General features: G+C 33.7%; 31 protein-coding genes and 1 pseudogene. 26 read left to right on the forward strand and 6 right to left on the reverse strand.

What is annotated here, in order from left to right:
* Positions 1-465: 465 nt before the first annotated feature.
* The 9 genes from cdaA (at position 466) to NEH75_RS09430 (ending at position 10578) form a co-directional block, all read left to right on the forward strand.
* Entirely contained in the window at positions 466-1245 is a 780-nt protein-coding gene (gene cdaA, locus NEH75_RS09390) for a diadenylate cyclase CdaA (RefSeq protein ID WP_238581318.1), read from the forward strand.
* 31 nt (positions 1246-1276) lie between these two features.
* Positions 1277-2683: a YbbR-like domain-containing protein gene (locus NEH75_RS09395; protein WP_055242981.1), complete on the forward strand. Its 1407-nt coding sequence runs from the start codon at positions 1277-1279 to the stop codon at positions 2681-2683.
* A gap of 17 nt (positions 2684-2700) precedes the next feature.
* Positions 2701-4038 carry a phosphoglucosamine mutase gene (gene glmM / locus NEH75_RS09400; protein WP_055242979.1) on the forward strand — a complete coding sequence of 446 codons (1338 nt, stop codon included), beginning with the start codon at positions 2701-2703 and terminating at the stop codon, positions 4036-4038.
* 375 nt (positions 4039-4413) lie between these two features.
* Positions 4414-6198, forward strand: a complete 1785-nt coding sequence (gene glmS, locus NEH75_RS09405; protein WP_055275542.1) for a glutamine--fructose-6-phosphate transaminase (isomerizing) — start codon at positions 4414-4416, stop codon at positions 6196-6198.
* Positions 6199-6314: 116 nt separating this feature from the next.
* A complete protein-coding gene (locus tag NEH75_RS09410) occupies positions 6315-6758 on the forward strand; it encodes a MarR family winged helix-turn-helix transcriptional regulator (protein WP_055305355.1) in 444 nt (147 codons plus the stop codon).
* A 70-nt stretch (positions 6759-6828) separates the two neighbouring features.
* Positions 6829-8238: an MATE family efflux transporter gene (locus NEH75_RS09415; protein ID WP_055305356.1), complete on the forward strand. Its 1410-nt coding sequence runs from the start codon at positions 6829-6831 to the stop codon at positions 8236-8238.
* Positions 8239-8278: 40 nt separating this feature from the next.
* Entirely contained in the window at positions 8279-8488 is a 210-nt protein-coding gene (locus NEH75_RS09420) for a heavy-metal-associated domain-containing protein (RefSeq protein ID WP_055245283.1), read from the forward strand.
* A 756-nt stretch (positions 8489-9244) separates the two neighbouring features.
* Positions 9245-9931: a queuosine precursor transporter gene (locus NEH75_RS09425; protein WP_055275591.1), complete on the forward strand. Its 687-nt coding sequence runs from the start codon at positions 9245-9247 to the stop codon at positions 9929-9931.
* Between the two features lie 65 nt (positions 9932-9996).
* A complete protein-coding gene (locus NEH75_RS09430) occupies positions 9997-10578 on the forward strand; it encodes a DUF2087 domain-containing protein (protein WP_055305357.1) in 582 nt (193 codons plus the stop codon).
* A gap of 625 nt (positions 10579-11203) precedes the next feature.
* Here NEH75_RS09430 and NEH75_RS09435 read toward each other — a convergent pair.
* Entirely contained in the window at positions 11204-11893 is a 690-nt protein-coding gene (locus NEH75_RS09435; RefSeq protein ID WP_055243351.1) for a hypothetical protein, read from the reverse strand.
* Between the two features lie 134 nt (positions 11894-12027).
* On the opposite strand from NEH75_RS09435, the gene NEH75_RS09440 reads away from it, so the two are divergent.
* The 7 genes and pseudogenes from NEH75_RS09440 to NEH75_RS13630 all read left to right on the forward strand — a co-directional run.
* Positions 12028-14406 carry a YfhO family protein gene (locus NEH75_RS09440; RefSeq protein ID WP_238581280.1) on the forward strand — a complete coding sequence of 793 codons (2379 nt, stop codon included), beginning with the start codon at positions 12028-12030 and terminating at the stop codon, positions 14404-14406.
* 66 nt (positions 14407-14472) lie between these two features.
* The gene (locus NEH75_RS09445; RefSeq protein WP_055305359.1) at positions 14473-15129 is read left to right on the forward strand and encodes a hypothetical protein; all 657 of its coding nucleotides are present in this window, start codon (positions 14473-14475) and stop codon (positions 15127-15129) included.
* Between the two features lie 211 nt (positions 15130-15340).
* Positions 15341-16099 carry an alpha/beta fold hydrolase gene (locus NEH75_RS09450; protein ID WP_055243355.1) on the forward strand — a complete coding sequence of 253 codons (759 nt, stop codon included), beginning with the start codon at positions 15341-15343 and terminating at the stop codon, positions 16097-16099.
* A gap of 1 nt (position 16100) precedes the next feature.
* Positions 16101-17735 carry a UDP-N-acetylmuramoyl-tripeptide--D-alanyl-D-alanine ligase gene (locus NEH75_RS09455; protein ID WP_068759276.1) on the forward strand — a complete coding sequence of 545 codons (1635 nt, stop codon included), beginning with the start codon at positions 16101-16103 and terminating at the stop codon, positions 17733-17735.
* 42 nt (positions 17736-17777) lie between these two features.
* On the forward strand, positions 17778-18380 hold the full coding sequence (locus NEH75_RS09460; protein ID WP_055243357.1) for an NUDIX hydrolase: 603 nt from the start codon (positions 17778-17780) through the stop codon (positions 18378-18380).
* Positions 18381-18499: 119 nt separating this feature from the next.
* Complete coding sequence (locus NEH75_RS09465; RefSeq protein ID WP_055275553.1) at positions 18500-19711, forward strand: D-alanine--D-alanine ligase family protein; 1212 nt, start codon at positions 18500-18502, stop codon at positions 19709-19711.
* A gap of 621 nt (positions 19712-20332) precedes the next feature.
* A pseudogene (locus tag NEH75_RS13630) lies at positions 20333-20482 on the forward strand (helix-turn-helix domain-containing protein); the annotation flags it as partial.
* Positions 20483-20669: 187 nt separating this feature from the next.
* On the opposite strand, the gene clpP reads toward NEH75_RS13630, so the two are convergent.
* Positions 20670-21281 carry an ATP-dependent Clp endopeptidase proteolytic subunit ClpP gene (gene clpP, locus NEH75_RS09470; protein WP_055243359.1) on the reverse strand — a complete coding sequence of 204 codons (612 nt, stop codon included), beginning with the start codon at positions 21279-21281 and terminating at the stop codon, positions 20670-20672.
* Positions 21282-21593: 312 nt separating this feature from the next.
* Between clpP and gap the strand changes: the two genes are divergently transcribed.
* The 6 genes from gap (at position 21594) to NEH75_RS09500 (ending at position 30110) form a co-directional block, all read left to right on the forward strand.
* The gene (gene gap, locus NEH75_RS09475) at positions 21594-22601 is read left to right on the forward strand and encodes a type I glyceraldehyde-3-phosphate dehydrogenase (protein WP_055243360.1); all 1008 of its coding nucleotides are present in this window, start codon (positions 21594-21596) and stop codon (positions 22599-22601) included.
* 143 nt (positions 22602-22744) lie between these two features.
* Positions 22745-23968, forward strand: coding sequence for a competence/damage-inducible protein A (locus tag NEH75_RS09480; protein ID WP_055305361.1), 1224 nt, complete (start codon positions 22745-22747; stop codon positions 23966-23968).
* Positions 23969-24046: 78 nt separating this feature from the next.
* The gene (locus NEH75_RS09485; RefSeq protein ID WP_055243362.1) at positions 24047-25258 is read left to right on the forward strand and encodes a phosphoglycerate kinase; all 1212 of its coding nucleotides are present in this window, start codon (positions 24047-24049) and stop codon (positions 25256-25258) included.
* A gap of 92 nt (positions 25259-25350) precedes the next feature.
* Positions 25351-26097 (forward strand): triose-phosphate isomerase, encoded by a 747-nt coding sequence (gene tpiA / locus NEH75_RS09490; protein WP_055243363.1) that lies wholly within the window; start codon positions 25351-25353, stop codon positions 26095-26097.
* Positions 26098-26243: 146 nt separating this feature from the next.
* Positions 26244-29078, forward strand: coding sequence for a hypothetical protein (locus NEH75_RS09495; RefSeq protein ID WP_262948805.1), 2835 nt, complete (start codon positions 26244-26246; stop codon positions 29076-29078).
* 240 nt (positions 29079-29318) lie between these two features.
* On the forward strand, positions 29319-30110 hold the full coding sequence (locus NEH75_RS09500) for a hypothetical protein (RefSeq protein WP_055243365.1): 792 nt from the start codon (positions 29319-29321) through the stop codon (positions 30108-30110).
* A gap of 26 nt (positions 30111-30136) precedes the next feature.
* Here the strand turns inward: NEH75_RS09500 and NEH75_RS09505 are convergent, their stop codons facing one another.
* The 4 genes from NEH75_RS09505 to NEH75_RS09520 form a co-directional block, all read right to left on the reverse strand.
* Complete coding sequence (locus NEH75_RS09505) at positions 30137-31810, reverse strand: ribonuclease J (RefSeq protein ID WP_256656463.1); 1674 nt, start codon at positions 31808-31810, stop codon at positions 30137-30139.
* A 481-nt stretch (positions 31811-32291) separates the two neighbouring features.
* Positions 32292-33020, reverse strand: coding sequence for a GntR family transcriptional regulator (locus NEH75_RS09510; RefSeq protein WP_055243367.1), 729 nt, complete (start codon positions 33018-33020; stop codon positions 32292-32294).
* Between the two features lie 490 nt (positions 33021-33510).
* Positions 33511-34875, reverse strand: a complete 1365-nt coding sequence (locus tag NEH75_RS09515) for a TrkH family potassium uptake protein (protein WP_055305364.1) — start codon at positions 34873-34875, stop codon at positions 33511-33513.
* Between the two features lie 242 nt (positions 34876-35117).
* Positions 35118-36845 (reverse strand): B12-binding domain-containing radical SAM protein, encoded by a 1728-nt coding sequence (locus NEH75_RS09520; protein ID WP_055305365.1) that lies wholly within the window; start codon positions 36843-36845, stop codon positions 35118-35120.
* A gap of 204 nt (positions 36846-37049) precedes the next feature.
* Between NEH75_RS09520 and NEH75_RS09525 the strand changes: the two genes are divergently transcribed.
* The 4 genes from NEH75_RS09525 to NEH75_RS09540 all read left to right on the forward strand — a co-directional run bounded on the left by NEH75_RS09525 (position 37050) and on the right by NEH75_RS09540 (position 41226).
* The gene (locus NEH75_RS09525; protein ID WP_370456856.1) at positions 37050-37754 is read left to right on the forward strand and encodes an ABC transporter ATP-binding protein; all 705 of its coding nucleotides are present in this window, start codon (positions 37050-37052) and stop codon (positions 37752-37754) included.
* A complete protein-coding gene (locus NEH75_RS09530; RefSeq protein WP_262948806.1) occupies positions 37754-40108 on the forward strand; it encodes an ABC transporter permease in 2355 nt (784 codons plus the stop codon). The genes NEH75_RS09525 and NEH75_RS09530 overlap by 1 nt, the downstream gene beginning before the upstream one ends.
* Positions 40109-40193: 85 nt before the next feature.
* A complete protein-coding gene (gene pyrR, locus NEH75_RS09535; RefSeq protein ID WP_055243372.1) occupies positions 40194-40724 on the forward strand; it encodes a bifunctional pyr operon transcriptional regulator/uracil phosphoribosyltransferase PyrR in 531 nt (176 codons plus the stop codon).
* A 127-nt stretch (positions 40725-40851) separates the two neighbouring features.
* Positions 40852-41226 (forward strand): PH domain-containing protein, encoded by a 375-nt coding sequence (locus NEH75_RS09540; protein WP_055243373.1) that lies wholly within the window; start codon positions 40852-40854, stop codon positions 41224-41226.
* Positions 41227-41343: the final 117 nt, after the last annotated feature.

Here is a 41343-nt window from a genome sequence, read left to right on the forward strand (position 1 = left end):
TATTATAGAACCGTTTTTTTTATTTGAATCTGTTAGACGAAAATGTTGTTATTGGGTGTTTGTCTATTTAAAAGGGATCAAATCTTTAAAATCGACAGTCAACAGTCGTTGATATCAAACAATTGCTTATCAACAAGATTGTCTAATACACCCTTTTATTTTCAAATCTCACAAAGGTTTAGGTGATTTTTTGAAATACGTCATAAAATAATAAACACGATGATATAATGAATGGTCTAGTATATACTAAAAAGTGTTACTATTATTTTCTGAAAAATATTTATCAATAAGTTATCTTGATTATTATCGCTATTAATTTATTTAATTGTATTACCTGCATTAAGCAATTTTAGATTTAATCTATTTGGTAAAAAATGTTTTATAATTACTTAATTTCTTATCCATTTATTTATATTTTAGTGAGTTATGATATAATAAAAATGTTATAAAAAGGAGGCCGACAGTTTGATTAATACAGTAATTAATGCAGTAGAAAACATTTCATTTTTTGATCTGTTATTAGTATGTTTAGATGTATACTTTGTATGGTTGATTATTTATTATATTTTAAAACTGATTAAATCAAATGTCCGTGCCGTTCAAATTTTAAAAGGTGTCATTTTGATTTATCTCATTGACATTATAAGTCAAATTTTTGATCTATATACGCTGAATGCCTTGATTGGGAATGTTATCGATTGGGGGTTACTTGCTGTTATTATCATTTTCCAACCTGAAATCCGTAGCGGACTTGAACAGATTGGACGAAATAGTACAATGAATCGTGAACGTAATGTTCTTGCAGAACATGATGTGATTAGTATTTTAGCTAATTCCGTTGAATTTCTAGCTAAACGACGTATAGGAGCATTAATAGTTATTGAACGTGGGGTTAAGCTTGATGAGTTTATTACCCCGTCTACTATTATTTCGGGTGAAATTTCACAGGAGTTATTAACTACAATTTTTGTTCCGACGACGCCTTTACATGATGGAGCAGTAATGATTCGAGAAGGAAAATTATATTGTGCTGGCGCATATCTTCCTTCAACAAGACGAGAAGATATCAATAAGGCTTTTGGTACACGTCACCGTGCTGCTATTGGAATCAGTGAAATTTCTGATAGTATAACACTTGTGGTATCTGAAGAAACAGGTCGTTATTCAATTGCCTACAAAGGTGAGTTAAAAGTTTATGATGTCATTGATTCATTTAAAACTGACTTACAGCAATATCTTAGTTGATTGAATTGACTGATGATGAAGGTGGTGTCGTATGAAAAAATCTAAACAAAATAAGACTCAAAAAAACAATAATAATGTGGACTCAAATGAAATAGCAAGACAAATAGCAATTGAGACAATTAAAGATACAGAAAAGTTTTTTCAAAGAATTGCAAATTTCTTTAAAGGTATCTGGAAGTTTTTAACGACACCAGGTATGATTTTAGGAATTTTCAAGTTTCAAAAATTGGACCACGTTTACGAAAGTTTTCTTCGAAATGAAAAGTTGATGAAGATACTAGCGTTGGTAGTAGCTATTGGATTTGCGTTTAATATAAGATATGCTCCCAGTGTAAAAGAGCGTTATTCTGTGGATATTAATAGTTACCCTTTAACTTCTTATTATAATAAAGAACGAATAGTAGTTGAAGGGTTACCAGATACAGTAGATGTCACATTAGTTGGAGATAAGAGTCAAGTAGATATTGCTAAAGCTAAAGCTAACTTTGAGATTTATGCAGATTTAAAGGATTTGCCACCTGGAACACATAAGGTTAATCTAGAGTATAGTAAACTTGGTAATAAGTTAGATGTTAAGATTGATCCCAGTACAATTGTTGTGACAATTATGGCATTGACTGAAATTGATAAGCCAGTACAAGCTGATTTTGTAAACTTAGATCAAATTGATGAGATGTATGTGTTGAGTGAGCCGCAGTTGGCCTTAAATACTGTTAAAATTAAAGGTCCACAAACAGTAGTTAATCAAGTAGCAAGTGTAAAGGCAATTATTGATGTATCTGATTTATCTAAGCTTTCTGATTATGAGGCACCAGTGTTTGCGTATGATAAGCTTGGTAATAAATTAGATGTTGAAATTAAACCAGATAAGTTGATTACTTCTACTCAGGTAACTACTCCAAGTAAGGTTGTACCAGTAGAGGCTGTTGTAACTGGAAATGCTCCAGAAGGGCATAGTGTAGGTAATCTAACCTTAACCCCATCTGAAGTCAAGTTATACGGTGAAACAACTGCATTAGAGTCCTATGATAAGTTACAAGTCCAAGTTGATTTATATCAACTAGACGATAATAATGAACTTATTGTAAAATTAGATAAACCAGAAAATATTCATAAAATGGATACAGACACAATCAAAGTAAAAGTAACATTTGAAGAAACCCAAACAAAAGTTTTAGAAAATATTTCTGTTGATTTCAAAAACTTAGATGCGAAGTATAGTGTTAAGGCTAAGTCTCTGAGTGATGCAGTCATTAATTTAACATTGAAGGGATCAACTACAAAGTTAAACTCAATTTCTGCAGATGATGTGAAGGTTTGGATTGATTTATTAGGATATACTCCTGGTGAATATCAAGTTCCGATTACGGTGGAATCTATTACTGGTGTGTTGATTGATCCGAGTCGAGCAAAAGTAAATGTTATTATTACAGAATAAAAGTGAGGTTAGTATATATGGGAAAATACTTTGGAACGGATGGAATTAGAGGAGTCGCAAATACTGAGCTAACTCCAGAATTTACATTAAAATTAGGACGTATTTTAGGTCATCATTTAAAGTCTAAAAATACACGTCCTAAAGTATTAATTGGACGCGACACTCGTATTTCAGGTGAGTTATTAGAAAGTGCATTAATTGCTGGATTAATCTCATCGGGTGCCGATGTATTAACCCTTGGAGTCATTACAACTCCAGGTGTTGCTTATTTAACTAAAAGCTTAGATGTAGATGCAGGAATTATGATTTCAGCGTCTCATAACCCAGTTCAAGATAATGGAATTAAAATCTTTAGCCATAGTGGTTACAAATTAAGTGATCAAGAAGAAGAGGAAATTGAAAGTTTAATCGATACAGCTGATGAATTACCACGCCCAATCGCTGGTGAGATTGGGCGCGTGGAAGACTTCCAAATGGGATCACAAAAATATGTGAACTTTATTAAAGGAACAGTAGGACAAAAATTAACGGGATTAAAAATCGTATTAGATTGTGCAAATGGAGCAAGTTCAGCATTAGCCCCTCAATTATTTGCTGATTTAGATGCAGATATTGTGACTGTTTCATCAAATCCAGATGGAGTTAATATTAACCATAACTGTGGATCAACTCATCCAGAAGCATTAGCCAAAGAAGTTGTTAAACATGAGGCTGATTTAGGGTTTGCATTTGATGGTGATTGTGATCGTTTAATTGCAGTAGATCATACGGGAGCTATTATCGATGGAGATTATATTATGTTCATCGTTGGACGTTACTTAAATGAAAAAGGATTACTAAAACAAGGAACTGTTGTTTCAACAGTTATGAGTAACTTAGGTTTCTATAATGCAGTTGAAGCAAATGGTTTACGTAGTGTTCAAACAAAAGTTGGAGATCGTTATGTTTTAGAAGAAATGTTAAAGAATGATTATAACTTTGGGGGAGAACAATCAGGTCATTTAATCTTCTTAGATTATGGAACAACTGGAGATGGAATGTTAAGTGCCGTTCAATTAGCTAAGATTGTTGTTGAGAAGGAACAATCTTTAGCCGATTTAGCAAAAGAAATGCCTAAATATCCACAATTATTAAAAAACCTTCGTGTTGAAGACAAAAATGCAATGATGACAAATGAAAATATTTTAGCATCAATTGCTGAGGTTGAAGCCGAAATGAATGGAGAGGGACGTGTGTTAGTTCGTCCTTCGGGAACAGAACCTTTAGTTCGTGTCATGGTAGAAGCTAAAACTGAAGAATTATGTGAAGAATATGTTAATCGTATTTTAGCAGTTGTTGAACAAGAGTTAAAATAAGAATTAAAAGAGGTGACGTTCACCTCTTTTTTTGATTAAAATGGTTATTTTTGACTCACAACTTAAAAACATCATTTTAATTTTCTCTGCATATGATATAATGAATGTGTTGCTTTCTAAAGGGGGAAAGGAGGATAGTAGAGTAGATAAGTTATTTCTATTCAAGTATAAGCGCCAGAGCTGTTAACTAAAGATGACAGCTGACGAGGTGAAGGTTAATCGATTATTCGGCGGATGCCTTCCGGCTGTATACCTCAGTCGTAGTCTTCAAACAAAACTAAGAGGTAACTCTTACGACAAAATTGGAGAAAAGGTAAATAGGAAAGCAGCTCTATTTTAGTAATTAGTTTATTGAAAAAAGGAGTTGTTACACGTATGTGTGGAATCGTTGGATATATTGGACAACAAGATGTTAAAGATATTTTATTAAATGGATTAGAAAAATTAGAGTACCGTGGATATGATTCAGCAGGGATTGCAGTAGTCAATGAAGCGGGAGTTCATATTTTTAAAGATAAAGGGCGTATTGCTCACTTACGTACTGTTGTTGATGAAACAGTTTTATCAACAGTAGGGATTGGACATACACGTTGGGCGACTCATGGAGCACCTAATCAACGTAACTCACATCCTCATCAATCAAGTACAGGGCGTTTTACAATTGTTCATAATGGGGTTATTGAAAACGAATTAGAGTTACGTCAGGAGTTTTTGCCAAATTACAACTTCATTTCAGATACAGATACAGAAGTTATTGCAGCATTAATTGAGCACTTTGTGTTAGAAAAAGAAGATGTGGAATTAGCGATTCGTCATGTGATGAGTTTATTACACGGATCGTATGCATTGGGAGTTATTGATGCTAATAATCCTGAAGTGCTATATGCAGCTAAAAATAAATCACCCATGTTAATTGGTTTAGGTGAAGGATTCAATATGATTGGATCTGATGCGATGGCCATGTTACAATGTACAAATCAATTCGTTGAAATCGAAGATGAAGAGTTCATTAAGTTAACACGTGAAGGGGTAACGATCTATAACTTATTAGGAGTGACAGTTAAACGTGATCCATTCACAGCTGAGTTAGATGCTTCTGATATCGAAAAAGGAACATATCCTCACTACATGTTAAAAGAAATTGATGAGCAACCATACGTGATTCGCCGTATCGTGGAGCAATACTTCGAAGATGGAGACATTAAAATCGATCAAGAGATCGTGAAGGCTGTGAAGGAAGCGGATCGTTTATATATCATTGCTGCAGGAACGAGTATGCATGCTGGATTCGTTGGAAAGCAAATGTTTGAACAATTAGCTGGAATTCCAACTGAAGTTCATATTTCATCTGAGTTCGTTTACAATACACCAGTGATTAGTAAAAAACCATTATTCATCTTCATTTCTCAATCAGGAGAAACAGCAGATAGCCGTGCCGTATTAGTTAAAATTAAACAATTAGGATATCCATCATTAACCATTACAAACGTACCAGGTTCAACGTTATCTCGTGAAGCCGATCATACGTTATTATTATATGCAGGACCTGAGATTGCAGTAGCTTCAACAAAAGCTTACACAGCTCAAGTTGCGGTTCAAGCAGTTTTAGCAGCTAAAGTGGCTGGAAAAACAGATTTAGATTTATCTCGTGAATTAGCGATCGTTGCCAATGTGATGGAAAGTATTACAGATCATAAAGAGCAATACGAAGCCATTGCCAAAGATTATTTAACACAACGTAACTGTTTCTATATCGGGCGCCATGTTGATTATTATGTGGCCTTAGAAGCGGCTTTAAAATTAAAAGAAATTTCTTATATTCAAACAGAAGGATTCGCAGCTGGTGAGTTAAAGCATGGAACGATTGCATTAATTGAAAAAGGAACACCAGTTATCGCCATTGTTTCTCAAGAATCAGTGAATTTAAATACGCGTTCAAATGTAAAAGAAGTTAAAGCGCGTGGAGCTAATACTGTGATTATTTCATTACGTTCATTAAGTTCTGAAACGGATCAAATTGTGATTGATGATGTTCATCCATTATTAACACCATTAGTAACAGTTGTTCCAACTCAATTAATTTCTTACTATGCAGCCTTACAACGTGGATTCGATATTGATAAACCGCGTAACTTAGCGAAGTCAGTTACAGTAGAATAAAATAAAAACACTCTCACTTTATGAGAGTGTTTTTATTTGAGTTAAAATAGTTGCAAATACATTCTATTTACGGTAATATATGCTTGTTATTGAATCTAATAGTAAGTGGTGGTTTCATGAATGAAGTAATTGGAAAAACAATGTCAATTTTATATCGATATCGCCAGATTATTATAAATCATAAACTAAGACCTTATGGGCTTGGGAGTGGCCAGCATATCTTTTTAATTAATATTGCTAGACATGAGGGGATTAATCAAAAAGATTTAACGAATTTAGTGAAAATCGATAAGGCAACGACAGCAAAAGCCTTAAAAAAATTAGAAGAGAATGGCTATATCTATCGTCAATGTGATGAAGGAGATCGTCGATATAATCAACTTTTTTTAACAGAAAAAGGTCATGAAATGATGCCTATTATTATGTCAATTTTAGTAGAAATTACAGATGATCTTATTGAAGGGTTAATAGAGGAAGAGAAGGATCATTTCTTAAAATGTTTAGATACTATGTTGAATAATTCAATTAAAGCTGTTGAAAAGTTAAGAAATGAGAAATGACCACTTATGAAGTTAATAACTATTTGAGTTAAAATAGTTGCAAATACATCATATAAGGAGGATAAAGTGAATGAATAGACAGAAGCTTTTAGGAGAAGAGAAAATCTCAAAATTATTAATACAGTTTTCAGTTCCTGCTATTATCGGGATGATGGTTAATACGTTATATAACATTGTTGATCGTATGTATATTGGAAATATTCCTGAAGTAGGGGGATTAGCGTTAACGGGTGTTGGAATTACGATGCCGATTATGACTATAATTTTAGCATTTGGGATGTTAGTCGGAATCGGAACAAGTGCGCGTATTTCCTTGAAACTTGGTGAGCATAAACGAGATGAAGCAGAGCAGCATCTTGGTAATGCATTTACACTTATTTTATTAATTAGTATTTTAATTACAGTACTTGGATTAACATTTATGAAGCCACTTCTTGAAATCTTTGGGGCTAGTCAGGACACAGAGATTTATGCTTCTCAATATATGCAGATTATCTTTATTGGGACAATCTTTAATATGCTTAGCTTTGGATTGAATCATTCTATTCGTAGTGATGGAAATCCTAAAATTGCGATGTTCTCTATGTTAATTGGTGCAGGAACAAATATTCTTTTAGACCCAATCTTTATTTTTGCACTAGGTCTTGGGGTTCGAGGGGCAGCGATTGCTACTGTAATTTCTCAAATTGCATCGACCATTTGGATTTTATATTACTTTACAAAAGGTAAGGGTTCAATTAAGATTTCACGTCATAATGTTAAATTAAAAAAAGCAGTCATCATCAGTATTTTCTCTATCGGGATGAGCCCCTTTGCTATGCAGATTGCTCAAAGTCTCGTACAAGTATTAGCGAATAATGCTTTAAAAGAATATGGCGGAGATTTAGCGATTGGCGCAATGACAATTATCAGTAGTATTTCGATGATTTTTATGATGCCACTGTTTGGTCTAAACCAAGGATCACAGCCAATCATTGGTTATAATTATGGAGCTAAAAAGTATCATCGTGTTAAAGATGCGGTTAAAATCCCTGTTATTGTCGCAACACTTATTGTTTCAGTAGGATGGTTATTAATTCAATTTGCACCAGAGCTTTTAATTCGAGCATTTAGTAGTGATGAGTCATTACTTGAAATGGCTAAAACAGGATTACGTACATTCTTATTTATGTTACCTGTTCTTGGTTTCCAAACAATTAGTTCTAACTACTTCCAATCAATTGGACAAGCTAAAGTCTCAATGTTCTTAAGTTTATTACGTCAGGTTATTTTATTAATTCCTTGTTTAATTGTTTTACCACGTGTCGGTGGATTGGGATTAATGGGAGTTTGGTTAGCAGGACCAGTTGCTGATGGATTAGCTTCAATTATTACTGGAGTAGTTTTCTTTGGTTCACTTCGAAAATTAAAAGAAGATAAGGTTAATGATTGTGATAAAGAAATGACTTCTCTTCATCAAGAAAGTCCTTTAAAAGTCTAATCTCGTGTGCTACGATAGGATTGAAAGGGGCGAAAATGAAATGAAATCTATTGTATTAAAAGTTAATGGGATGAGCTGTCAACATTGTGTCAATTCAATTCATGATGCAGTGGCCCAAATTGTTGGGGTTAAGCAAGTTAAGGTTGATTTAAAATCAAAATTAGTTGAAGTTGAATTTGATCAATCATTTACGAATGAATTATTAATAGTAGAATGTATTGAAGATCAAGGATTTGATGTTCAATTATAAAAAAGTGTGCAATTGCACACTTTTATTTTTTTCAAAATTATCTATAATTTAAGTGAGGATAAGGTTGTTTGGGATGACTTATCTTATAAAACAGGGACTGAAAAAACATCTTTCTTTTTTAAAGATGTTTTTTCTTTTTCTAAAATTACGTTTAATTCACATCGGAGGTAATTGTATGAAGATTGATACTCAGTCTGATTATGTGTTCATCTAATGCTTTTGTAGTGCGCAGACAACGAAGAAGACAGTAAAATTCATAGGCGTGTTTGAAATGGAAGGTTACCTCATTTTCATTGCCTAGATGATAAAGGCCTGTTCCCTTTTTTGTTGCATGTAAGTCACGGGCATATATATAAATAAATTTATAATGAGATAGTTCTAGTCCTTTCCATGTAATCTCAAGGCACTATTTATAGCTTTTGTTTTCAAGATAGAATTTTGCTAAATAAAGTTATTAAACCTCTTGGTTATAAAAACATCCCATAGTTTATCAATTCAAGATTAAGGAGTTTTTTTGCTATAACCACTGAGAAAAATAGGGTATTTTTTCGCATATTTTCATGATATAATACTGTATTATAACATGAATAAAATCCTCATGCTGTTGGCAGAATCCAGCGTTATCAAAAATAGGAGGTCTAGTTTAGCAAACGTAGGCTTATTTTGTTATGCGTTTGTTTAATCATGATCTTATCTGCTCCTGTTTTTATTAGGAGTTTTTTTATTGTTATAAATTAGAAGATAAGGGTGATTATTGTGGCAAATGAATTAATTGCAGTATTATTCATTATTGTTAACTTTGGATTAGTTGTCTTAAGTTATAAATTATTTGGTCGAAAGGGATTATACGCATACATCACGATGAGTGTAATCGCAGCGAATATCCAAGTTGCTAAAACAACGACGATTTTCGGTATTGTTACAACGCTTGGGAATACGATGTTTAGTGGAATCTTCTTAGCGACCGATTTATTAAGTGAAAAGTATGGGAAGAAGGCTGCGATGACAGCAGTATTTATCGGCTTCTTTACGCAGTTATCTTTTTTAATTGTGACTCAATTTTCATTATGGTTTAAACCAGATGCATCAGATTGGGCACAACCACATATGGAAGGTTTATTTAGTCTAGCTTTACCTGTGTTCACGATTGCGGGGTTAATCTCGTTCATGGTGTCACAAAATATTGACGTGTTTGTTTTCCACTTCATTAAAAAGAGATTTCCAGAAGATAAGTGGTTATGGTTGCGTAATAATGGAAGTACATTAATTAGCCAATTTGTTGATACGTTCATCTTCACGGCAGTTGTTGTGATGTTTGGATTATGGGAGATGGAGATTGCAGTAGACATTTTCTTCGTAACTTATTTATTTAAAGTCATTTTAAGTATTTCAGATACACCATTTGTTTATTTATTAAAGAAAGTCAATCCAATGGATTTATAGAATATAGACCGGCTATACAAGCTGGTCTTTTTTGCTATAATAGAAAATAAAAGGAGATGATAGGGATGAAATTTATAAAAGCAGAAGAGATTCAAAAGCATTGGTTTTCAGATGAAAAGAATTATGAGGAGGTTCTTAAAGCCATTAGTACTTGTTTAGGGAAGCATATCATTTTTGCACAGGTGAAAGAAGATACGTTGAAAGCCATGGTTGTTTTAGATATTACAAAAGTTGTTGTGATTAAGGCGTTAGCCATTAAAGATGAAAATTTATTACCAATCGTTATTCGTTTAGTGAAGCAGAAGTATAAAAATAAAGATCTTATTTGTGAGGTCGATGGAATTGATTTGCGGGGATTTGGTTTTGTAGAGGGGAGATATGTACGAAGTGAGCATTTAGAGGATTCGTTTTTAGATGAATCAGGCTTAGTTGAGCGATATCCAATTAAAGTGAGTGAGAAACAGATTGTTTTAAACTATTTGTCTCAGTTTTTTGAAGCGGGACGTTTTTATAGTGAGCGTGAAGTAAATGAGGTTTTAAAAGCTCATATTAGTTTTCAAGATTATGTGACGCTTCGTCGTGATTTATTTGATTTTAATTATTTAACACGAAGCTTAGACGGAGGCACTTATGAGAAAATAATGTAAGCTTTTTAGTAGTGTTTTAATCGTTTTTGCGTTGGGAAGATGCTCTAAAAGAGAGGATATTATTGTGTATACGGGTTACGATGAATCATGGTTAGCTACTTATTCACCTTCATTAATTGAAGATAGGGTTTATGATTTAATATTTATATGGTCATGAGTTTCCAATATTAGATTATCGTTTGGAAGGTCGATTATTTACAATTTTTAGCTCGTTCCCTTAAAATTTACAAGGCGATGGGTCTTTTCATATAACGACTCGATTTAGTGCTGAAGTATTTGAGCAAATGGAGGATAAAAAGGTACAACTAACAATTGAGTGGAATGGGGAGAGAGAGGTTATCGACTTAAAACGAGTAAATTAGCGGGCTAGTGTAAGTTTAGATATACATTAGCCTATACAGACGAAAAAAGAGGAATTAATGTGTCGGACTCATTAGTGAAACTTAGTAAAATAACAATCAGATATAAAATAGGGTGTACAGACGAAGTTAAAGAAAGAATATTAAATCAATAGATACCTTTATTTTTAATTTTTTTGAAATAGCTAAGTTAACCTTCTCATTTTTACCAAATTAGTTTTATTACTGACATAGAAAAAGCAAGAACTGGTTCAGTTCTTGCTTTTTTAATCTCCGACTCCAAAGTCAGTTTTATTCCATAAGACTTCTAAATGCTTGACATCGTCTAGCCATTTGTATTCATCGTAGAACCATTCTTTTAGCTGTCCATCTGGTTTGATGATGGTTGTATTTTCACAGTAGACATTGACTGTGGCATGATTGAATTGATTAAGGACGATATCGATGTCACGTCTGATCATATCTTTTGTTTGTCCCTTAATTCCAACCATGATACATGGTGAATCAAAGTATTTTTTTAATTCTTCAACACTTTGGAACGGCGCCCCCTTTTTTAAAACTTTTTCACGGAAGTCATAATCGAATGATTCTACCCCTGTTTTGAACATAATATCAATGTCTAGACGTTGACGCATCTTATCTAGGTGGTCACGGAAGATCCAATGAGCTTCGGCAAATAGTTTTTTAAACTCATGTTCACTAAGTTTTAATTTGATCATTTCTAATGTTTCTTTTGGTAAATCAAAGATGTTTCCAGAGTTGATGACTTCAAATGTGTCATATAATCCTTTAACATTTGATAAGACTTCTTTATTTAATTGATTCATTTCTGCAATATTTGTTGAGTTGTCACCAATGTAATCACAGAATGTGCATTTACCATATGCACATGGACGACTTTTTAAAAGAACGATTTCGCGAGGAAATTTTTCTGTTATAATATTATATCTTTCCATTACTATCACCTGTCCTTAGTATATCAAATATAGGGAATGCTGGCTTGTAATGTGTCTTAATTTTATAGTTATTTTTTGGCAAGTACTATTTATTTTTATGGTAAAATGAAATTATTCATTGATAGTAAGGTGGGATGTTAGTGTTAAATCATTCAGAATATAGACGGAAAACGTTTCAATATATAGCTTTAATTTTTATCATTGTGTTCTTTGGCTTTATTTTTTCAGGTAACTTTATTTATTCTGTGACAGGGCAGTACGTTGAGAATTATTTGTCTATTTATGCAAATGCTCATGATTTGTTGTTACAAAAAGAAATCCCCATGTGGTCTTTTAACTTCTTCTTAGGAGGCAACTTTTTAGGAGCACAAAATGTTTACTCTTTATATAATCCATTTTTTTTATTAACGTTATTGTTTCCAAGTAGTTTGCTTCCTAAATTATACTTTCCCCTCCTATTTTTAAAGACAATGTTAGCTACTGGGGCACTCTATCTCTATATGAAAGAGACGAAGTGGTTTAAATCTCATACTCTTATTATCGCAAGTATTTTATATCTCTTTAATGGATGGTATCTGAGTAACCTCAGTGAGTTTGTCACGATTGAGCTTCTATTTTTTGTTCCTCTTGTACTTTATGGCGTCGAGAAGCTTCTTTCATCAGGACGGAAACGATACTTTGTAGCAACTTTTTCATTGCTGCTTATTTCGCATTTTACGTTTACCGTGTTATTCTTAGGCTTTTTGGTGGCTTATATTATGATTCGACTTTATAGAGTTCGACAGGAGAATCGAGCGTGCTTTATCGATGATACAAAGAAGTTTTTAGTTTCAATTGTATTGATTATCGGCATTAATATGGTCTTCATTTTACCGCTTTTATTCGCGTCAAATGCTATGTCGATTGAACTGCAGGAGGGAATGACGCTATCCTCTTTATTAGCCCTTTGTCTTAAAGGATTATTCCCACCTCTTCATGAAAATTTTCTAGGATCACTACAGTTATTTCCAAAGAATGTGAGTGTTGTGGCGCTTTATCAATCAGTACTAGTTGTATTAATGCTTCCACAGTTTGTGAAATTGATAGGTAAGAAGGAAAGAAAATTAATCATTTTTTCTTATAGTGTCATCCTGTTTACTGTGTTTATCACTCAGTCACTTGAACTTGTCAATATTACCTCACTAGCACCATTAAATACGAATGTTATTTCCATCTTATTAATTTTATTTAATGCGTTAATGACGGCTTATTCCTTAAATGATGTCCGCTTAATGGATACGAAGTTATTAAAACAAACTTGTATCACGTTTAAATGTTTATTATTTTCGGTATTAGGCTTCGTATTACTTTTTGAGTTACATATGAAATATGGGGAAATTTCGCAATGGACCGTAGCGAAAGTAGTGGATGAGCTGATTATCTTATCGCCTTATTTGATGCTTTATTTAATAATGATTTTGACGATATCTTTTTATCGCTTTCTTTTAATTCGAATAGCTAAAGAAGATGAATCACTTAGTTCAAAGACAATTTTTTTCATCTTAATGTTAGAGTGCATGATAGTGTCTTACATCTATTTTGCAACGAATAGTGAACGCTCTATCTTAGTGGAAAACTATATGATAGATCAAGAATCGATTAGTAATAACACTGGTGCAGTGGCGGATTATTTGCAAACGATGGATCCAGAGTTTTATCGAATTATTAATAGTTATGAAATTCAATACAATGAGCCATTGTATCAAGGTTATAATGGATTCTCAATTGCGAATCCATATCTCGTTTTATCTTCGCAAGATGTATCATGGATGCTGAATGAACAGGTTGAGAATAGTTTATCTATTGCAACCACTGATTATATGTTAACGACAGCATTATCTGCAAAGTATTATTTTACACCGGATTATGAGGTGCCGCTTCCAGGCTATCAATATTATGATCGAATTGAGGGAATCACGATTTTTAAGAATAATTATTTTGTTCCTGTTGGAACGAGTAGTCCGTATTATATACTTGAGTCAGATTTTAAAAAACTTAATCGAGCACAGCAACATTACGTGTTTTTAAAATGTATTGTTTTAGAGAACGAAAGTTTGGCGGATATTTATCATCTGCAGCCGTTTAATACAACAGAGCTTCCTGAGCAACCGGGTGAAATTCAATATTTTGAAGCCGCTCAGTTACGTCAAAGTTTTGGTGTTGAAGCGGTTGAATATGCTCAGAATACGATTACACACCAATACGTGACTAGCTCACCACAATTGATTACGTATGCCATTCCTTATAATAAAGGGTGGAGGGCCTATGCTAATGGCAAAGAAGTTCCAATTTATGAAGTGAATGATGGTTTTATTGGTGTGGGGATTGAAACAGCTGGTAAGTATGAGATTGAATTAACGTATCGTTCGCCAGGCTTTGATCTTGGATTCTCGGTTTCAGCTATTACAAGTTTAATTATTGTATCAAGTTTTTATCGTAGTTATGAAGTTCGTCGCAAAGTTGCCTCAAAGTAATTTGGGGCAATTTTTTATAAAAGAGTGTGTATACTAAAAGTAGTTTGAAAAATAAGGGTGAATATTATGAAATTAAGTCGTAAGTGGATTAGTTGTTTAATCATGGTACTTCTGTTTTGTGGAAGTATTTTAAACTGTCGAGCCGAAAGTAGTGATATCTCTACAGATTTACTCGTCCAGTTAAACGAGGCATCAACCATTATGGTGAAAAAGAGTTGGTTTTCATTTAATAAAAATTATCAGGTTTATATCGATGGTGAAAAAGTAGGCGAAATTCAGGGGCTTTATTTCAATATTTTAGGTGAGCGACTCATACTTAAAGACCTTGATGGTGAGGTGTATGCGTCAGAACAACAGATTAAGCGGTGGAATGTCAGGTTGAATCGCTTGGCGCAAGTCTATAATGGAGCGGATGAAACGGTTGGCTTTATAGGGGAACAGGTTGTTCGTGACCTCTTTCGCTTTGGAAAGACGTTTCATTTTTATGATGTTAATCGTGGAGAGATTGCAGTATCAAAGCAGAAAATTTTTCATATTTTCCCTGAGTATGTGATTGAGGATTTGACGGGTGAAAAGTTGTATAAGGTAAAGAAAAAGTTCTCATTATTTAGAACAACTTATGAAATTACGGTTTATAATCCAAATGTTTTACCCGTTGAGCAGACATTGTTTTTAACCGTTATTTTGAATTCAATTAATGAATCAGATAAAGATACTGAATAAAAGGAAGAATGGTACGATTCTTCCTTTTTAATTGCGTATGATAACTTTGAGGAAATTAAGTTAAATTTAGCAAAAAAAGTGTCTAGTATTAGCACAAATCTTGTAAGATCTTATTAATAAATGTAAATCTTAGTTTTTTTTTGATATACCCTTAAATTTTATGGACGATTGTCATATAATAGTAAAGACTATAGTTGAGGAGTGATGAACCATGTTCATTAAGATAGATGATTTAAATATTTATTATGAAGTAGAGGGGCAGGGCCACCCGATTTTGTTATTACATGGATGGGGGCAAAGTGTTGCTGCATTTAAGCCAGTATTTGATTATTTGAAACAAAATTTTCAGGTATATAGTTTAGATTTTCCTGGTTTTGGTCAAAGTGATGAACCAAAAACTGTATGGTCTGTCTATGATTATGCCGATATGGTAGAGAAATTTATAAAACAGCTTGAGATTAAGAGCCCAACAATTTTCGGACATTCTTTTGGTGGACGTGTTGGGATTATTTATGCTGGGCGCCAAAATGATTTAAATAAGTTAGTTTTAGTTGATAGTGCTGGAATTAAACCAAAGCGTGGATTCGACTATTATGCTCGTGTTTATACGTATAAGTTAGGTAAAAAGGTTTTAAGCTTACCGGGATTACGTGCTTATAAAGAGAAAATGATGGAGAATGCGGGATCATCGGATTATAAGAATGCAACCCCTATGATGCGTCAAATCATGAGTAAGGTAGTTAATGAAGATTTACAACATTTAATGCCTTCAATCCAAGTAGAAACATTACTTGTTTGGGGCGATTTAGACGATGCAACGCCATTAAGTGATGCGAAGATTATGGAGAAAAAGATTCCTGGAGCGGGACTTGTTGTTTTCCCTGGAGCGGGACACTACTCTTATTTAGATTGTTTAGGACAATTTTTACGTGTGATTGATGTCTTCTTAGAGAAAGAGAGAGGTGAATAAGATGGGTATTATTATGGCAGTTTTATTAGGAGTTTTAAGTTTATTTTTACTTTGGACGTTATGGGGGCGTATGGCTCATGCCCTTCAGATGTTACAACAATGTCATTATATGAATGATCGCTTTACAACTTGGATTGCCGGGCATCGTTTAGTGGCGTTACCTGTCCCGTTATCTGTGTTAGTTATTGCATATTGGGTTTTAGTAGTGGTGAGCTTTTTATTCCCAATGCCAGGTTCTATTTTAACAATTGGCACAGTTGTGATTGGAGTCTTAGGTCTTGGAATTATTAAGATTAGTAGTGGTGTTTCAAAAGAATCAAAAAAACCGTTGAAAATTACAGCTCGTGTTTGGCGTATTATTGCAACGGGATCTATTTTAATGTTATTAATCGCTGGCTTAGGTTCATTCTTCCTTGGAGCGAATGGCTTAATGCTACTTTCACAAATCGCTGGCTGGTTATTAACGTTTAATTTATTCGCTTATGTAGTAATGCTACTTGCGAATGAGATTAATAAGCCAATGGAGAATAGTATCCGTTTAGGATTTATTAATGATGCGCGTCGTATTGTGAAAGAGTCTCCTTCATTAGATGTGATTGGTGTAACAGGAAGCTATGGTAAAACAAGTACAAAACATGCATTAAATGCGATTTTATCAGAGCAATTTAATACGTTAATGACGCCTGAAAGTTATAATACTCCAATGGGAATTACGATTACAATTCGTAATTATTTAAAACCAATTCATAGTAAGTTCATTGCCGAAATGGGTGCTTACAAAGTCGGAGAGATTAACGAGTTATGTGAAATTGCATATCCTAAGTATGGAGTTTTAACATCAGTAGGTCCACAACACTTAGAAACATTTAAAACAATTGATAATGTGAAACAAACTAAGTTTGAGTTAATTGAGTACTTACCTGAGGACGGAATTGGATTTATTAATATTGATGATGAAAATATTCGTGATTACTATGAGAATAAGTTTTCGGGAAAATGTACGGTCTACACTTATGGAATCGAACGTGAAGCAGATTATCGAGCAGGTGATATTGTTGTTAGTGAAAAAGGAACCACGTTTAATGTGACATTCCGTGATGGAAGTGTTCATCAGTTCCAAACGAAATTATTAGGTCGTCATAATATTTATAATACGGTAGCGAGTATTGCTTTAGGGAATGAGTTGGGAATTCCAGTTGAAAAAATGAAAGTCGCTGTTCGTAAAATGAAACCTGTGACTCATCGTTTAGAGTTACGTCGTAATGGGAACTTTACGATTATTGATGATGCTTTTAATTCAAATCCAGTTGGATCTAAGATGGCACTTGAAGTGTTAGGACAAATGAATGGTAAACGCATTGTGCTAACACCAGGGATGGTCGATTTAGGAACAGCACAATATGAGTTAAATAAAGCTTTTGGAACATATATGAAAGATACATGTGATCATGTTATTCTAGTTGGTAAAAAACAAACAGAACCAATTCAAGAAGGTTTAAAAGAAGTTGGATTCCCAGAAGAGCGTGTAACAGTAGCTGAGAATTTAACAGAAGCATTCAAAGTAATGTATGAAGTCGTTGAACCAGGAGCGTTTGTCTTAATTGAAAATGATTTGCCTGAATTATTCGCTGAATAGTCAGTTCGTTATTTATTTTCATATAGAAAGTAGGGAAGCGGGATGGATAATCAATTTTTAGAGTTTATTAAAAAAGTTCAGTCAATTGCACAAATTGGATTATCATTTTCAACAGATCCGTATGCAGTGGATAATTATGAAGAGTTAAAGAAGATTAGTGTGAAGATGTTACACGATTATACATCATTACCAATGAATGAATGCAACTTATATAAAGATTTCATATATCCAACCCCACAACCTGCCGTTCGTTCAATGGTTATTAAAAATCATCAGCTATTACTCGTTAAAGAGAAAGATAGTGGTCTTTGGTCACTACCAGGTGGATGGTGTGATATTGATTGCACACCGAAGGAAACAGCTATTAAGGAAACGTTCGAGGAATCTGGTTATGTAATTGATTGTACGAAACTGTTAGCGGTGTTTGACAGACGACATTATATTAAAAAATCATTATATGATGTATATTGTCTATATTTCCTGGGGAATGTCGTAGCGGGAGAGGCAAAATGTAATCATGAGACGGAGGATATTGGATGGTTTGATATTTCAGAACTACCGCCATTGTCTCGAAAGAATTCAATCGAAGAGATTGAAAAGGCGTATAAAGTTTATACGGAAGATTTAGAAACATATTTTGAGTAATTAAAGCAAAAAATTGTTTCTTATGACAGTGATTTCTTGATAAAATAGACGTATGTATTTGCGTTCAGATACGGTATACTTGAAGAAGATACTAAACTTAGATTAAAGGGGGCTTCCTCATGAAGTTAAAAGTTGGTGTATTTTTCGGTGGTGAATCGGTAGAGCACGAAATTTCAATTATTTCTGCTAACCAAGCAATGCATGCCATCGATAAAACAAAATATGATGTCGTACCAGTTTATTTATCTAAAAAACGCGAATGGTACACAGGTGAAGCATTATTTGATGTGAAAGAATATAAAAATTTGGATGCATTATTAAAAAAATGTCAACGTATTGTCATTGTTCCTAATAATGGTAAAATTCAAATTGAACGTTATCCTGCTAAAAAATTCGGAAACAATGTTGTAAATACAATCGATGTTGCGATTCCAGTTATTCACGGAACAAATGGTGAGGATGGAGCCTTACAAGGATTCTTTGAATTAAACGGAATTCCTTATTCGGGATGTGAGGTAGCTGCCGCTGCTGTTGGTCAAGATAAAGTGTTTATGAAAAACATTTTACGTGATTCAGGATTACCGATTACAAACTATGTGTGGTATTATTCATCAGATTGGTTTGCTGACCAAGAAGCTTGTTTAGATGCTATTGAAGAAAAATTAACATATCCAGTTATGATTAAACCTGCTAGCTTAGGTTCAAGTGTTGGAATTTCTAAAGCAAATGACCGTGCGTCATTAGAAGAAGGAATTACAGAAGCAATTAGCTATGATAAAAAATTCATCGTTGAAGAAATGGTTACTCAATTAGTTGAGGTTAACTGTTCGGTTATCGGAGATTTCTCTTCTGCTAAACCTTCTGTTTTAGAAGAAGTTATGGGTTCTGATGAATTTTTAAGCTTCCGTGATAAATATGAGGGGGGAGGAGGTTCTAAAGGTGCTAAAACTGGAGGAACTAAATCTCAAGGGATGGCAAGTACAAATCGTATTATCCCTGCTCGTTTAACGGATGAAGGAACAAAATACGTTCAAGATCTTGCGGTACAAACATTCCGCGTGTTAGGAAGTGCAGGGGTTGCTCGTATCGACTTCTTAATCAATGCTGAAAATAATGAAGTATATGTTAACGAAATTAATACAATTCCAGGATCATTATCATTCTACTTATGGGAAAAAACAGACCGTAACTTCACAGAATTAATGACTAGCTTAGTGGAATTAGCATTAAAACGTCAACGTGAACGTGAAAGCTTAACATTCTCATTCGAATCTAACGTTCTTGCTTTACAGGGTGCAGGAACAAAAGGAGCGAAAGGAACAAAAGCCTAAGCGTGGCGTTTAACACGTGCAGAAAGTGAGGAGAGCTTGAAGTGTCTAATAGACACGGAAAGATATTGAACTTTACTAGCGTGTTGCCAAGTGAAGGTAGATTAAGTAAAAAGCTAAGACGAGTGGTTAAAATCTCGTAGGGGTCGCAACAAATACCTATGACTTATTTTTTGAGTCATAAAGGTATTTGAAGACTTCATAGAGATTTTGCTCGTCGAAGCCAGATTGAACAAAAGCCTAAGCGGTAACTTAACTATTAAAAATGAAAAAGCTATGTTTTAGACAAATGTTGATTTGGAGACAGAGGTTGTTTAAACAACTTAATAGATTAAGAATTCCTTACGCTAGTTAACGTTTGGATTTCCTTGTTTAATGACAATACTTCTTAAAATATAGCCATGAAAAAGAGATTTCACTTATGAAATCTCTTTTTTTAGATGGAAAATATATAATGGTTAAAAAATTGAAAGATTGTAAATAACTATTGATGGAGGGGGAGCTAAGATGAATGTTATTGCTGTATCAACAATTTTTAGAAATGAGGGATTCCTATTGAAGTTTAATGATAGGTTATTGGATTTAACGAAGTGAAGAGGATTATCGTAGGATGAATTAGGGGAACTTTTAAATACATCGAGACAAACTATTTCTAAGTGGGAAAATAGCATTTCTTATCCTGATTTTCATCGTTTAATTCTTTTCAGTGATTTCTTTAATGTTTCATTAGATGGATTCATGAAAGGAGAACAAAGTGTAATATCTCATCTTTAAAATTGCTTAAAGTCAACTTTAATCAGTTAAGAGATAGAATGAAAAAATTGAAGAAAATAGATATGTTTAGTATATTTTTTGATGTTATGATTGGGTTATTATTACTTAGATTTATTTTATCTTGTTTAGAGTCTATATTTTAGCTTTCTAGCAAAAAAAGTAGAGAATTTAATCTCTACTTTTTGAATTATTTATTATCTGCTGAAATGTCCACTGGACGAACAACAACTTGGTCAACTAAACCGTAAGCTACAGCTTCTTCAGCTGACATGAAGTTATCTCGTTCAGTATCTTGCTCGATTTTTTCAAGTGGTTGACCTGTTTGAGCAGATAAGATGTTATTTAATTTATCACGAGTTTTTAAAATGTGTTTTGCAGCAATGGCAATTTCAGTGGCTTGTCCTTGTGCTCCACCAAGTGGTTGATGAATCATGACTTCGCTGTTAGGTAAAGCATAGCGTTTACCTTTAGCACCCGCTGAAAGTAAGAAAGCACCCATTGACGCTGCCATCCCAACGCAGATTGTTGATACATCACATTTGATGTAGTTCATTGTATCAAAGATAGCAAATCCTGCTGTAACTGATCCACCAGGACTATTAATATAAAGGTTGATATCTTTATCTGGATCTTCTGCAGCTAAGAATAAAAGTTGAGCAACAACGATGTTTGCTGTATAATCGTTAATTTCACCACTTAACATGATGATACGATCTTTTAATAAGCGAGAATAAATATCATATGCACGCTCACCGTGAGCTGTTTGTTCAATGACTGTCGGTACTAAATAACTACTCATAAGGCACCCCTCTTTTTATAAAAATTTCTATAGCACATTTTACCACAACTGGACAAAAAAATATAGCATTGCGTCGGCCATACTCTATTTTAATGTTGTGAGTGGTAATATATTCATTTTTAAGTAAAAATTCTTAAACATTTTTGTTAAGTATTTGTTATTATAAACGCTTACATTAGTTTATAACTTGATTATCATGGTACAAATTGTTAGAATAAAAATGTAGTAATTTTTCACAATATATTATGTGTGTTAAAATACACGTAATGTGAAAAATGACCAATTTTATAATATCTTAGGAGGAATCTTCACATGGCTGTTAAAGTAGCGATTAATGGATTCGGGCGTATCGGACGCTTAGCTTTACGTTTAATGATCGAAAACAATGACTTCGAAGTAGTTGCAATCAACGACTTAACTGATGCTAAAACATTAGCTCATTTATTCAAATATGATTCAGCTCAAGGACGTTTCAACGGAGAAATCGAAGTTAAAGAAGGTGCTTTCGTTGTTAACGGTAAAGAAATCAAAGTAACTGCTGAGCGTAACCCTGCAGACTTACCTTGGGGAGAATTAGGAGTAGACGTAGTATTAGAATGTACTGGATTCTTCACTTCTCAAGAAAAAGCTGGATTACACTTAGAAGCAGGAGCTAAAAAAGTAGTTATCTCTGCACCAGCTACAGGAGATATCAAAACTGTAGTTTACAATGTAAACCAAGATATCTTAGACGGAACTGAAACAGTTATCTCAGGAGCTTCTTGTACAACTAACTGTTTAGCTCCAATGGCTAAAGTATTAAACGACAAATATGGTGTACAAAAAGGATTCATGACTACAATCCATGCTTACACTAATGACCAAAATACATTAGATGCTCCTCACGGAAAAGGTGACTTACGTCGTGGACGTGCAGCTGCTGCATCAATCGTTCCAAACTCAACAGGAGCTGCTAAAGCTATCGGTTTAGTAATTCCTGAATTAAACGGAAAATTAGACGGTGGAGCTCAACGTGTTCCAGTAATCACTGGTTCATTAACTGAGTTAGTATGTACTTTAAACACTAAAGTAACTGCTGCTGAAATCAACGAAGCAATGAAAGCTGCTGCTAACGAATCATTCGGATACACTGAAGATGAAATCGTTTCAGCTGACGTAATCGGAATTTCTTACGGATCATTATTCGATGCTACTCAAACTAAAGTTATGGAAGTTAACGGAGAGCAATTAGTTAAAGTTGCTGCTTGGTATGACAACGAAATGTCTTACACTAACCAATTAATCCGTACTTTAGGATACTTCGCTTCTTTAATTAAATAATTTTAGTTAAGCGATATTTTTGGAAAGCTATCCCATTTCGGGATAGCTTTTTTTATTATTTTCATTAGAATAGAGTTAGATGGATTTTTCTAAGTTAGAATAAAAAAACTGAAATAGTTCATGTTAAACAAGAGGTGAGCGGTGTGAATGTTGCGATTTTAGCGATTGGTAATGAAGTGCTGTCTGGTAAAACGATTAATACGAATAGTGCTTTTATTGCAAAACAAGTAGAACAGTTAGGTGGAAAAGTAACTCATCAACAAGTAGTTCCTGATCTAGAGGATGAAATTGTTCGAGGGTTAGAGATTGCATATACCTATGCGGATTTAGTGATTACTATTGGTGGATTAGGACCAACGGTAGATGATTTATCACGTGAAGGGGTTGCAAAGTATTTTAAAACAGAACTAGTTTATGATGATGAGATTTATAAAGGTATTTGTGAGTATTTCAGACGTAGCAATAGAGAAATTCCAAATAATAATCATCGTCAAGCTTATAAGTTTAAAGAAGGACTAGTTTTACCCAATAATAATGGAACAGCACCGGGATTATTTTTAAAGCGGGATAATAAATCAGTTTTCTTATTACCTGGACCTCCAGCAGAGCTTGAATTAATGTTTTCAGAGAGTGTAAGACCTTATTTTATTGATCAGATTAAGGAGCGTAAGATTAGTAATAGCTATCGTTTATGTGGAATTGGAGAGTCTTATGCAGAAGAAATGATTTTACACTTATATGAACGTTACCCTCATCTAAATATTGCACCTTATTGTGCTCCTGATAAAGTAGATTATATTGTTTCTACAGTGGATGCTTATGAAGAGGATTTAAGAGCCTTTGATGAAGAGTTTAAAGAAATTATGAAAGATTACTATATTGGAGATCAAAATACAGATCTTGCAACAGAAATTGTGAGCTTGCTGAACGAAAAGCAATTGAAAATAGCAACGGCTGAAAGTTGCAGTGGTGGTCTCCTTTCATCAACTCTTGTGAACGTTTCAGGAGCATCTAGCGTCTTTTTAGAAGGAATCGTGACATATAGTTATGAGTCAAAATTAAATCGTTTAAACATTGATGTGAATCGTTTAATGGAGTTTGGAGCAGTTTCTGAAGAGATTGCACGCGATATGGCATTCAATTTAGAAAAGTTAACGGGTGCTGATATCACAGTTGGTGTAACTGGAATTGCAGGACCAGGTGGTGGAAGTGAGTTAAAACCAGTGGGTCTAGTTTATATCGCGATTAATATATGCGGTCAAATTTTCTTAAAATCATACATTTTTAATGGAAATCGTGAAAAAATAAGACAGCTCACAGTAGCGGAAGCTTTATATTGGCTTCACCATTATATAAAAGCGCTTTAATAGAAGGTAATGTTTGAATTATATGTAAAAAAGCGTTAAAATAATATTGTGAAAAATAATTTAAGGAGGACTCATCACATGAACAAAAAAACTGTTAAAGATGTTGAGTTAAATGGAAAGAAAGTCCTTGTACGTGTAGACTTCAACGTACCAATGAAAGACGGAAAAATTACAAATGACAACCGTATCGTAGCTGCATTACCTACAATCAAATACATCTTAGAAAATGGTGGACGTGCTATTTTATTCTCTCACTTAGGAAAAATCAAATCTGAAGAAGATAAAGCATCTAAATCATTACGTCCAGCTGCTGAGCGTTTAGCTGAGTTATTAGGACAAGACGTTAAATTCATCCCTGAAACTCGTGGAGCTGAATTAGAGGCTGCTATCGCTGAGTTAAAAGATGGAGAAGTTTTAATGTTCGAAAACACTCGTTTCGAAGATTTAGATGGTAAAAAAGAATCTAAAAATGATCCTGAGTTAGGTAAATACTGGGCTTCTTTAGGAGATATCTTCGTAAATGACGCATTCGGTACTGCACACCGTGCTCATGCATCAAACGTTGGAATCTCTGCTAACTTAGAAGCTGTAGCTGGATTCTTATTAGAAAAAGAAATCGAATTTATCGGTGGAGCTGTTGATGCGCCTCAACGTCCAATGGTTGCTATCTTAGGTGGAGCTAAAGTATCTGATAAAATCGGAGTTATCGAAAACTTATTAGATAAAGCTGACAAAGTATTAGTTGGTGGAGGAATGATGTTCACATTCCTTAAAGCTCAAGGTAAAAACATTGGTAAATCTTTATGTGAAGAAGATAAATTAGAATTAGCAAAAGCTTTACTAGAAAAAGGTGGAGACAAATTAGTTTTACCTATCGATACAGTTGCTGCTAAAGAATTCTCTAACGATACTGAGTTCCGCGTAGTTTCAGTTGATGCATTAGCTGATGACGAAATGGGATTAGATGTTGGACCTGCTACTGTTGAGTTATTCTCTAATGTATTAAAAGATGCTAAAACAGTTGTATGGAATGGACCAATGGGTGTATTCGAAATGTCTAACTTCGCTAAAGGAACTATCGGTGTATGTGAAGCTATCGCTAACTTAGAAGGTGCTATCACAATCATCGGTGGTGGAGATTCAGCTGCTGCTGCAATGCAATTAGGATACGCTGACAAATTCTCTCACATCTCAACAGGTGGAGGAGCTTCTTTAGAGTATTTAGAAGGTAAAGAATTACCAGGTGTTGCTTCATTAAGCGATAAATGCTGTGGATGCGGATGCAAATAATTTTTTAAGCTAAACTCAAAGGAATTCACCTTTTTGTGAATTCCTTTTTTCCGACAAGATACATACTAAAATATTTAATAGAGGTGAGTTTCATGAGAAAACCAATCATCGCAGGAAACTGGAAAATGAACAAAAACTATGATGAAGCTGTAGAATTCATCAAAGCTGTAGCAGACAAAGTGCCGAGCTCAGATAAAGTAGAAACTGCTATCTGTGCGCCAGCATTATACTTACGTTCATTAGTTGAACATCAAGGAGAAAACTTACGTATTGGTGCTCAAAATATGCACTTCGAAGCTAACGGTGCATTCACTGGAGAAATCGCTCCAGGTATGTTAAAAGACTTAGGAGTAACTTATGTTATCTTAGGACACAGTGAGCGTCGTGAAATGTTCAACGAAACTGATGAAACAGTTAACAAAAAAACTCATGCAGCATTTGCTAACGGATTAGTTCCAATCGTTTGCTGTGGGGAATCTTTAGAAGAGCGTGAAAATGGAACAACTAACCAAGTAGTTGATTCTCAAATCAAACGTGCTTTAGAAGGATTATCATTAGAGCAAGTTAAAGAAACAGTTATCGCATACGAACCAATCTGGGCTATCGGAACTGGATTAACTGCTACTAACGAGCAAGCTAACGAAACTATCGGATACATCCGTTCAGTTGTAGCTCGCGAACATGGTCAAGAAGCTGCTGATGCTATCCGTATCCAATACGGTGGATCAGTTAAACCTAGCACAGTTGCTGGTTTAATGGCTCAACCAGAAATCGATGGAGCTTTAGTTGGTGGAGCTTCTTTAGATGTTGAATCATTCTTAGGATTATTAGAATTCTAATATTAACTTGATAGATAAAAGTCATCTTCTTTTAGAAGATGGCTTTTTTGATTTCTTGATTTGTTAGTTCGCCCAATTTCTACATAATTAGTTTATAATCGTAAATACTAATTGAAGTAAATTAACAATTATTTGAGGTGATTGGGATGAAGTTGAAGCGACTTTTTTTATTTGGATTATCTGCTATTTGTTTTATAATGACGGTTGCTTTTGGATCTCAAACCGTAAGTGCACAAGAAACAAAGTCAGAAACTCTTTATAAATATATTCAGGCAACACATGATATTCCATATCTACCAGTTAGCTATCAGTATACAGATTGGCGTGAACGAGCGACAAAGTTTAACGAGATGTTATTTAATATGAAGGACTATAATCTGATGTTTCTTGAAAAAGAATCTAAGAATACGGGGCGAGAATCCATTGGGATTGTGAGTTACACAGATGAAGAAAGAAAAGGTGAATATACACAAGCTTTAACCTTAATAGGTGCTTTATTATCAGCAGAGAAGCTTAATAAAGAGAGAATTGGTGAGGAGCAATTAAATAATTTAGTTCAGTTTGTTGAGTCTTACTACAATATTGAAGATGGTGAAGGAACTCTATTGAATTATCAAAATATGGATAGTACGGAGTTGAGTTTTTGGCAACAAATCTATCCTGCCCTAGCTTACTTCATGTTAATGGATCGTTATGAGGCGACTGTAGATTCCGATGCAATGCTTCGAAATATTGCGGATACATGGTATGAAGTCGTGATGGATTTAGGTGGCTCAGATGGAATTGTTGATTTTGGATATACGGGATATGACTTTAAAAATAAATGTCCTTTTGATAACGGTGAATGGATAGAACCGGATGCTGCAGCAGGAATTGCTTTACTTCAATATTATGCATTTGAGAAGTTTAATGATCGAAAGTATATTAAAGCAGCAACGCTGTGTATGAATTATATGGACGAATTCCAACGAAATCCTGGCTATGAACTGCTTTATTTATATCTTCCATATTTATCAGCACGTTTGAATTCAGTTGAAGAATATCATTTTAATACCGCGAAATATATGGAATTTTTCTTCACTGAAAGTGACTATCGCCATGAATATGGAACATTTAATGGAGATTTTGCAACAGGATTAATCGGGGAGCGTACACAGTATGGAGGAACACCATATTCGTTTCAAAGTATTGTCGGAGCAACAGCCTTAGTACCTATGTTAAAGTATGATCAACGCTACGCTGTTGAAGTTGGTCGTTACTTATTACAAGTGACTCAAAATCTAAACCTTTTTTATGATGTAGATGATCCCGTTTACGGTAATTTAATTCCGATGGAAAAAGTACAAAAAGATAATGAAACAGCCAATCAAAGATTATCTGTTTTAAGTGGTGCTTATTTAGGGCTATTAGCTGCGATGATTGAACCGACAAATGTAGAAGGAATTTTAAAGACCGATTTAAATACAAATGAGTATTATGTCGATAAGGAAAAACAAAATCCACTATTTTTATTATTTAACCCTCATGATGAAGAAAAGGTCGTTAATTACCGAGTTACAACTGACGGAACTGTTGATTTATATGATTTAGTCAGTCATACATTTATTGAACAAAATGTAACGAAAGAAACAGAGATTCAAATTAAGTCAACTGAAGCAGTTATTGTGCTTGAAATTCCAGTAGACGAAGGAGATAATCAGTACAAAATTGATCGTAAAGTCGAACATAGTGTCACTGCTAATGTGCCTGTAGCAACAAATATTGTGGGAATCTCACAGTACGAACCGATTTCTGATAATTATCCAATTGATTTAGAAATTAAATCAACGGATGATGCAGCTGTTTCGGATATTACGATTTATATTGATGGTCGACCTGTCTTTAAAAATGTGACTTATACACAACCTTATGTAGTTAAAGTCGATGAATTAGTTAATGGTTATCATTTACTTGAAGCAGAGGTAACAACGAATACAGGTGTTAAAGATTATTCATATGCTCGAATCTTTATTCAGAAAGAGGAAAATCCCTATTTAATTAATGCTCATGCTCACGATCTTGCAAATTGGACATCTTATAAAGAGGGGTCTATTCAATTACGTGAGGAATATAAAGAGGTTGTAATTGGTCGTAAAAGTAATGGTGGTGCAATTAGCGAACCATTTGAGATTGACTTTAGCCAAGTCCCAATGCTAGATTTACAAGTTGAAGGATTCACAGGAACATGGTCATTGATTTTGAAAGATGTATCCACAGATCAAGAGTTTTATTTGTTAAAGGATAGTACTGAATCTGGACATATTATTACAAGTATGAGCTACGCTTTAAATAAATTAAATTCAGGAAGGTTTAGTTTATTAGGGAAACATGAGGTGCAGTTAGCGATTGTTGCAGATAGCGATGATTCAGATGTTACAGTTAATAGTATTCGTATTTTTAATCAGGGATTACAACCTCTTAAAGAACGTGAATGGAAATCATCATTTACGACTCAAAAAATTACACATTGGCAATCACGACTTAATGCGCTAGCAAAAATTAATTATTATCAAGGAACAGCTAATGTGCTTAATTTAAATCCTAATGGTAACGGAGGAATGCAGACGAGCTACTTTGAAGTTGATTTAAGCAAAAAACCTCAGTTCAAAATTAAGGTCGAAGAAGCCGATCAATTATGGTCATTGCTTGTTTATGTTGAAAGTCGTGATCGAGGTTATTATTTACAATATCCAACAAATAAGACAGGTACATTTACTTACGATATTAATAAAGCTTTAGAGAAGGCATTATCAAAAGAAGAATTAGAAAGTAAGTTAAATCTTCAGTTTTGGATTATCTCAAATGGTGAGTATGGTTCTGAAGTGAAGATTGATTATTTACGGTTAGAGTATTCAAAAAATTGGATCGAGCTAATTGCGATTGGTACAATAGCTATCCTCAGTGTCATAGCCATCTGTGTTAATCTTAATAAAAATTCTTAAGAAGTAGGAAGGATTCTTGAATTGATTTCAGGGGTCCTTTTTTTATTATGTTAAATGCTAGTTGTGATTTTAGTAGTAAAAATTTTTTATGTAGTATTACTTTAAACTTTATTTATGATAGGTATTTAGGAACATGATTCCCTATGTACTAATAATTTTGGATAAATTTTGTAGAGGTTTATCGAGTGGACTCTGTTAGGTATAAAATTATGGTAAAATAATAGAGGGGGTGGAGCCTTAATGATTATTAAAACTGAGATTATTGATTCATTTTTAGAACATGGAAATTTAGATGCAGTAAAGGAACATTGGATTTATCATACAATTGTACCTGGACAATATACATTTGAAGAACCATCATATGTGAATAAAGAGCTATTAGTTCATTTATATGAGACTATTCAAAATAGATTATATAATTTCAAACCATTAAATGAAGCATTATGGCACCAAGTATTTGGTGATATGCAAATTCCAGATACAACTGCAATTTATTTAATTGCTGGATCACCGAAACCTTATGATGGGGTGGTCAGGGAAGATCAGTCTGGAATGCGTTGCATTATTTTAGATTTAGTTCGTTTATGTACGTATGCTGACAGTTTAGAGGAACTTGATTTCATTGCAGCTGATTTTCTAACGCATGAGCTTTCACATGTCTTAATGAGCCAAAGATATCCATACTCTAAGCATTTACCAAAGGTTAATGTTTTAAAACAACTTGTCTTTGATGAAGGAATTGCGCATTTCCTATCATATAAAGAGGATGTGTTATCATTAGATTGGCATACAGACAAAATGAACAATAGACGTGAGTCAGTGTATCAAAAATTACGTTATTACTTAACACAAGAATATGCCTTAACTCCTGAAGCATTCTCGAAAGCAAATACAGGTTCATTCTGGGACAAGTATGCCTCGATTTCAGGAATGTTCGCTGTAATTTCATATTGTGAACAAGGCGGAAAACTTGAAGAATTACTCGATAAAGGACCTAATGCTTTACTAGAAATCATAGAAAAAGGTATCTGATAATAAATTCAGATACCTTTTTTATGTCAGACTTCCATGATAATTGGGAAGATACTTGGACGACGTTTTGTTTTTTCATACAAGTAACGTTCGAGTGCTTTTTTAATACGGTTTTTCATCACGAGAATTTCATTTGTTTCATTTTCAAGAAGCATTTCAATTTCGGTTTGAGTAATTTGTTTGACTTCGTTCATTAAATCTTCTGATTCTTTAACATAAACAAATCCACGTGTTACAATATAAGGCTCACTGACTAATGTTTTTGATTCTTTATCAATTGTGGCGACAACGATTAACATTCCACCTTCGGCAAGCATTCGGCGGTCGCGTAAGACAACATTTCCAACATCTCCAACACCGATTCCATCAACGAAGATAGCTCCTGTGCGAACACGCCCATTAACTTCAGCACTGTGAGGTGTTAGCTCAAGAACTTGACCTGTGGATAAGACAACAATGTTGTCTTTCGGAATTCCAACCTTTTCAGCAAGGTTTTTATGATGAACAAGATGTCGGTATTCTCCGTGAACGGGCATAAAGAATTTCGGATGGGTTAGTCTAAGTATTAGTTTGAGCTCTTCTTGGCAGGCATGACCTGATACGTGAACAGCTTCTAAATCTTTATAGATGACGTTACATCCTTTACGATAGAGCTCATTGATGACACGTCCAATTAATTTGTCATTTCCCGGAATTGGTGAAGCTGAAATAATAAATAGGTCATTTGGTTTTAACTTAATGTGGCGATGATTAGAGAAAGCAATACGTGCTAAAGCGCCCATTGGTTCACCTTGACTACCTGTCACAATTAACGTTAATTCATCATCTGCTACACTATTGATATTATGGATATTAACAAGTTGGTCATCATCGATATGAAGATAGCCCAGTTCAGTCGCGACTTTAGAGATATTTTCCATGCTACGTCCACTAAAAGCGACTTTACGGTTATATCGTTTAGATGCATCAATGATTTGTTGCATACGATGAATATTTGATGCAAACGTGGCGACAATAATACGACCTGTGGCATGTTCAAAGAGTTTTGTAAAAGTCTCACTGATTGCACGTTCGGACATCGTATAGCCTTTACGCTCAACGTTTGTACTATCTGACATCAGAAGAAGAATTCCTTCTTTAGCAAGTTCAGAGATACGTTCAAAATCCATCGGCTCATTATCAATTGGAGTTAAGTCAACTTTGAAATCCCCAGTATGGAAGATGATTCCGACAGGGGTATGAATGGCTAGTGAACAAGAATCTGCGATACTATGGGTGTTACGAATAAATTCCACTTCTAAATGATTAAACTTAGCACTTTCACGAGGTTTAATGATATTTAGTGAGGTTGTAGCTAGTAAGCCGTGCTCTTTGAGTTTATTTTCAATCAAACCAATGGTTAGTCGTGTTCCATAGATGGGGATATTGACTTGTTTTAAGATGAAGGGAATAGCTCCAATATGATCTTCATGACCATGTGTAATGAAGATTCCCTTAAGTTTCGATTCATTTTCAATAAGGTATGAGATATCTGGAATGATTAAATCAACTCCATACATATCTTCATCAGGAAAGGCTATTCCGCAATCAATGACAATGAGTTCGTCATCATATTCAATGGCAGTCATATTTTTACCAATCTCACCAAGACCACCAAGTGGGATGACTTTAAGTTTTTGAGTTTCTTCCAATTTTAACACCTTCTTTAATTTGAGTTGCTACTATTAGTATGATTGCATTCGGAAATCGTATACCAAACTGAAGATATGGCATAAGTATGGTGAAAAATGTATTTTAAGAGGTGATAGTATGAAAGTGGAGTTAACACATTTTTGAGTTAGAAAAGGGATGAGAATCAAGACAAGGAGTAGATGAAACTTTTGAATCTAAGAATGGATGAGGGATTAGAGACAATAGAAAGTTAAAAATGTATACTGAAAATATCTTTGGAGGAGTCGAAGGGGATAGGATGTATTTATATTGCTTCTCCAGACAAGAGGAGAAGGTTGGATAGAAGTAAGAGAGTGTGATCACGAGATCCATGTTCAATTTTAGAAAGAGTGTATTGATGAAACGTATAAGGATATGGATATGACTTCATTGGTCACGATGATTGTGAAGCGGGTAATTGACTGATTTTAAATCAAATAAAAAAGTCATCTCTTCAGAGATGACTTTTAGTTAGACTGTTAATTCAACGACGTATTTATATTTATCTGAGCGGTAATATGTTGTTGTGTATTCGATATTACGATTATATTGGTCTTGGCTAATACGAGTGCGTTTTAGTACTGCATCGTTTAATGAAATTTCTAGTGCTTGGCTAATTAAGTCATCAGCAAGCATGGCCTCGATATATTCTTCAGCATGAGAAATTTGAATGTTTTGTGCCGATAGTAATTGATAAAGTGATCCATATAATTCAGCATCGAATGGTAAATTTAAAAATCCTGGAATATAAGAGATGGAGAACATAATAATATCGTTATTAACCATACGAATACGGCTTAATCGTAAAACTTGTTCACTCGGATCAATATTTAATGCAGCAGCAACTGTTTCATCTGGTGTGACTAATGAAATATTAATTTGCTTATTTTTTAATACTAATCCTTGTTCTTGCATTTTTTGAGTAAAACTTTTTACTGTTGATAATTTATCAGCAATTGCATTTGATAGTACGACGGTTCCTTTTCCGCGTCCGCGTTCTTTTCTTAAAAGACCTTCGTTAACTAATTCATTAACAGCTTGACGAATCGTCATACGGCTTACCCCAAACATATCCTCTAATTCATTCTCTGATGGAATTGTACTTCCGACAGCATATTCATTATTGATAATCTTGTGTTTTAAGATATCTTTAATTTGTAAGTACAATGGTTTAGAATCTTTTGAACGATCAAGTACCATGTTATCTCCTCCTATTTTTGTAAAAACGGTATCATTTAATAATATCATAATGTTTTTAGTGTTATTTATCAATAATTTAAATAACTTAAAATTAAAACAGATGGATGTTTCTCTATGTTATATCACTTGATTGAAGTATTACTAAATGAATCTACTTAATATAATTTATTATTAAAAGTATGAGCTAATTTGCTTACTTTTTAATCATGCTACTAGGTAAATAAATCGTAATCATGGAGATTAGGATAAGAAATAACCTACTAACTTCATTTTAGCTGGTTAGGATAAATTAATCTAATCATTTACTGTATAACCTAACTTTAAATCTAATTATATATTGCTTCAAAGAAAAAAAGATAAGCACTGTTAATTTTTCATACTTGAATAATGGAAGTAATAAAAAAAGGTAGTCACTCAATCAAATGAGCTCCTACCTTTAATTTACCATATGAAAGTACTTTCATTGTACAAAAATGTTCAAATTCATAAATTATCCAATTATTATGTCTGCTTTTGGATAACGAACTTTAGCTGGATGAGCATTTGCACGGAAGATCATTAAGAAAGTAATGATTCCAATACGTCCGATGAACATAGTGGCGATAAGGACAATTTTAGCAAATACCGTTAAGCTACCTGTGATTCCCATTGATAATCCTGTTGTACCGAAGGCTGAGCAGACTTCGAAGAAGATTTCCATTAATGAGAATGAATCACTTGCACAGATAAGAAGTGTCGAGAGACAAACAATTAAAGTAGCAACAATATAAATCATGAATGATTTATAAACGGTCTGTGTCTCAATTTCTCTTCCATATATATTAACATATTGTTTTCCGCGAGCAAATGATAAAATAGCTAAAACCATTAAAGCGAATGTTGTGGTACGAATTCCCCCACCTGATGAGTTTGGAGAAGAACCGATAAACATTAAACCACAGAACATTGTTAAAGTAGCAGTTGAGAAAGCATTCATATCAAACGTTGCAAATCCAGCATTACGAGTACTTAATGAATTGAATGTCGCATAGAAGAATCCTTCAATAAGCCCCTTATCTGCCAAGAAATGATTGTATTCAAAAATGTAGAATCCGATAATTCCAACAATCCATAAAATAATGGTTGTAATCATTGTTAGTTTAGTATAAATTGAGAATTTAAATCGTTGCTTTGTTTTTTTACAGTTGAAGTATTTTTGAATATCTAGAATAACTGGGAATCCCATTGCGCCAAAGAACATTAAAAACATAAGTAAAGTTTGAACAAAATAATCATTTTGGAAAGGAATTAATGACGCTCCTGTAATGTCAAATCCTGAGTTCGTAATCGATGAAACAGTTGTGAAGAATCCTTCAAGCATGGCTATCCAGTAAACGGGGTAATATCCTGCAAAGTAAAAGTAATTTCCGAGTATAAGCATAAAGATAAATTCAATCACTAAGAATGAGATTAAAACCGATTTAACGAGTTTGACAACACCACTTAGATTGATTTGATTTTGATCAGTCATGATAAGTGCTCGTTCCCGAGTTGAAATTTTATGACCAGCTAATAACCAAATAGCTGTTGAAATCATCATAAGTCCAAGTCCTCCAATTTGGAGATTTAATGCAAGAATTAAGATTCCTGGAAGACTAAATGTTTCAACTGTAGAGATAGGTGATAATCCAGTATTGCTAAGTCCACTCGTTGAAACGAAGAGGGCATCGAGAAAGGATATTGACGCTCCTTCTTGAAGACTAAATGGTAGCCAAAGTAAGATGGCAAACCCGACCGTGAATAAGAAATAGTATCCAGCAATTAAACGTGTCGGGGTGGAATGAAGTAGATTTCTAATCTTTTTAAAGATAAACATGGTTGCACTCCCTTTAATAGTTGAAAAGCATAACGAGATATTAATTTATTCAAACATGATTATATCATTAATAAATTTAAAGATGTGTAAAATTTAACAATTATTGCGGTTTAAAACGTTATTATCCATATAAGAAATTGTCATTTTTGCCCATCGTAAAAAATTTAAGGTTTATATCAGCCTGTATGAAGGACGTTGGATAATTTTAAGTCTATTGTGTTTAATGAAGAGCATTAATCTATCTAAATTACTTCTTTGATAATATAATAGTAAGTCGGATGATTTGGTAAGTAAACGACGATTAGATAGTGAAGTTCATCTGTTGGTTTTAAAGTTTCATCTAAATAAATCGGTTCAACAACGGCATATTTGAACATATCCGGTAAGTTAATTTGGTGATGTTTAAGTAAATCAATCATTTTTTCCGATTTTTCAGCTAGACGATTAACAATTTGACGACGTTCTTGTTTGTTTAGACGATCTTCCCACCAAATTTTTGGTTTGATTTTACTTTGTGCTAAATAATCAAGTTTCATGTATGAAAGAACGGTTTGTAACTCTTCGTAAGAGATACTTTCTAAGTAATCGTATAATCGTATAAATAAATCACTTAGTTGATATTTAATCCAAGAATATCGATTTTCCCAATAGGCTCCAAATTGTTGCATGAATGCAAAAGGCGAAGCCTTAAATGGTCCATCTACTAAGTAAGCTATTGTATAATCCATGCGATGTGCATTCCAGTATCGCTCTAAAATTTCTTCTGCTAAATGTATGTTATGGACGTCTTCTTCTGATAATGCATTATTTCGTTTCATTTCATATGGAGCGAATTCATCATATTCATATCCAAATTCATTGGCCTGTTTACGAAGCCCTGTTCCACGTAACATTTTTAAGAAACCAAGTTGTAATTCTTCTGGACGTAAGTCGAAAACATCGTTAAATGATTGTTCGAAACGATCGTAAGGCTCTTCTGGTAATCCGGCGATTAAATCGAGGTGAAGAATAATCTTTTCACCTTCTTTAATACGTAAAATATTTGTTGTCAGTTTATCGAAGTTTTGGCGACGTTTAACTAATTGGTTCGTGAGTTCATAAGTAGATTGAATTCCAATTTCAAAACGGAATAATCCAGCAGGAGCATGCTCATTTAAATAGTCAATTAATTCAGTTGGCATGATATCAGCCGTTATTTCGAATTGGAATTGTGTTCCTGGTAAATGCTCTTCGATGATAAAATTAAACATCTCTAGTGCATATTTTTTATTAATATTGAAGGTACGATCTAAGAATTTGAATGTTTTTGCGCCATTTTTCATTAAATAACGGATTTCATCTTTGACTTTTTCCATATCAAAATAACGAACTTTGTTATCCACAGAAGCTAAACAATATTGACATGAGTAAGGACATCCACGAGACGTTTCAATATATTGAATACGATTTGGTAAGTGTGGGATATCTTCTTCAAAATAAAATGGTGATAATATTTCTTTCGGATCAAGAATTGGTGCAGCTGGGTTTTGCACAGGCTCATTTGTCACCAGATTACGATAGACAATTCCTCGTACCTCTGACACCTCACGTCTTCCGTGTAAAGCTTCCATTAATTCTTTAAATGAGAGCTCACCTTCACCATAAATAATGTAATCAATTGGGCTTCTTGAGAACCAAACATCGAAATCATAAGAAACTTCCGGACCTCCCATGAAGATAGTTAACGTGGGATCTTTTTCTTTTAAAAGCTTAATTAATTGTAACGTTTTTTCTACGTTCCAAATATAAACACTGAATCCAATGATTTTTGGTTTACGTGATAATAAATCTTCAAGAATATTTTCGAGTGTATCTTTCAGTGTATATTCTCTTAGTGTGATATCGAATTCTGGAGCATTTGCTTTTAAATAACGAATGGCTAAGTTAGTATGAATATATTTTGAATTTAGCGTAGTTAATATAATGGACATTATGTAACACCTCATCTTTTTATCCTTTTCATTTTAGCATAAACGAACTTTAGAAACCTATATCTTTTTATAGCCTTTTAAAATGGAGCGGTAGACAAGAATGAAATGATCATTGAAAAATAAAATATTTATGGTTATAAAAGGTATAAAATTCCTTTTTATGTTAATACTGAATCTAGAATGTCTTTAGATGAGGTAGGTGAGATGATGTTAATTTCTATTCAAAACGTATGCAAAAACTATCGAGCAGGTGATATTGAAACAGCTGCTTTAAAAGATATCAATTTAGAAGTTAATAAAGGGGAGTTTGTGGTTGTATTAGGTCCTTCGGGTTCAGGGAAATCAACACTTCTTCATGTTAGTGGAGGTCTTGATGATGTGAATGATGGGACGATTATTGTTAATGGAGAAGAGATTACAAAGATGAAAGGCTCTCAACTAACAAATTTTCGACGAAAAGAATTAGGGTTTATTTTTCAACAGTATAATCTTATGCCAAATATGACTGTGTTTGAGAATGTAGAAGTAGGAGCCCGTTTAAGTCATCATCCATTAGATGTTGAAAAGGTGTTACAAGAAGTGATGCTTGATGATTTATTTAGTCAGTTTCCGTATCAATTATCGGGGGGACAGCAGCAACGGGTGGCAATTGCACGAGCGATTGCTAAAAATCCATCGATTTTATTTTGTGATGAGCCAACTGGGGCATTAGATGAGGAAACAGGTAAAACAGTGCTTGAAGTATTACAGCGTATTAATGAAGAGTTTCAGACGACTATCTTTTTAATTACTCATAATTTAGGAATTGCAGATATGGCAGATAAAGTGGTCCGCATGAAGTCAGGTGAGATTGTTGAAGTTAGACATAATACTCATAAAAAGCGTGCCTCTGAAGTGAGTTGGGCTTAATGTTATCAAAGAATCTATTACGAACTATTCGTCAGAAACCTTTTCAATTCTTATCTATTGTTGCCTTAATTATGATGGCCTCTTTTATTTATGTCGCTTTACAGGGATCAATCTCATCAGTTAGTTATTTCTTAACTGACTATACTCAGAAAATGAATCAGGAAGATTTCTTTGTTGTCTTATCTGCTCCAACAACTAACGATATTAAAGAGATGATTTCAAGGAAGGGGATTAGTGTCTCTGCTTTAGCTGATCACTCCAAAAGTCAGTTAATGAAAGAATATGAATATACGTTAATTGATTATTATGATGATCAATTAGAGATTTTAAGTAATGAGTTTGATGTGACCTTTGAAGGTCGATTTTATCGTGATGTGATAACAGAGGTCAATGGACAAACGTATGATTATCGTGTCATTAAGCAGACTGATTCAGTTAATCTAACGTATATATTAGATGGAGAGTTGCCAATCAAAAACGACGAAGTAGCTATTTTTAAAACGTATGCGGATGCTAATGAATTAAGTATTGGTGATTCAATCTTATTAAATGATAAATCATTTGTCATTTCAGCTTTTGTTGCCGTTCCAGATTATATTTATCCGATTTTTAATTATGACAATCCTTTGTATGAGCCAGCCCGTGAGACGATTGCGATTGTGACAGAAACAGCTTATGAAGCCTTTAATGAAAAGCAATGGGTCTTATATAGTGGTTATTTCAATCATGATGTAGATGACTTAGAATCTGTTGTCTCTCAAATTTCAGATACTCAAGGAGTGTCGTATGCGATGAGCAAAGATATTAATGTTAGAATTAGTACCGTTAATGCTCATTTAAGTAGTAATCAATTATTATCAATGACCTTTACAGGATTATTATTGATGATGTCTGTCATTGTCATTGTGCTAGTCATGAAAAAGAGAATTAATGCAGAACGTGTTCAAATTGGTGTTTTAAAAGCCATAGGATATAGTTCATTTCAGATTGCAGTCAGTTATGTCACCTATCCGCTCCTTGCTACCATCATTGGTAGTTTAATCGGTTTCTTTTTGGGGATAGGTGTAGCAGCTATGTTGACCAATACTTATATGACAAGTTATATTGTTCCATTGATTCGCTTTTATTTTAAGAAAGAGTTAGTGTTAGGCGGTATTATCTATCCGATGATTGTTGTTGGATTTGCAAGTTTTGTAATCTTATTAGTTTTACTTAAAGATGAACCATTGAAGTTAATGAGAGAAAGTAGTTACTTGAAAATTTCAACAGTTTCTAAATGGTTAATGAAGTTTTTAAAGCCATTTGATTTTGAAACAAGATTTAAATATTCATTGGCTTTTAGGAATATTGGAAAAATTCTTTCATTGTTTAGTATTGTGCTAGTAGCAAGTAGTTTCCTTGTTTTTTCCTCAATCGCTTTTAAATCAGTAGAGAATATTGTGGATAAGGCATTTAAAAACGTTAATTACAGTTATCAAATTAAGTACAACAAGTTAATTAACAAACCATTTACTGAGACAGAAACTCCATTTTTAGAATATATGGTAGAACCGATTTTAGATGAAAAAAATACAGCTTTCTGTTTGTATGGTATTGATCCTTATAACTTTATCAATCCGCTTTATAATGCAGCGGGTGAAGAAATTACCTCTTTGGCCAAAGATGGTGTCATTATTAACGAGTTTATTGCTCGTGCCTATTCATTACAAATAGGTGATGAACTGTCTCTTCAAGTTAAAGGAAAGGTGCTCAGTTATCCGGTGGTTGGGATTGTTAATCACTACAATGGTCCGATGCTCTATACAAGTCTTAATGGGTTAATTAGAAGTCTAGATCTTGAAGCGGGTGTTTATAATGGAAAATGGAGTAATGATCGACCGGATAGTGATAAAAATCTTTCTTATATTTTTTCCATCGATGATCTAGCGAGAAATATAGAAGTTGGAATGGACATGATTCAAGTCTCGTTAATGATTATGGTAGTTGTTGCTGTTATTTTGGGTAGTATTATGATGATATTGATTACAACCTTTATTATTGATGAAAATCAGAAACAGATTTCGATTCTTAAAGTGATGGGATACCGTGAGAATGAGATTTCGAAAATGGTGTTAACGATCTATTTCCCCTTTGTGATGATAGCTTATTTATTGAGTATTCCCCTAACTAGAGCAGGAGTCGATTATATTATGACGCTGATTGCTTCCGAACTTCCAATGGCAATTCCAACGGATTTTACAATGGCTCAAACTATTATTGGAGGACTTACGGTTATGATGACTTACTTGATTGCCATGAAGTGTTCAAAAGTTCAGCTTGATAAAATTTCATTACATGAGGTTTTAAAGTATTAGTTTGTATTTCATATTCAAAATCTATATGTTTTGTGATATTCTAAAGACAACCGATGTCATAAAAGAAAGGGGGCTTGTAATTCAAATGGAAAAAGTGTTATTTGACCAAGATACGATTACACGTTCATTAAAAAGGATTGCTCATGAAATTTTAGAGAAAAATGATAATTTAAATGATGTTGTTATTATTGGAATCAAGACGCGTGGTTCATATTTAGCTGAACGTCTTGTTCGTTTAATTGAAGTATTTGAAGGTGTTACTGTTCCGTTAGGAGAGTTAGATATTACAAAATATCGCGATGATATTACTCGTGAAATGAAAGAAGTTATTGTAAACCAGAGTACAGTACCGATGACATTAAACGGGAAGACTGTTATTTTGGTTGATGATGTTTTATATACAGGGCGTACTGTACGTGCCGCTTTAGAAGCAGTACTTGAGTATGGCCGTCCCAAAAACATTCAATTAGCCACGTTAATTGATCGTGGTCATCGTGAATTACCAATTCGCGCGGATTATGTTGGAAAGAACATTCCAACGTCTCAAAAAGAAGTTGTTAACGTTTATTTAACAGAATTAGATAAACAAGATGCTGTTGTTTTATCTAAAGAATAATTAAAAAGGTGCCATAAGGCACCTTTTAATGTATAGTCTATTGAATAAAAAGATTTAAAATACAATATAATGATGTAGAGTAATTTAATAAATTATTGATTTATCGAGTATAAAGGAGGAATCATTGATGCCAGAACTATCCCCTAAGATTGTCGGTCTTATGTCTACTAAATTAGATGATGGGTTAGGTATGTTTGAGTTTTTAATTGGTAGTAATGAGGAAGTATTACTTTCTTATAAATCAGTTCGAGATCGATTAATTGTAACGAATAAGAAATTATTAATTATTGATGTTCAAGGTGTAACTGGTCGTAAGAAAGAGTACATGGTTTTACCTTATTCTAAGTTAACTGGTTTTTCTTGTGAAAGTGCAGGAACCTTTGACATGGATGCGGAACTAAAAGTATGGGCATCTGCTATTAATCAGGTTGAGTTTCAGTTTTTAAAAGGGACTGATATTCGACCACTTGCAAAAGTATTAAACGAACAATTGTGTGGTTGATAATACCACTAGCATTTTAGTGAATAGACGAGTATAATACTTATTAAGATGAAATTATAGAAGGGGTTTAAAAACTATAATTTCACCAATTAAACGTGTAACTATTCAGCCTAGTAT

The organism is Turicibacter sp. T129, assembly GCF_025594975.1.
GTDB classification, from domain to species: Bacteria; Bacillota_I; Bacilli_A; order MOL361; family Turicibacteraceae; genus Turicibacter; species Turicibacter bilis.

Bases quoted from the DNA above. Each gene is read 5' to 3' on its own strand.
- NEH75_RS09525 (WP_370456856.1), top strand. From the start codon at position 37,050: ATGATGTTAATTTCTATTCAAAACGTATGCAAAAACTATCGAGCAGGT.
- NEH75_RS09430 (WP_055305357.1), top strand. From the start codon at position 9,997: ATGAAATTTATAAAAGCAGAAGAGATTCAAAAGCATTGGTTTTCAGAT.
- glmS (WP_055275542.1), top strand. From the start codon at position 4,414: ATGTGTGGAATCGTTGGATATATTGGACAACAAGATGTTAAAGATATT.
- NEH75_RS09500 (WP_055243365.1), top strand. From the start codon at position 29,319: ATGATTATTAAAACTGAGATTATTGATTCATTTTTAGAACATGGAAAT.
- NEH75_RS09460 (WP_055243357.1), top strand. From the start codon at position 17,778: ATGGATAATCAATTTTTAGAGTTTATTAAAAAAGTTCAGTCAATTGCA.
- NEH75_RS09445 (WP_055305359.1), top strand. From the start codon at position 14,473: ATGAAATTAAGTCGTAAGTGGATTAGTTGTTTAATCATGGTACTTCTG.
- NEH75_RS09510 (WP_055243367.1), bottom strand. From the start codon at position 33,020: ATGGTACTTGATCGTTCAAAAGATTCTAAACCATTGTACTTACAAATT.
- NEH75_RS09435 (WP_055243351.1), bottom strand. From the start codon at position 11,893: ATGGAAAGATATAATATTATAACAGAAAAATTTCCTCGCGAAATCGTT.
- NEH75_RS09485 (WP_055243362.1), top strand. From the start codon at position 24,047: ATGAACAAAAAAACTGTTAAAGATGTTGAGTTAAATGGAAAGAAAGTC.
- pyrR (WP_055243372.1), top strand. From the start codon at position 40,194: ATGGAAAAAGTGTTATTTGACCAAGATACGATTACACGTTCATTAAAA.
- tpiA (WP_055243363.1), top strand. From the start codon at position 25,351: ATGAGAAAACCAATCATCGCAGGAAACTGGAAAATGAACAAAAACTAT.
- NEH75_RS09495 (WP_262948805.1), top strand. From the start codon at position 26,244: ATGAAGTTGAAGCGACTTTTTTTATTTGGATTATCTGCTATTTGTTTT.
- NEH75_RS09515 (WP_055305364.1), bottom strand. From the start codon at position 34,875: ATGTTTATCTTTAAAAAGATTAGAAATCTACTTCATTCCACCCCGACA.
- clpP (WP_055243359.1), bottom strand. From the start codon at position 21,281: ATGAGTAGTTATTTAGTACCGACAGTCATTGAACAAACAGCTCACGGT.
- NEH75_RS09420 (WP_055245283.1), top strand. From the start codon at position 8,279: ATGAAATCTATTGTATTAAAAGTTAATGGGATGAGCTGTCAACATTGT.
- NEH75_RS09440 (WP_238581280.1), top strand. From the start codon at position 12,028: ATGTTAGTGTTAAATCATTCAGAATATAGACGGAAAACGTTTCAATAT.
- NEH75_RS09410 (WP_055305355.1), top strand. From the start codon at position 6,315: ATGAATGAAGTAATTGGAAAAACAATGTCAATTTTATATCGATATCGC.
- NEH75_RS09540 (WP_055243373.1), top strand. From the start codon at position 40,852: ATGCCAGAACTATCCCCTAAGATTGTCGGTCTTATGTCTACTAAATTA.
- NEH75_RS09465 (WP_055275553.1), top strand. From the start codon at position 18,500: ATGAAGTTAAAAGTTGGTGTATTTTTCGGTGGTGAATCGGTAGAGCAC.
- NEH75_RS09530 (WP_262948806.1), top strand. From the start codon at position 37,754: ATGTTATCAAAGAATCTATTACGAACTATTCGTCAGAAACCTTTTCAA.
- gap (WP_055243360.1), top strand. From the start codon at position 21,594: ATGGCTGTTAAAGTAGCGATTAATGGATTCGGGCGTATCGGACGCTTA.
- glmM (WP_055242979.1), top strand. From the start codon at position 2,701: ATGGGAAAATACTTTGGAACGGATGGAATTAGAGGAGTCGCAAATACT.
- NEH75_RS09455 (WP_068759276.1), top strand. From the start codon at position 16,101: ATGGGTATTATTATGGCAGTTTTATTAGGAGTTTTAAGTTTATTTTTA.
- NEH75_RS09520 (WP_055305365.1), bottom strand. From the start codon at position 36,845: ATGTCCATTATATTAACTACGCTAAATTCAAAATATATTCATACTAAC.
- NEH75_RS09415 (WP_055305356.1), top strand. From the start codon at position 6,829: ATGAATAGACAGAAGCTTTTAGGAGAAGAGAAAATCTCAAAATTATTA.
- NEH75_RS09395 (WP_055242981.1), top strand. From the start codon at position 1,277: ATGAAAAAATCTAAACAAAATAAGACTCAAAAAAACAATAATAATGTG.
- NEH75_RS09450 (WP_055243355.1), top strand. From the start codon at position 15,341: ATGTTCATTAAGATAGATGATTTAAATATTTATTATGAAGTAGAGGGG.